The organism is Ruegeria alba, assembly GCF_022321465.1.
Lineage (GTDB): Bacteria > Pseudomonadota > Alphaproteobacteria > Rhodobacterales > Rhodobacteraceae > Ruegeria_B > Ruegeria_B alba.
Map to the genome: position 1 here is coordinate 334,986 of NZ_JAKOEM010000002.1, position 44,246 is coordinate 379,231.

A 44,246-nucleotide genomic window follows, 5' to 3' on the forward strand; every position below is an offset into this window, starting at 1 on the left:
ACAGCGCCACCAGTTGCGGGATCCAGGGCCGCATTACCGCCGCCAGCCCGGGCAGGGCCAGGCCAGCGGCCAACCCCACCATCAGGCCCAGCCTGCCATGCCGGGCAACAAAGGCCAGCGCCTGTTGCATTATCCCTGCTCCCTTGCCGGCCGGGCGCTACTGCCCCGGACCCGCTCTCAGATTGTCCGGCAACCAGGTGGCCAGATCGGGGAACAGGATCAGTACGAACACCATCAGCACCATGATCAGGAACATCGGAATGGCGGCGCGGGCGATGTAACTCATCTCGTGATTGGTCATCCCCTGCAAAACGAAGAGGTTGAAGCCGATCGGCGGCGTGATCTGCGCCATCTCGACCACCACCACGATGAAGATGCCGAACCAGATCAGGTCGATGCCCGCATCGCGGATCATCGGCTCGACCACCGCCATGGTCAGCACCACGGAGGAGATGCCGTCTAGGAAACAGCCAAGGATGACGTAAAAGACCAGAAGCACCATCAGCAACTCGAACCGCGACAGGTCCCAGGCGGCGATCAGGTTGGCCAGCCCGCGCGGCAGGCCGGTAAAACCCATCGACAGCGACAGAAAGGCCGCGCCGGCAAGGATCAGCGCAATCATCGCGCTGGTGCGGGTGGCGCCCATCAGGCTTTCTGCAAAGGTCTTCCAGCTCAGCGATCCCTGTCCCAGCGCCAGGAGCAGCGAGCCGATGACACCAAATGCGGCGGCCTCGGTCGCGGTGGCATAGCCCAGATACATCGACCCGATCACCACCACGATCAGCGTGATCACCGGCGCCAGGAATCGCGAATTGCGGATTTTCTCGGCAAAGCTCAGCTTGGGTTCGGGATTGGGGCTCCAATCCTTGCCAATGCGGGAATAGATCGCGACATAGCCCATGAACATCGCCGCCAGCACCAGCCCCGGCAGGATACCGGCAAAGAACAGCTTGGTAATCGACTCGTTGATGGTGACGCCATAGACGATCAGCGTCAGCGAGGGCGGGATCATCAGGCCCAGCGTCGCCGCCCCGGCCAGCGTGCCGATGATCATCCGCTCGGGGTATTTGCGCTTGCGCAATTCGGGGATCGACATCTTGCCCACTGTGGTCAGCGTGGCCGCGGACGAGCCCGACACGGCGGCAAAGACGGTACAGCCGACGATATTGGTATGCACCAGCCCACCGGGCAGCGGCGCCATCCAGGGCGATAGCCCCTTGAACATGTCCTCGGACAAGCGCGTTCGATACAGGATCTCTCCCATCCAGATGAACATCGGCAGCGCCGTCAGGGTCCAGCTGGAAGAGGCCGACCAGATCGTGGTGAGCATGACATCGCCCACGGGGCGGGTGGTGAACAGCTCCATCCCCACCCAGGCCACGCCCATCAGCGCCAGCCCGACCCAGACGCCGGTGCCCAGAAGGGTGAAGAGGACGAAGAGAAACAGAATGATGACCGATAGGTTTTCCATCGCCGTCTACTCCCCGTGGCTCTGGTCGGCGAGATCCCGCGTGATACGGTGATCGCCCTTGAAGATGACGTGGATCAGGTGATCGGTCAGTGCGATGGCCAGGATCACGGCGCCCAAGAGCATCGCCGATTGCGGGATCCATAGCGGGGTACGGTCCTGTCCCTGGCTGATGTCGTTGAACTTCCAGCTCCAATAGACAAAGCGATAGGCGTACCAGACGAAATACCACATCACCGCCGTGCCGATGCCGAAGCACCAGACCTCGATCCAGCGGCGCAGCCCGTCGGGCACCGCGTTGAGCAGGATCGAAACGCGGATATGACTGCCCCGGTTCAGCGCGTTTGCAAAGGCCAGAAACGAGGCCGCTGCCATGGCGTAACCCGCATAGTCGGGCGCACCCGGAAACACTTCGCCGGTCCAGCGGGCCAGCATCTGCACCACGATCAGCCCCAATATGCCGACCAGGCACATCGCGGCCAGAACGCCTGCGATGAGATAGAGCAAATCCAGTCCGCTGCGCAAACCTCTCAGTAGCGCCATGACACATCCTCCGTTTCGGAAAAATCAGCCGGATCGAGGCGGGCGGCGGACAACCCGCCGCCCGCGCCGCATCCCGTCGCTCAGTCGGCCTTGAAGGCGTCGACGATGGCCTGGCCCTGATCACCGGCAGCTTCGAGCCACTCGCTGGTCATGGTCACACCGATCTCTTTCAGCTCGGCCACCAGCTGATCCGAAGCCGGACCGACGGTCATGCCGCCATCTCGCAGACCCTGAAGGGTAAAGCCCGTGTATTCCTTGGACCGCCAATTGCCCGCATACTCGGCCAGCCCGGCACAGGCCTGGATCACGTTCTTGTTCTGATCGCTCACGCCCGACCAGACATCCGAGTTCACGAACACGTAGTTGCGCGGCAGCCAGGCATCGACCTCGTAGAAATAGTTCAGCGATTCCCAGACCTTGCGGTCATAGCCGGTGGAACCGGACGAAATCATCGAATCCGCCACACCGGTGGCAAAGGCCTGGCTGATTTCGGCCGCCTCGATGGTCACCGGCAGCATGCCGGTCAGTTCCGCCAGCCGCGAGGTGGCGTTGTTGTACGAGCGGAACTTGATGCCTTTCATATCGGCGACCGAATTCACCTCGTTCTTGAAATACAGGCCCTGCGGCGGCCACGGCACCGAATAGAGCAGGGTCAGGTTCTGCTCGGCCAGAAGCGCGGACAGCGGTTCCTTGGCGGCCTTCCAAAGCTTGTCGGCATCGTCAAACGAGGTGGCGAGGAAAGGTACCGAGTCAAAACCGAACAGCGCGTTCTCGTTCTGGTGGCCCGACAACAGGCGCTCGCCGATCGGCGCCTGACCGGTCTGCACGGCGCGCTTGATATCGGCGCCCTTGAACAGCGAGCCCGACGGATGGGTGACGATCTCGATCTCGCCGCCGGTGCCGGTGGTGACGCAATTGCCGAACTCTGCCGCGGTCACCGAATGGAAGTTCGAGCCGGAATAGGCCAGCGGCATGTCCCACGTTTCAGCAGTGGCGGACAGGGCGCCGACCGAGGTCAGCGCTGTAGCGGCCAGAAGAGTTGTCAGTTTTTTCATCGTAGTCTCCCTAGTTGGTTGGTTCGTTTTCAGGTTCTCAGTTTTGCCCGGCCTTCGTGTAGCGTGCCGGTGAATAGACGCTCAGGTCAATGTTGGGCTGCCGCCCCGAGATGAGCTGCGCCAGGATGCGACCGGTTTTCGGGCCGCCGGTCAGGCCGACATGGTGATGACCAAAGCCGGTAAAGGCGCCCTTGAGATGCGGCAGTTCGCCGATCACCGGGATCGAATCCGCAGGCGCCGGACGGTGGCCCAGCCATTCGGTCACCTCGTCGGCCTTGAGTCCGGGAAACACCGCCGCCGCGCTGCGCTTGAGCAACTCGATCGGGGCACGGGACGGCCCCGCCTCGAGCCCGCCGAACTCGACCACCCCGGCCAGGCGCAAGCGGCCCTCCATCGGGGTGGCGACGAACTTGCGCGCGGCCACCATGACCGGTGATTTCGGCATGAAATTCGGGTTCCAGAACTCGATATGATAGCCGCGCTCGGCCTCGAGCGGCACGTCGAGGCCCAGTTTCTTGGCCAGTGGTCCGGACCAGACCCCGGTGGCGACAACGGCAGCATCGCAGGGGATGGTCTGGCCACCGGCGCGCACCCCGGTGACACGGCCGTTTTCCCGCGCGATATCCTCGACATCGGCCTTGATCAGCTTCCCGCCCGAGGCGACCACATGCGCGGCCAGATCCTTGACGTACTGGCCCGGATCGGTGATGCGCCCGTGATCCTTGAGGCGGATGGCAAACCGCAGATCGGTGGAGAAAGCCGGATCATAGGCGCGGAATTCATCGGCCTCCATCTCATCCCAGGCAAAGCCGTTCTGCCGCCGCAGGTCCCAGGTGAACGCGTCCCCCTGATAGTGGGCACGGTCGTTGTAGAGGAACAGATAGTCCGAGGGCACGACCCATTTCTCGGCGCCGGTTCCCTGCGCCAGCGCCAGATGGTCGGCCTGGCTGTCGCCGATGATAGGCGCCATCGCCGCTGCGGTCTGCGCCGCGTCGCTTGCATTGGCCCGACGAAGGAACCGCACCAGCCAAGGTGTCAGCTTGGGCAGATATCCCCACCGCAGAAACAAGGGTTCATTCGGGTTGAACAGCATCTTGGGTGCCTTGCCGATCAGGCCCGGCGTGCTCACCGGTACGATCGCGCAAGAGGCCAGCACGCCACCATTACCGTATGACGTGCCTTCGGCGGGTCCGGCGCGGTCGATCAGCACCACCTTGTGCCCGTCGCGCTGCAACCAGATCGCGGTGGACACCCCGACGATGCCAGCGCCGATGATCGCAATGGTCTTTGCGGTATCCGTCATGTTTTTCCCCAACCGGCAAGAGCACGGGCCATATCCGATTCCCTAAGCGTCAGCATGCCACACATTTCCAAAACGTCAACAAAATGTCGATAAGTTGCCATTGAGTGGGTCACCCCGATTTTCTGACGGCATAGTGGTCAAGCTTGCCGGGATCGGCCCGCGCGCCCAGCCCCGGCCCGTCAGGCACGATGACCTGGCCCGCCTCGACCCGGAACGGCGTTTCCAGAATATCCTCCTTGAGGAAATAGCTGGCCTGATAGAATTCGCATCCCAACGTGATTTCGGGAGTGGCGGCGATCATGTGCGTGCCGGCAAGATGCGCCAGCCCGGCCTCGAACATGTCGCCGCCATAGGCCATAAGCCCATGGGCTGCGGCGATCCGGGCCACTGTCTGGGCCCGCGTCAGCCCACCGGATTTCATGATCTTGATCGAGACGCCGTCGCAGATGCCTTCGCGTGCGGCCCGCACCATGTCCTCGGGGCCATAGACGCTCTCATCCGCCAACAGGGGCACATCGCTCATCCCACGCAGCCGGGCCATCAGCTCGAAATGATGCGCCCGCACCGGCTGTTCGATGAAATCGGGCTGGAACCGCGCCACATCCAGCACGCGCGGCACCGCCTCTTCGATCGCAAGCCCCTGATTGTAATCGACGCGCACCCGGAACTCGGGGAAATCGCGCGCGATCCGTTCCAGCCGCATGATGTCAAAGGCATGGTCTCGAAAACCGGTCTTTAGCTTGATCAACCCCACGCCATCTGCCCGCAACCGCTCCATCAGCGCGATATCGGCGTCGAAATCCGGGTTGGCGATGGAACAGCTGAGCGGGATCGTGTCGCGGCATTTGCCACCAAGCAGCGCCCAGACCGGCAGGTTTGAAATGCGGCCCGTCAGATCCAGCAACGCGCTGTCCAGCGCCGCCTTCGCCTCGGTGCAATGGGCGACGGCACGGGCAGCCTCTTCCATGATCGCGACCCTGTCACTGACCCGCCGCCCGATCACCAGTGGACGCAAGTAGCGATCAAGCGCCGCATAGCTCGCCTCGGGCGTGCCGGTAAAGACCGACCAGGGCGAGGCCTCGCCAAACCCCTCGGCGCCACCTTCGGCGACAAGGCGCAGCAGGACGATCTCGCAGCTTCCCTCGACCCGTCCGATCCCGTGGTCGCGCGCGGACACGACTGGCAAGGCCAGGTGCCACAGATCGAATCCCATGATCTTTTGCTCAAGATCGCCCATCTTCAATCCCCGTTGACCCAAGGAGAGTGTGCGGAAGCTTTTGCATCATTTCCAATACTAAGATTTGCACAAGGCATCATTTCTGATGATATTCTAAGTGATATGAGCCGTTTCTTTCGCCACTATCAGGCGTTTCACGCCATTATCGAGACTGGCACCGTGACAGGTGCCGCCGAACGGTTGGGCGTGTCACAGCCCGCCATTTCCAACCTTCTGGCGCAGTTGGAGCGGCAAACCCGTCTCAAACTCTTCGAACGCAATCGTGGTCGCCTGTTGCCTACGCCCGAGGCAATGGTTCTGTTCGACGAGGTCGACACGGTGATGCGCGGGCTGGGCCAGGTCAATCAGGCGGTGGTCGACCTGCAGAACCAGAAGGCCGGGCAATTGCAGGTGGCCACCAACCACGCCATGGCCTTTGGCTTTCTGCCTGAACAGATCGCGCGGTTTGCTGCCGACAAACCTAACCTGACCGTCGCCTTTCAGTCGCAATACTCGGCCAAGATTCAGGACTGGGTGATCGCCGGCCTGTTCGAGATCGGCATCTGCGAACAGCCCGTGCGAACCGACGGGCTGGACTGGATCCCGTTCTTCTTTGAAATCCAATGCGCGGTGCCGGCCGACAGCCCGCTGGCCCGGCACGATGAACTGACGCCCACGCTGCTGGACGATGTGCCCTTTATCGTCATGGGCGCCGACCATATGGTGACCCGCCGCGCCCGTGAGGCGTTTCATCGCGAAGGTGCCAACCTGAGAATTCGTTGCCAGACAGACCTGTTCCGCAACGCGCTCAACCTGGTGAAACAGGGGCTTGGGGTTACGCTGGTCGACCCGTTCACCTTGTCCAGCGACGATCGCAACGGCTATGTCCTGCGCCGGTTTTCACCCCGTATCCTGTTGGATGTCATCGTCGTCACAGCGCACGGTCGTCCGATTTCGGCCATCGGCGCTCAGTTTCTCGAGCAGGTTTCGGCCAGCATGACCGCACTAGCGGTGGCGGCGCCTGACTCCGCCGAGACATGAACAAATCGCCAGAGCGTACAAAAAAACCGCAATTTCGCCTTGTCCTTGGGTGATGAAATCCATAAACGGGTCAGCGGAGCTGTGGCCGAGTGGTCGAAGGCGCTCCCCTGCTAAGGGAGTAGGCCCGGAAGGGTCTCGTGGGTTCGAATCCCATCGGCTCCGCCACTTGCCCTCGCGAAAGCGTTCTCCCGATCCGGCCGCGGCCGGATTTTTCCGTTATATTCAAGGGTTATACGGGCGGGGCTGAGCACTGGCAGTGGCACTGGGTGGCCCGGAAGCGGTCTCTCAGGGCCGATATTCTCCGGACCTCATGACTGCGCCATTTTGGTGAATTTCTCATAAGCCCATGTAGATATTGACGAAATTCAAGCCGTTGAAATTTCTTGGATTGGAGTCGCGTTTGCGTCTGCCGCGACCGGGTTCGGAAGCTCTCAGGCTGTGGCTGGGTGATTGTAGGACGACGCATCCAGCGCGGGGGGGGGGGCGATTTCACGGCAATTCTTGTCCGGGCTTGGCCACGCCGCTTCTTCTGCTAGGATCCACACAGGGGTTCCGTCGAAGCGCCGATAGTCCGGGCTTGGCCACGCCGCTTCTTCTGCTAGGATCGGCGCAGACCAGCGGTTGCAGTCCTCGCCAGTCCGGGCTTGGCCACGCCGCTTCTTCTGCTAGGATGGAAGGCATCGCGATAGGTGATTTCCTCACGTCCGGGCTTGGCCACGCCGCTTCTTCTGCTAGGATGTTCTGCCACGCGCGCCTTGACCCCGGCCCGGTCCGGGCTTGGCCACGCCGCTTCTTCTGCTAGGATGCTGTCGTGTCGCTCATTTGCTCACTCCGTGTCCGGGCTTGGCCACGCCGCTTCTTCTGCTAGGATAGCGGGCCGATTGATCCGACCATATCAGCTGTCCGGGCTTGGCCACGCCGCTTCTTCTGCTAGGATGCCCGCGAATAGAAACCCTCGGGGCGGTCCGTCCGGGCTTGGCCACGCCGCTTCTTCTGCTAGGATCGCCTGCTGCCATTCGTACTTGGCGGAGGTGTCCGGGCTTGGCCACGCCGCTTCTTCTGCTAGGATGATTATCGCGAGGGACCGGCAACGCGCTGGGTCCGGGCTTGGCCACGCCGCTTCTTCTGCTAGGATTCCTGGCACCAAGGCCAACACCGGGCGGCTGTCCGGGCTTGGCCACGCCGCTTCTTCTGCTAGGATAAGAAGGTTGAAGAACAATGAAACCCGATCTGTCCGGGCTTGGCCACGCCGCTTCTTCTGCTAGGATGTGGCGTATCTCGACCGGCGCGCCATGCCAGTCCGGGCTTGGCCACGCCGCTTCTTCTGCTAGGATAGGCACTGGAAAACATTCCGGGCAGCGTTGGTCCGGGCTTGGCCACGCCGCTTCTTCTGCTAGGATGACGCAATCCTGCGGATCGAAACCGCAGCAGTCCGGGCTTGGCCACGCCGCTTCTTCTGCTAGGATCGCATGGCCGAAATCCACCACGAGGAAGTTGTCCGGGCTTGGCCACGCCGCTTCTTCTGCTAGGATCCGGTAGTTCTTCAACCCCTCGACGCCCTCGTCCGGGCTTGGCCACGCCGCTTCTTCTGCTAGGATTCACCCCGCGCAACCTCTTGTTGTGCGGGGTATTTTATTGAGTTGCGCCGCAGAAAAACTCCCTCGGCAAGCCTAGAACAGCACGAGTTGAGCCGGTTTTTCCGCAGGCGCTTTCGATCTTCGCTTGCCGTGGAAGACCTGACTGAGCGCATATTGCTTGTCGGTGAAGAAGAGAACCTGCACATGGCCGGCGTCGGGGACGAGGTCGCCAACCTGTCGGGCATAACTTTCGGCCTTCTCCTTGCTCCAAGCATGACGGAGATAGACCGAAAACTGAACCATTTCAAATCCAAGGTCCAATAGATCGTTGCGGAACCGCGTGGCCCGCTTGCGTTCGGCGCTGGTCAGCACCGGCAGATCGAAAAGCACCCATACCCACATGATCCTGTATCCTGAAAGTTGTTTGAAGCCGTTTTCAGTCATCGTCTTGCTCCTCGGCGGCTATGGGGATTGGCCGGTCCGGAAAGACGAGGCGCAGTTTGCCCGACTCGCAGGACTGGGCGAGGCTTTGCGCCAGGCGCACCAAGACCTGTGATAGCGGGCTTGCGCCCTGTGGCGTCGGGAAGTCGGCGGCAAGGCTGGCCACGAGCGCGCCGCGTGCCTCGGCGACTTCGGTGATTCCCTCGGCGCACAGGTCGCGGACGATCAGATCGACGGTGGGCCGGAACGGTTCCATCAGGTCGTCGGCAAGCGCCAGTGCATCGCCGCCCGAGCGGTGATGGACGGACAGCGACGGATGCAGCCCTGCGGACACGATCGCGCGCGCCGTTGCAGCCCGCAGAACGGCATAGCCGTAGTTCAGCAGGGCATTGGCCCCCAAGGCCTCGCGGTCACGCCGGAACGCCTTGTCCATCATCAAGGGCCAGTAAGCCTGCGCGGCCTGCGCCTCGCGGTTGTCAGGGTCGCCGGAGCGCACGGCTGTTGCCAGTCGTCGCAGGCGCTCGGACGGTTCGTTCACACGCTCGAGAGCTTCCGCCTGTGCCGTGATCTTATGGCGGACCAATGTAGCCCAGGCCTGTTTGCGAAACGGCAAGGACGCATCGGCCTGCGCTCTGATGCGATGCGCCTGCTGGAAGTGCCCGTTCAGTGGCAGGACCACCGCCACCGGATTGAAGTCATGCCCCAACACCATGACCGGCACCTGGCGGGCTGCGAGTTCGACCAGCGCACTGTTCGACCAGACCATCCCGGGGCTGGCGACCAGCACCGCCTCGAGGTCATCGAAGGCGATGCGCCCAGCCTCGCCTCCGTCCGTATCAACCGCCAGGAATCCGCGGCGCTTGTGCACCGAAAGCCCGGGTGCCGTCAGTTCCAGTATTCGTCCAACCATTAGAGCCTCCTTGATGGAATGCGCCCGAAGGGTTGGCCTGCCTGTCAGATCGTCCCATGCGGGATCGTGTGCACCCGCCCCAGTTCGTCGACCCGCACGCGCCGGGCGCGGCGGAGTTTCAGTTTGCTGACCGTTGCAAGATCCCAGCGGAAGGGATCATCGGCGTCGTTGTGGCGCTCATCGAACTTACCGGCGTCGGCTATTCCGACGAGCCGCATTCGATTGGCGCTGGGTTCGAGTCGAATGATCCGTTTGATCCTGTTGCTTCCCTCCACCACGCAGTTGTTCTTGTTGTCCCAATCGAACAGCTGAATCGTGTCGTTCTTGTGGACGCGCATGATGAAACGCGCGTCGGGATGGGCGACGTTCCACGGCTCGGCCCCGCCCGAATTGGCCGCCCAGATGTCGGTCGCGTGCTGGAACCAGGTGCCGTCGGGGCTTTCGAGGATGTCCATGTAGGCATTCTCGCCCGGAACCAGCCATTTGTAGGGCCGGCCCCCGCGATCATGAACCGGGCGCACGGCGGCCTCTGGCTTCAGAATGCGCAGTTTGCGGTGTCCGGTTTCGTTGCTCCAAGCCGCAAGCGCCTCGGGCAGTCGCTTCTTGCGTTCGGCCTCCGGCAGCGACCTGTCGCGCGCGGATCTTGTGGCTTCCTCAAGGCTCAGGCGCAGCTTCACGTCGCGCACTTGGCCGATTTCCTTTTCCGTCAGGCCATGGACATGCTTGCGCACCACGACATTTCCGATGGTCCGGTCGGCCTGATTTTCGGGCACGTCACGCACAAGGCCGAAGACCGTGTCCTCATGCAACCTGCCGCTGGTTTGCGAGGGGTCGGAGGGGTCGGCGCTGCCGTGCTGCGCGCGATGGCTGACGTTGACCTTCTCGACCGCGCGCAGGACGGCATCGCGGAAGACCTCGAAAGGTTCCGGCGGGGCGGGCAACACGCGGTCCAGTCGTTCCACCCCCATTCTCCGGGCGTGGGTCTGCAAGACCTGAATCATCCGCCGGTCGATCACGCCCACAACGGCGGCGTCGATCGCGTGGTGGCGGTGATCGTCGCGCGACTTGCGGTTGTGATCGCCGAGGTTCAGGCCCCAGCGGTGCCGCAGCATCGCGGTCATGCGCCCCGGCAGAACCCAGACATGGTTGCGCCGCTTCCCTTCGTCATCGGTCTTCGGAAACAGCGCCTCAGCATAGGCGCGCACAACCCTGGCGAGATAGCCGGTGGCATTCAGCTGGCGGTCCTCGAAGCCGCGCGTCTCTTTCCATTTCTGCATCGCGCCGGGCAGGAATCGCCAGGCCTTGTTGGCGGGCAGGTGTTTCGTCCGGGCGACAATGGCGGCAAGATCCTCGCCGGACCAGGCATCGCCGGGCGCGCGCTTGCCCTTGATACGGTTGGCCGCGCGAAAGCACAGTGTCTTGTTTGCGGGGCTGTCGTCGAAGGTCTCATCGAACGGCAGAATGTGGTCGATCTCGATCTCGTCGGAATGCATCTGGTGCAGCGCGATGGGCTGGCCTGTGTAGGGACAGAGCCGATCCGCCGGGCCCTTGCCCATCTCCTCCCACAGACGCATGCGCAGGAACCGGTCGCCCACACGCGCGCCTTCGGCCAGCAGACCCTCCGCCTGCAATTCGGCCCGCCAGCGATCGTTGCGTGCGGTGTACTTGCGGATGTCGCTCTCGATCTTGTTCAGTTCCTCGGCCGACTTCGCCATGTCACGCGCAGCCTCGATCACCACCTGCGCAGGCTTGCCGTATTCGGCGATCAGAGCGTTCATCACGCGCCGGAACTGCCCTAGGGCGATATGCACCGTCGGGTTGGTGATCCGGCCATAGCGCACAAGGTCGGGGTCGTTCGGATCGCCGGTACCATTGCCGATCATGCGTTGCAGGACGGAAAGCCGGTTGTAGGGTGGCAGGGTGTCCACGCCCTCCACTGCTTGGAAATCGGAATGGTCTAGCCCCGCGCCGCCCAGCGCGGGTGCACGCCGAACAGATTCGTCATAGGTGATAACGTCTTTGCGCATCTCTTCCACGATGGCCTGCGTAGCCTCCAGGCAGAACCGCAGGTGACCGTCTGGCAGCGGGATCTTCTCGACCTTTTCCGCCGCGTCGCGGGAAAGGTTGTGCCGATCCATCAGCCAACCGATCAACTCTTCCGGGTCAGCCGTATCCGCGATCCGGCCAAGCATCTCCACCTGCATGGCACTGTCGAGGGTTGGCCAGAGGCTTGCCAAGGGGCCTGGCTTCTTCGCGTCGCCCAGCAATCGTGCGGCCACGTCGTTGCGCGCAAGCTCCTTCAGGCCGCCCTTTTCCAGATTGAACTCAGCCTGCGTCGGCAATTTCAGGGTCTTTCGCAACGCCGCCCAGGACAGCTTGGTCCCGCTCATCAGGGTCCGCGCGACAAGATCACGGGCGGTGATGTCCAGCGGCTGTTCACCATGGTCATCGACGATGCGTAAATGGTTGAGTTGAGACAAGATCAGGAATTCCTGAGCGGCCGGATGCCAGCGCTGCAGGCGGTCCTGATCCGGGAAGAAGGTGCATTTCCCCGGCCGGACGGGCCGCAGCGGGCGCTGAAAGAAGATCGTATCGCGCAGCCGTTCCCGCTTGCCATCCGTCAGCGACGGATGAAAGGCAGCCTGCGTGGCCCAGATGTGATCGAACTCCGCTTCCAGTAGGGCACGGGTCGGATAGAACGCGTAGGACAGTTTCGCGCCTTCGCCCGTCGGCCGGATTCGAGTCCCTTCGCCACGCGCGAGACGGGCGTGGAGGAAGGCGCCGTAGGTTGAGTGCCCCTCGGACTTGAGCCGCTCCATGAGCGCATTCGATGCCGTTGCGATCTTGCCCTTTTCATCTGCATCCTTGTCGGCACGACGATTGCTTTTGAAGCCTCGGTGTTTGGACATATGCCAGAGCGCCCGGCCGAATTGTTCCAGAGCCACCTGCTCGCGTGCGGCCTTCGCTCGTGCTTCGATGGGGTTTGCAGCAAAGACTGCGCTGCGCGCATCTGCATCTGATGGCAGCAGGCCGAACTCGATCAGGTCGTCGAGCAACCGTCTGCGTCGTCCGAGCGTTCTGTCCTGTCGTCGCCGCGAACCGCGCGGACCGCGTCGGCCCGCAGCATTGGATTCCTTCGACTGCGGATCCCGGCCGTTCGGGAATATCCGCACCCCGAGCTTTTCAAGCGAAGCGGGATGCGAGCGATCGTCGAGCCGGTAGACCGCCCAGCCGAGCGAATTTGTTCCAAGGTCAAAGGCGAAACGATACATGAGCCCTCCGAAGTGCTTGCCAAGCCAGCGTATTACGGGATAGCCTGATATTCCTAGTAGAAGAAGCGGCGTGGTCTTTCCCGCGATAAGGTGAAAGATCCATACCATTGGGGCAGGCTGCGGCCTGCCCCTATTCTTTCAGGAGGAAGATGGCGGCAGGCTGCTGCGCCCACTCTACCGGGAAAGACTCCAGCACCTGCGCGAGCGTAAACTCCGGCCCCTGCTTCCCGTCCAGGATCGCTTCGACGATATCGGGCGCGAGCAGCGTCAGCCGCAGGACGCGGGTCATGTAGGACGGTGCGATCCCCTCGCGCTCGGCCAGTTCGGCGATGGTTGCGAACTCACCCGACTCCAGCATCCGTTTCCAGCGGAACGCGCGGGCCAGCGCCTTGACCAGCGTGTTGTCCATCTTGCTCTGGCTGGATGCTCCGTCCGGCAACTGCATCTCCTTCCGCCCGCCGCGCTTCACGAGGCGGAACGGAACATGGATGGTAACGGTCTCCGGGACCGATGGCGTCCGGGTCATGCGGCTGTTCCTGCATCGGCGGTGATTTCGCGCGCCAGTGCCGCAAGTCCGTCCATGCGCAGGCGGACGTTGAGCCCATCCGGGCCGATGTCCACGCGCTCGACCAGTAACGCAACGATGCGCGTGTGCTCTGCCGGAAAGAGTTCGTCCCACAGCGGGTCGAGTTGCTGCAATGCCGCGCGGGCGTCGGCCTCGGCGATGTCGTCTGCGTGGGCGCGCGCCGCCCTCCTAGTCCCCGCAACAATCTCCGGCTGGCGAAACACGGCGCGCAGTTGGTCGATAACGGCGGCCTCGATTTCGCCCGCTGGCACCCGGCCGACCGGGCAGGATCCCGCGCCGTGCTTCAGCACCGTCTGGCTGACATAGTATCGGTACAGCCTGCCGCCCTTTCTCGTGTGCGTCGGCGAGAACGCTGCGCCGTCCGGTCCGAACAGCAATCCCTTCAGCAGCGCCGGCGTCTCGGCCCGGGTGCGCCCGGCGCGCTTCCGTGGGCTCTCCTGCAAAATTGCATGGACGCGGTCCCATGTCTCGCGGTCGATGATGGCGTCGTGCTCGCCGGGATAGCTGTCGCCCTTGTGCACCGCCTCGCCGATGTACGCGCGGTTGTTCAGCATCCGATAGAGGTATTTCTTGTCGATCCGGTTGCCACGCGGTGTCCGAAGTCCCCGCGTGCTGACCTCCCGCGCCAGCTCCGTCCCCGAGCCGATCTCGAGGAAGCGGGCGAAGATCCAGCGAACATGCGCCGCGTGCTCGTCGTCGACCACCAGTTTCCGGTTCTCGACGCGGTAGCCGTAGGGCGGCACCCCGCCCATCCATATGCCCTTCTTGCGGCTGGCGGCGACCTTGTCACGGATGCGCTCGGCCGTGACCTCGCGCTCGAACTGGGCGAAGGAGAGCAGGATGTTCAGCGTCAACCGTCCCATGGACGTGGTGGTGTTGAACGACTGCGTAACGCTGACAAAGGTCACGCCGTTGCGGTCGAACACTTCGACCAGCTTGGCGAAGTCGGCCAGCGAGCGGCTGAGGCGGTCGATCTTGTAGACCGCCACAACATCCACCAGCCCGTCCTCGATGTCTGCCATCAGCGTCTGAAGGCCGGGCCGGTCCAGTGTGCCGCCCGAGATTCCGCCGTCGTCATACTGATCGCGGACCAGCACCCAGCCTTCGGAGCGCTGGCTGGCGATGTACGCCTCGCAGGCCTCACGCTGGGCGTGCAGCGAATTGAACTCCTGCTCCAGCCCTTCCTCGGACGATTTGCGCGTATAGATCGCGCAGCGCAGCTTGCGGACCACCTTCGCTTTCTCGGGCGGTTTCGTCATGCCCGCCCCCTATGGTTCTTGAGGCCGAAGAACACCCAGCCGTTCCAACGTGTGCCGGTGATGGCGCGCGCGATGGCGGACAGCGACTTGTAGGGTCGACCCTGCCACTCGAAGCCATCGGCGGTGACGGTGACGACCTGTTCGACGCCCTGCCATTCGCGCAGGAGGCGCGTGCCAGTGATGGGGCGGTCGCGGTCGAAACGCATTCCGCGCTTCTTCCTGTCGCCTCCGTCCAGTTCCTCGCCCAGCCGTTCCAGACGCCGTATCGTCTCGGACTTCAGCCCGCCATAGGCCAGTTCCTGGATGCGATAGGCCAGGCGGGACTCGAGGTAGCGCCGGTTGAACGGTGGCGGTTCGCTGTCGAACAACTCGCGCCATTGCGCCTTCAACTCGGATGTCTTTCCCGTTTTCAGCGCGGTTAGGCGCGCGGGGATGGGATCGTGATTGGTCATGCGGTTCTCCGTTTCGAGGTGGTTGCATGACCGCTCTGGTCGGCTGAGTTGTGTAGCGAAATGTCTCCGATACCTGCAGATAGTCCGCTTGACTGCCGGACGTGCTGCCGGATCAGCCCAAGGGCAAGGATGCGGCACAGCTCGGCGCGGCGTTCGGTCGGCGTCATCCGGTCGGGGTGAAGCGGGTTGGGTCCGGTTGCCCTGCGAAGCGGGGCAGTTTCCATGTGATGTCTCCTCGGGTTTGATCCCAAGAAGTCGCTTCGACGCCTCTTGAACAAGCAAAAACAATGCCTTGTCAGCTCATGTCGGTTTGCGGCGCCTCATGTCGGTAGGCCGGTTTAGACACGGCGGCCATACCAGCGAATCCGGCCAACAATATTGACCTCATCGAGAAGGCATTCATAGGGCGCGTAGTTGGGGTTGTCTGAGGTGACATGAATGCGCGGTGGGTCGCTGGACGGAATATGCTCAATTCGCTTGGCCATCAGCCCCATGCCGTCGTGCAATACGAAAAGCCCTGGAGGATAGGGCGACTTGCGACCCATATCGACCAGGATCGTATCGCCATCATTCAGTGTGGGCACCATACTGTCCCCAGTGACGCGCAGGATCCTGAGATTTTTAGGGTTGGCCTCCAACTCTTCTTCAATCCAAGACAGCCGAAAATGATAGAGCTTGCTGGCCTGCTCATCCTCGGCATGCACGATTGTGCCGCCACCTGCAGATGCCTTCGCCTTGACGCCGGAAATACCAACAAAGGTCGTGTCTGGAGAATAGATCTTGGGGGCTTCGCCCTCTATCGTTCCATCACCGTCGACAAGCCAGTCAACATCGACCTTCAAGACGTCTGCAACCTTCTGCAGCTTGGCACGGCTCGGCCGCACAGACTTGCCGCGGATGATGTCGTAGATGAAGGAACGGTTGAGGCCCGAGGCCTCGGCCACCGCCGCAGGCGTCATGTCGAGCTGGAACGCGCGAGCCTTCAAGCGCTGTGCGATGTTGGTGATGATCATGCTTATCCCCAGCTGAGTTGTGGACTAAGTTGGATATCTATTCTGTTGAAAGTGGACAGTCAAACAGATAGGAACAATGAGTGAACAAAGGGGGCTGCCGCCAGTGTTGATTCCACGCGAATATTTTACCCTACAGGAAGTTCTGGCGGATTGGGGGATCTCCGAGTCGGAGCTGGGATACGTCGTTGAGATGGGCCAGCTGACCTTGTCGGTTCGCGTCTATGGCTCCTTCGTAGTTGCTGATCGGAAAGATCGACCTGGTCGGTGCAACCCGGACTTCGAAGGTGTGGTCGATCTGGGGCGGCGTGACGCCATGCGCGTGCTGCGCAAACACGCCTGTCCTGTTCCGTCCTTTGCTCAAAACGGTGGTGTCGTGGCAACGTCGGAGGGCGGTACAGATTGGGTTGTCTATCGAGAAGCGCTTCTTGTCCGCGCCGCTGAGCGCGCGCATTTTGAGGCGACAATTATGGCCGCTGGTGCTCCCCATGCCAATGATTATGATCGATTTTTGTCCTTTGATCTGAATGGTCAGCACTATCTCTTTACGGACATGCAGGCACGAGCTTTGAACTATTTGTTCATTTGCGCCATCACCGGTGACCCAGAGCAGCGTGGCGCTCAGATCCTGGCGGCGGCAGGTTCGGCCTCCTTGAAGCTCAGCTACCTGTTCTCCAGCCGGAGAGGGTGGCGCGACATCGTGCACCCCGTCTCGAAGCGCCGAGGATATTACATGCTCGAACCCGCCTTGGTCGTGACGATGCGCGTCGGCGCCTGATACCGAACCTTCATCCTGAACAGGCCCGCTTCACGCGGGCTTTTTTGTATCCGGCGGTCGCTATGGTTCGGTTTTGGTGCGAACCGATTAGCCCCCTCGGTCGGTGTTCGGTCGGTGCTTGGTTGGAGCTCCGACCGAAAATTCACCGGCTGCTGATTTTCCAACAAAAATTAATTTCTGTCACCGACCATTCGTGCCACGACCTCCAACCCAAGGGTTTGGCAAGTTGCCCTCATCAACTCGATGAGGACCGCCATGGAACAAGATGACACCCTATTGAGCACGAAGCTCTTGTCCCGGCGCTGGAATATTGCGCCGCGTACCCTGGAACGTTGGCGCGCCGAAGGTCGTGGGCCGCAGTTCGTCCGGATTGGCCGGCACGTGCGCTATCGCCAAACTGATATTCAGGCCTTTGAGGCCAAGCATATAAAGACCGCCGGTCCGGTGCCGACCCTGGCTGTTGTCGAGTGCGCCGCATGATCGCGCGTATCTCAACCAGTGCGCCTGCTGTTTCGGACATCACGCTGATGGCGTGGGTTGATGTCGCAGAGCCCGGCGCACGCCTCGTCTATCACCGTGGCTTTCTGGTGATCGACACGACCCCCAATGTTTCCACGCTCGGACAGCCTGCGCTTGAAGATCTGCGCGCCACGGCAAACGCAGCGTATCGGCTCTCTGAACTCGGTCGAATCCACCTTGTCCAGGAACGCCTTGGCCCGGACCGGTTTGCCTATCTCGCCATCGCCCGCCCGCACAAGGGCGCCGTTCCTTCCGCAGCTGTGAAGCAACTGGCGGCAGCTGCCTGATCCAACCCCCGAAAAGGAGCCCCTATGCCTTATCCCGAAAACACCCCGAGTGTGGACGACATGCTCAATATGCCCACCGGCGACTTGGCGCAGATGCCTGTGGAGCTACTGGCCGGCCTTCAAGGCGAGCTGGATCACGCCAGCAAACTACTGAAGGCGGCGACCGCCCGGTTCAGCGCTGCCCTCGAGGTCCGCTACGCCACCCGTGCGGCTGATGCCCGTCGCGCCTGCGGCAAGGACACCGGCACGGTCCGCCTCGCTGATGGTGATTTCACTGTTGTCGCCGATCTTCCCAAACGCGTCGACTGGGACCAGGAGAAGCTGGCGCAGATTGCCCGGAACATCGCCGACAGCGGCGAGGACCCTGCAGAGTTCATCGACACAAAGTTGACCGTTTCGGAGCGCAAGTACGGGGTGCTGCCTGAGGCCTGGCGCAAGGGGTTCGATCCCGCACGTACGGTCGGGTCTGGCAAGGCCAGCTTCAAGCTCGAACCGGCCAAAGCACCCTGAATACGGCAGCGGGGACGCCCTGACCGCAAGGCTGGGCAGGCTCCCCTTCGGCGCCCGGTCACACCCCGCTGCCGTTGACTTTTCACCCAATCCAAGGAGCGCGCCATGGCTTTGCGCATCATTACCGCCGACGAACGATTGTCGGCATCTGAAAACAAAACATCGCTGGCGGTTTTTGGCCCGCCGGGCGTGGGGAAAACCACGCTGATCAAGACGTTGCCCGCGGATAAGGCGGTGTGCTTTGATCTCGAGGCTGGCATGAAATCTGTGCAGGACTGGCGAGGACCCAGCGTTCCGATCCGCAGCTTTCCTGATTTTAGGGACCTTGTGATCCTGATCGGCGGCCCGGACCCTGCACAACACCCGGGTAGCTATTACGGGGCTGACTACCATGCCCATGTGCAACGGGAATATGCCGAAAGCGGTTTGGAAGCCTTTCTGAAGGACCGCTCGATCATTTTCGTCGACAGCATCACCGATCTGACACGGCAGGCGATGGCCTATGCCAAACAGCAGCCGGAGGCGTTTTCAGACCGCACCGGCAAGCCGGATGTGCGCGGCGCTTACGGGCTTTTGGGGCGCGAGGTCATTCAGGCGCTCAAGCACCTGCAACATGCGCGTGGTAAGACCGTCATCTTCGTTGGCGTCCTGGAAAAGGTCACCGATGAGTACGGGGCGTCGTCCTGGGTGCCGCAAATGGAAGGCACCAAAGCGGGTCGTGAATTGCCCGGAATCGTCGATCAGGTCATCTCCATGCAGCTTTTTGGCAAGGATGTGGAAGGCGCCTGGACGCTAGACGAGACATCCGCCGACCGCCGCCTCGTGTGCAAGTCCGGCAATCCCTGGGGCCTCCCCGCGAAGGATCGCTCGGGCCGCCTCGACATGACCGAGCCGCCGGACCTAGGAGCGTTGCTGGCCAAGATTGACGGCCGCTCGGCACTGACCCCTCCCACCTCATCCTCCGTCTGAACAGAAAAGGACATATCCCATGAGTTTCGATTTGAACGACGCTGGCCCGCAAATGGCCCCGATGGGCGAGCTGATCCCCGATGGCACTTTTGCCAAGGTGATGATGAAACTGCGCCCCGGCGGTGCAAATGGCGCCAGCGAAATGGATGCGGGGCTTCTGAAAGCCTCGCCGCACAGCGATGCGAAGATGCTCGACTGTGAATTCACGGTGACCGAGGGGCCCTATGCCCGGCGCAAGTTCTGGCAGAACTTCACCGTGGCAGGCGGCAAGCTTGACGAGAAGGGCCAATCGAAAGGCTGGAACATCTCGAAGAGCACGTTCCGAGCCATGATCGACAGTGCCCTCGGTCTCAAGCCCGATGATTTGAGCGAGGCAGCCCGTTCCAAGCGTGTGATCGCTGGGCTCAAGCAGCTTGATGGCATCACATTCGCCGCACGGATCATGGTCGATATCTCGGACAACCAAAATTACCGCGACAGCAATAAAATCGCGAATGTGGTGCTGCCCAATGAGCCGGCCCACGCCGCGATCATGCGTGGGGAAAACGTCTCGCCCGAGCCGGTCAATGCGCCGCCGCGCAAATCACCGGCGGCGGTGCCTGCAGCCTGGAACGCGCAAGCCCCTGCCCAGACGGGCTGGTCCAACGCGCCACAGCAGGCCCCGGCCGCGCAAGCTCAACCTGGCACGTCCACATCGGCAGCAACGCCCGGCGGCGCTCCGGCCTGGTTGAACAGCTGAATCCATGGCCCCGGATGAATGGCAGGCGCATGTCACGCGCGAAGCGGCAAAGGATATTGGCAAATGGCTAGAGGCCCGCGGAAAACTGGATCGGCCCATCGCAAGCCTGCGGCTCACGGATCTCGACGCCATGGCCTCGGTGGCCATCAGCCGCTTCGTCGTTCTGGCATCCCGCAAGGTGAGGGAGGCCCCGAGGGCATATCCGGAGCTCGAAAACCTGCTGATGGGGTGAGCCGTGTCTGCGCGGTTTGCGGCCGAGAAGCTCGGGGCTTCGGCTTCTGCCTGCGCCTCCAGTGGTTGCAGTTCCCGTTTCACAAATTCTGTTCGCGCCGGTGTCAGGACATCGGCGCGGACCTCGCAAAGAGGAGACACGGAATGATTGATAAGACAGCACGCGAGGCCCAGGCCATCCGCGACGCCCGCAAGGATTTTGCGGAAGCATTGACGGCGCTCGACCTGATGACCCCGTTTTTTGACCGCACCGCGGCCGAGATCGATCAGCTGATCGAGGCGGCGGTCACCGGCTACATCGACAGCATGCAGACCCAAGGCGCGCAGCCGGAACGCGACGGCCGCCTGCCTGACGACCCCATTCCATTTTGAGGTACTCCCCATGATTGATCTGAACCACGGGTCTGGCGCGCAATACGCGACCTCGCGTCCCACGCCCGACATCACCACGGCTCTCAGCGATGTGATCGACATCGGCCTTGGCGTCCGACAGCGCAGGGAGCGTCCGCGTCGCTATGTCAGCTCTTCTGGTCTTGGTCGCACCTGCTTGCGTCAGATTCAGTACGATTATCTGGCCGTGCCCAAAGACGAAGGTCAGGAGTTCGCGCCCAAAACCCTCCGCATTTTTGAGGCGGGCCATCGCGGCGAGGATATGGTTGCCAGTTGGATGCGCCTTGCGGGGTTTGACCTGCGCACTGAGCGCGACGACGGGCGCCAGTTCGGCTTCACTGCCTTGGGCGGACGGTTCAAGGGTCATATTGATGGCTGCATCGTCAGCGGCCCGGTCGAGATGTCCTATCCCGCACTTTGGGAAACCAAGGCGCTCGGGGCCTCGAGTTGGAAGGACACGGTCAAGCGCGGGGTCACAGTTTCAAAGCCTGTCTACGCGGCGCAGATCGTACTCTACCAGGCCTATCTGGAACTGCCCAACCCGGCGCTCTTCACCGCGCTCAATCGCGACACGATGGAAATCTACGCCGAACTGTTGCCGTTCGATGCAGCACTTGCCCAGCAGATGAGCGATCGCGCTGTCGCTGTAGTACAGGCGTCGGACGCACAGGAAATGCTGCCGCGTGAGGCGGCTGAGCCGACCTCGGTGGTCTGCAAAGGCGGTATGGCCGCGGGCCATTGGCATCCAGCCTGTGCATGGGCGCAGCGTTGCTGGGGGGCCAAGCAATGATCCCTCAGGCTTACGAATTTAAGCGCATCGCATCCCGGTTTCGGCAGGTATCGACCTTCGGTTTTCTCTTTGAAGGCATCGAGACCGCGCCGGTCTATTATTTCGATGATCAGGAAAGCTTCGACAGCGACGCAGTAGGTGCGCTGCGCGCGCAAATGATTGCTGGACCGCCCCGGCTGCCGCACCCTTGCGTCGTCTTCGAGGTCAAGGACCGGGCTCCGCAACGCGCCTCACTGTTGGTCTACGCACGTCAGTTTGATGATCGCGTCGAAGCAGCCTTCCTCTTTAAGGACCAGCGCAAGCGACAATGGACGGATTGCCTGATCCACGCCGTATTCTCCGAACCCGGGTTGGCCGAAGGATATCCGAACCCAAAGCTGGGCGAGGATGAGATCAGCATTTACGGCGAAGTTGCGACTGGCATCGTCTGGCGGGCCCTGAGCATCCTGTCTCAGGTGGCAGAGGTGAAGCCACGAACCATCATGCCAGCTTTGCGCAGCAAATATTCGAAGGCGGGCGTGCGCGGCTGGACCTGGCATCAAATCACGATCGATCCGGAACGGCTGCGTGCGAAAAGCGCGCCGCAGGGCGGCACCCATGCCGGCCCGCGATGGCATATCCGACGTGGCCACTGGCGTCGGCTCGCAGACGGCCGTCGTGTCTTTGTGCGCCAATGTCAGGTCGGCGATCCCATGCAGGGAGGCGTGGTCAAGGATTACATCGTAAAGGGATCAGCCGCATGACCAGTTTCACGCCTTCCAGCGGTCAGGCGGCCGCCATCCGCGCGATCAAGACCTGGTTTGAAACCCGAACCCACGAGCAGCAGGTGTTCCGGTTGTTCGGGTATGCGGGAAGCGGGAAATCGACGGTGCTGAAATTCGCACTCGATGAACTGGGCCTTTCGCCACACCGGAGCGCCCGCGACGGCACCTGCGTGCCGGGCGTCGTCACCGCCACATTCACCGGCAAGGCGGCGCTGGTCTTGACCCGAAAGGGCACGCCTGCGCGCACCATCCACAGCCTGATCTATTCGGTATCGGAGGCAACCGAAGAGGAAATCGCAGCGGCAGCGAAGAAAGTGCTCGAAGCAGAAATCAGCGTCAAATCCTTAACCGGGTTTGACCGCACTGCGGCGGAAGCCGGGATTGAGGCGATGCGCCAGGCGCTATCCGCGATGAAAAAACCGCGTTTTGCGTTGAACGCGCAAAGTGATGCCGCTGACGCCAGACTGATCGTACTCGACGAGGTGTCCATGGTGGGCGAGGAGATGGCGCGCGATCTGATGAGCTTCAAAAAGCCCATCCTTGTGCTGGGTGATCCGGGTCAGCTTCCACCCATCAAGGGCGACGGGGCATTCACCAATGTCGCCCCGGATGTCATGTTGACCGAGATCCACCGACAGGCATCCGAGAGCGCCATCATCCGGCTGGCCACCATGGCGCGCGAGGGTCAGCCGATCGGCTTCGGCAGCTATGACGACCATGTCGCCAAGATGCACAAGGCTGATATCACGCCGGATCAGGCGCTGCGGGGCGGGCAGCTGATTTGCGGAATGAACGCGACGCGGCTGCAGCTGAACAATGCCATGCGTGGGGCGGCTGGCCTGCCCGGTGGCGTCCTACCCTCAGGTGCCGCCGAGAAAATCATCTGCCTGAAGAACCAGAACGACCTCGGGTTGATCAATGGTATGTTCCTGACGCTCGAACACATCGTGGACGAGGGCAGTCTCTTCTTCTCGGCCGAGGTGACCGGCGAGGATGGTCGGCGCGTTGGTGCGCCGGGCAGCAATGGAAAACCGGGGCGTTTGCGCATCTACAAGGGGCATTTCGAGGATCACTTCGCGTTCGATCGCACTCGCCATGACCGCGATTGGAAGGAGAAAAAGCATCTGACCGAGGCAACGTTTGGTTGGGCGATTACTGCTCACAAAGCGCAAGGCTCTCAATGGGAGAACGTGATCGTCTGGGATGATGGGCTTGGCCGCAGCGAGATCGACCGCCGCCGATGGCTCTACACTGCGATCACCCGCGCTGAGCGCGGCCTTGTACTCCTTGCATGAGGTATGGCCCATGATCGACCTCAACGATGTCTTCGTCCCGGCTGCCCGCCATGATTTGAACGCCATCAAAGCGCGGCTGACTGCGACGGCCCGCGATTGGTTGCCTCCCCTGTTTCCGGAGGCACAGCTGACCCATGACAAACGAGCGATGCGTTGCGCCGACCTTTCCGGGCGCCGTTCTCGTGGTGAGGGCTCGTGTGTCATCCATCTCGATGGGCCTTATGCAGGCTGGGGCTTCGACTTTGCGACGGGCGAACGCGCGGGGCCTATCGACATGATCTATCACGCCACAGGCATGAGCGAAGGGCGCCTGTTTGATGAGGCAGCCCGTCTGGCCCGTCTGAAATGTGACCTGCCAGCACGACCCGCTGCGCCAGTACGCCCCGATCACAGCCTGGAAATCCGCCGCATACTGGACGAATGCGAGCCCTTGGCAGGAAGCCTTGCCGACACGTACCTGCAATCGCGTGGGCTGAGCGATCCGGGCTCACCGGATCTCCTCTCGCATCCTGACCTCACGGATTACGACAGTCGCCGTGGTTGGCCGGGCATGCTCGCGATCCCGCGCCTGGCCAATGGCGATCCGGTCGGCGGGATCCATCGCACCTTCCTGTTGGATGACGGCAGCGGCAAGGCACCGGCGGGCAAGAAGATGCTGGGCACGATCACGGAGGCGGCGGTCCGGCTTTTTCCTTTGGCCAAAGATGGTCATCTGGGCGTGGCGGAAGGGATCGAGACGGCGCTCGCGGCCAATGTGATCTTCGGAACGCCAGTCTGGGCGGCCTTGTCGGCCGATGGCATGGCACGGTTCAAATGGCCCGAAGGCACGCGCCGCATTACCATCTTTGCCGATGCGGGCCATACCGGCCGTCAGGCGGCCGCCACATTGTCAGACCGGTTGAACATGGCAGACATCCCAAACGAGGTGATTGCCCCGCTCCATGGTGATGATTTCAACGACGATCTGCTGCGAGGGGCCGTGAAAACGGATTACGGCAGTCCGGAAATCATCCCCGAAGGCGCGCTTGTTGCCGACGATGCCCCGGCGAGCACGCTTTCCGGAGGGCTGGAACGTGCCGTCGAAGCGCTGGCCGCCGCAACCGAGGCGCTCACCAATCCACCCGATCTCACCGAGCTGGGCACCCTCATGGGGCGCATCGTTAAAGAGCGACTTGAGCCCATGGAGGAACGCCATGTGCTGTCGTTGATCAAGGCGCGTACTGGGATCGCGATGTCGATCCTCGACAAACAGCTTGGCGTCTTGCGCCGCCGTTTGAACAGCACCGGCGATCTTGTCAAGCCTGTTACACGCCCAGCTTGGGCGAACCGGCTGCGCCTCGATCTTTCCGGGACGCCCGAGCGCAACGAGGCCAATGTCATCATTGCTCTGAGTTCCGATCCGGCCTTTGCCGGCACTATCGCCTTCGATGAATTCCGCCAGGAAGTGGTCGTGTTGCACCCAGTGCCTTGGGATGCGCAGGATATGGACTATCCGCGGCCGTGGGAGGACAGCGACGACATCCGGCTGGCTGAATGGCTGCAGCACCGGGAAGTGAATGTCGCACCTCTGGTTGTCGGGCGCTCAGTTGGGGCCTTTGCCCGCGAACTCCGCATTCACCCAGTGCGTCGCTATCTAGACCAGCTGCAATGGGACGGTACGCCCCGGATCGAGACCTGGGCCAGTCGCTACCTGGGCGCTGAGCCCACGGATTTGACCCACGCCATGGGCAGCCTGTGGCTGATATCAGCCATTGCGCGCATCTATCGCCCCGGTGTGAAGGCCGATCACATGTTGATTCTCGAAGGTGAACAGGGCGCGCGCAAATCCACTGCCCTGAAAATCCTTGCGGGCGCGGACTGGTTCACCGACGAGTTGCCCGATCTCGGATCCAAGGATGCGGCCATCCATATGCAAGGTGTCTGGATCGTGGAAATCGCCGAACTCGATGCCATTGGCCGAGCAGAGGTCTCGCGCATCAAGGCGTTTCTCACCCGCACCACTGACCGGTTCCGACCACCCTATGGCCGCCACACGGTCGAGATCAAACGCCAATGTGTCTTTGCCGGCACGGTGAACCCAGACACCTATCTGCGCGATGAGACCGGCAACCGCCGCTTCTGGCCGATCCGCTGCGGCGAGATCGACATCGAGGCGCTCCGCCGGGATCGCGATCAGCTCTGGGCTGAGGCTGTGGCTCGGTTCAGGGCCGGGGCTATCTGGTGGCTGGAAGACAGGGGTCTGCTCGAAGCTGCGCGCGATGAGCAGGACAAACGGTACCAGTCCGATGCTTGGGATGGCTTGATCGATCGTTGGCTGACGCATGAAAAGCGCGTTGTAAATCGCGGATATGCCGGTGGTGCTGACTGGCAGGATGAAGAGGTTGAGCGACTGCAGCCACTACGAGACGTATCTGTTGGCGAGATTCTCGCGGAAGCAATCGGAATCGAACCGGCGCGGTGGACGAAACCGGATCAAATGCGCGTTGGTTCCTGGCTGACGTCCCGAAATTGGGAGCGGTATCAACGCCGGACAGGCGAGGCACGGGAATGGCGATATCGCAAACGTCCAACTTGATGGCTTCGCGCCACAGCATCGAGGACGCATAGCGAACAGGTGGGGCATCCGATAGGGTGCCCCTTGGCTTTTGTGGTGTCACTACCACGCATTTGTCACCATCTCGCCGAGAAGATGGTGACAGAAATAATCCTGTGAAAACAATGCTGTCACCATTGTCACCACTGGAACGCCCAACTTCCTTCCTTATACATATACATGTGTATTCCGGAGTAACCTTATGCCTTCTCATACATACAAAGCCATTTAGTGGAGACAGGTGGTGACAGTGATGACAGCGTTGTTTTTATTGACATAATTTTGTCACCAGTCATGGGGGCTGGTGGTGACAGGCGGTGACAAGGATCTGACCGCGGGACGTAATGAAATTTTCTTGCTCGGCCGAGTCCGGGCCAGTATTTTGGTCAAGACCAAAGCCGAAGGCCCACTTGAATTCGTGAGCCTTCACCATGAACACACAAGAACTGATCCCGACAGAGACGCTGCCTGAGACCTTTGGCGGCGAGAAAACCATCATAGCCCTCGACCTCGGCACCACTACCGGCTGGGCCGTCCGTGGCTATGATGGTCTGATCACCAGCGGCACCGTCAGCTTCAAACCCGGTCGCTACGATGGCGGTGGCATGCGCTACCTGCGGTTCACCAACTGGCTGACTGAGATCGACCGTCTGTCTGGCCCGATCGCAGCGATCTGGTTCGAGGAGGTCCGCCGACATCTCGGCACGGATGCAGCGCATGTCCACGGTGGCCTTCTGGCAGTTCTGACAAGTTGGGGCGAATTGCGTGGCGTGCCTTACCAGGGCGTGCCTGTGGGTACCATCAAGCGCCACGCGACCGGCAAGGGCAACGCACCCAAACAGGCCATGATCGATGCAGCGCGCAAGCGTGGTTTCAGCCCCACAGACGACAACGAGGCGGATGCCATCGCCATCCTGCACTGGGCAATGGAAACGCAGGGAGGGTTGGCCTGATGGGCATGCGCTTCACTCCCAAGGGTTACGGCGGCCAACGCCGTGACCCCGAACAGGTCAAGCGCGACGGATGGCAGGAACAGGGCGTTCTCGCGGTCTCGGCGGATGACGACCGTCTCACCTGGCCCGAACGCGAACTCGTCCGCCAACTGGGCGAGAAACTATACGGCCAGCGGCAGAAGGAGGTTCAAGGTGACTGACTGGACAACCGCGATGGCGCAGGACCGTCTTGAACTCGCCGCCGATGTCTTCGCACAGCTGCCAGCGGTGAAACCGCAGGGCTACTTCAACGCCTGGCCCGAGTATTTCCACAGTTTCGCCGATCAGGTCGGCCAGGAGCCGCAGATGCGCCGGCCTCGCCCGAGCCCGCGCCAGATCACGGAGGCCGAGGAGGCGATGCTCTGGCTTCGGTGGGTCGACAAGGATATCGGCCAGATCCTTTGGGCGCGGGCCAACCGAAAGCAGTGGAAGCACATCACCTGGGAACACGGCATCAGCCGGGCCACAGCGCACCGACGCCACGAATATGGTCTGGCGGTGATCGCCTTGCGGCTGAACGGCAAGCGCGTGCCGACGAAGCGATCGATGGAGTTCGTGATCGGGCGCGCGAGGTGAGACCGGAGTTTCATTGGGCCGCAGCCGAATGGAGCGGTCGCGGAGAGCGGGGGCTTTAATGGACTTTAGGCTATGCGTTTTTCTGGCGGCGGAAGTCTGGTAAGCCTGAGTTGATCATTACAGGCGAAGAATTGGTGGCAGGCCATGCAGGAAAGCACAGATCGGGATAATCTGTTGGTCGAACTGCGTCATGGACTTCGGCGTGAAGAGGCTATTCGGAGCATTCTCGAGGTCATTCAAAAGTCACGCGAGGACGAAGGGCCCGTTTTCGAAGCCATTCTTACTCAAGCAGCGGAACTGTGCGCAGCAAGCCAAGCGTCTTTGCAACTTGCAAATGCAGAGAGGACGCAATTCAAAATTGCCTATTACTGGGGATTTGAGGAAACGGCCTTCAGCGTGGGAGGTTCTGCGCCCTTGAACAGCGGGCGACCGATTCCTGAGGTTATTCGAACCGGCAACACGATTAATATTGCCGATCTGATCGACACCGATCTGTATCGTGAAAAAGATCCCGTTATCAAGCATGTGGTGGAAATCGAGGGTGTGCGTTCTTGGCTGATAGTGCCTCTGATGAACGGACCGCTGGCGATTGGTGCGATAGCTCTAAGCCGCAAGGAGGTCAGACCTTTTGTCAAAACCGAAATTCAACTGCTCGAGAGCTTCGCCGCACAAGCCGTCATCGCCATCGAGAACGTGCGCCAGTTTCGCGAGGTGCAGGAGAGGCTGGAGCGCGAAAGAGCAAACGGCGAGATACTTAGCGTCATCTCCTGGAGCCGCGATGACGAAAAGCCGGTCTTCGACGTTATCCTCAGCAACGCCAGCCAGCTCTGCAACGCCTCCGTCGCTGCGCTTGTGCTGCTCGACGGGGCACGAACCGAACTGACCATTGCAGCTTTGCAGGGAAGTTTCAGGAATTTCGCTGTAGGGACATCTCGCTTCCCGCTCGACGGTGATTTCGGCGCCTGCGCTGCCGTCCGCGAAACCCGCATTGTTCATCGCCGTTCGACAAGAGATATCCAGAATGTCGAAGCGCGTCGGAACCTTGAGGATGATGGCGTCCGCACCGTCCTGTGGGTTCCCCTTATGAAAGCAGCCGAAGCCATTGGAGTTTTAGGCCTTTTCCGGTCTTTTGAAAGTCCGTTCTCTGACAGCGAAATTGCCCTTGTGGAAACTTTCGCCGCCCAGGCCGTGATAGCGATCGAGAACGTACGACAGTTCCGGGCGCTTGCCGACCGCACCGCCGAAGTCGAAGCGCTCAACGCCTCGCTCGAAACCCGTGTGAGCGAACAGGTCGACGAGATAGAGCGGATGGGCCGGCTGAAACGGTTCCTGCCTGCCGCCGTGGCAGATACGGTGATCTCGTCCGGCTCGGACAAGATGCTGTCCAGCCACCGCGCGCTTCTGGGCGTGCTGTTCTGCGACATCCGCGGCTTCACGGCCTTCTGCGAGACCGCCGAACCGGAAGAGACCATCGAAGTCCTGCAGACTTACCACCAGGAGATGGGCAAGCTGATCAATGTCCATGGCGCGGGCGTCGATCACCGGATGGGCGACGGGATAATGGTGCTCTTCAACGATCCATTACCATGCGACGACCCAGCGGGAGATGCTGTCCGGTTGGCCATCGCAATGCGGACCCGGATGGCCGAGTTGTGCCGGAGTTGGAAGCGCATGGGCTATCGGCTGGGCTTCGGGGTTGGGGTGTCCCTCGGATACGCTACGGTCGGCATGGTCGGGTTCGAAGGCAGGTTCGACTATACAGCCTCGGGCACTGCTATCAATCTTGCCTCGCGCCTTTGCGATGAGGCCGTTGATGGTGAGATCCTTCTCAGCCCCAGAGCGGCAATCGCCGTCGAGGACGACTTTCAGGTCGAGTCTCGCGGTGAATTGAGCCTCAAAGGACTTCGGGAACCGATTGAGGTATTCCGATTGGCCAGCGGCTATTCGACGTGACCGTGGACATCAAAAGGTTTTCTAGAGATCCGCTGCGGGCTCTCTCGTGCTGTTCTCTGCGATCTTTTCCAACGACCGCTTCGGCCGCAAGACCCATCGGCTGCCAGTTGCGCCGGACGCTCGTGTCAACGAAATTCGAACCCGCGAGACAATTTCCGGTGAGACACCGGAAGCCGAGACCTCTCGCGAGAGATGGGCTAGAAACGGGTAAGATGGCACGAAGCGTGAGAAACGCGGAAGCGTGATCGAATGAGGGGTTCGAAGAAGGCGAACGGGGAGCAATTGACCACACAAACTGTTCTCCATCCGGATTCGCCAGACACCTAACCCATTGAAATTGAACGGTTCCTTTCCGGGCCGAAACGTATGCTGGGGGGCTTGGCGCGCAACTTCGTCAGCGACAGGCCCGTTTTTTTGGGAAGCCACCAGGAGCCGGTATCCACTTTCGATGCCCTGAAACCTTTTGAATTCAAACACATGACCGGCGGCGTGGGGTGGATACCCCGCGGATACCGGAGTCCAGCCTGGAAGCCGGTGGACTCCGGCGTACTGGAGTCCACTTCGGCGGATGCCGATCGATCACCGACAGGAACCTGCATGACCCTTGCCTTCGCCCCCGAGCGGATCGAGACCTGGCCGCTTGCGCGCCTGCAGCCCTACGCGAAGAACGCGAAGGTGCACGGGCCCGACCAGGTCGCGAAGATCGCCGCCAGCATGGCCGAGTTCGGCTGGACCGTGCCGTGCCTCGTCGGCGAGGACGGCGAGCTGATCGCGGGCCATGGCCGGGTGCTGGCCGCGACGCAGCTCGGACTAACCGAGGCGCCGGTGATCGTGCTCGGGCATCTGACCGAGGCGCAGCGGCGGGCCTACCGGATCGCGGACAACAAGCTGACCGAACTCGGCACCTGGGACGAGGCGCTGCTCTCGGCGGAACTGAACGACCTGCTGGCCGAGGATTTCGACCTGTCGCTGGTCGGCTTCTCCGATGGCGAGTTGGACAAGCTGCTGGCCTACGTCGCGGAAGACGACGGTGAAGAAGGTGGCGCCGGTGGCTCCGTGCCGCCGGTGACCATCCCCGAACCGCCGCGCAACCCGGCGTCGCGGACGGGCGATCTGTGGATCCTCGGCGATCACCGGCTGCTCTGCGGGGACTCGACTTCGCGCGACGATGTCCGTCGGCTGATGAACGGTGAGCGCGCGGCGCTGTTCGCAACCGACCCGCCGTATCTGGTGGACTACGATGGTTCGAACCACCCAACGCGCAACAAGGACTGGTCGCAATCCTATGGCGTGACCTGGGATGACAGCAGCCAGGGCGCCGAGCTCTATGACGGCTTTATCGCTGCCGCAGTCGCGGAGGCGATCACGGAAGATGCGGCGTGGTACTGCTGGCACGCCTCCCGCCGCCAGGCGATGCTCGAGGCCTGCTGGGAAAAGGCCGGCGCCTTCGTCCACCAGCAGATCATCTGGGTGAAGGACCGCGGGGTGCTGACCCGGTCCCACTATCTCTGGAAGCACGAGCCCTGTTTCATGGGCTGGCGCCGCCCGAACCGCCCGCCGAAGGTCGCCGAGCAGACGCTGCCCTCGACCTGGGAAATGCCCAGCTTCGCGAAGGACGAGCGCCCCGACCATCCGACGCCGAAGCCGCTCGATGCCTTCGGGATCCCGATGCGCCAGCACGTCGCCCGTGGTGGCCTCTGCTACGAGCCGTTCTCGGGCTCCGGCTCGCAGATCATGGCCGGTGAGGCCAACGGCCGCCGTGTGTTCGCGATGGAAATCAGCCCCGCCTATGTCGATGTTGCCGTCGAACGCTGGCAGGCCGGGACCGGCCGCGACGCTATCTTCGACGGTGACGGCCGGACCTTCGCCGAGGTGAAAGCGGGGCGGCTGGACCTGTCCGCGAACGACGAGGATGCGGCCGCGTGAAGCAGTCGCGCCTCATGTCGCTGGTCGAAGCCGTCGCCAACGTGGTGATCGGCTACGGCGTCGCGGTCGTCACGCAGATTCTGATCTTTCCGGTCTTCGGGCTGCATACGACGCTCGGGCAAAACCTCGCCATGGGCGGGATATTCACGGTTGTCAGCATCTCGAGATCCTTCGCGCTGCGCCGCCTGTTCGAGGCGATCAGGGTATGGACAACACGGTTCTAGCTGTGGTGAGCGAATTGACAGCTGCGCCCGGTGCTTCAGGCATTCCGCGATCCAGATTCGCTCAAGATGCCGACAGCGGCATCAGAGAGGAACATCGTCGTAAGAGCGCGAATAAGCGGATTTTGCACTACCCAGGGCTTGCGCCGTCGAATTGGACATCATTCCGGCGAAGCGGCCTGCCTCTGACAAGTACTGCTCAAAAGCATTCTGAAAATACTCGGATTGCAGCCGAATGAAATCTTCCGGTTTTTTGCAGGTAAGCAGAGCCTGCTGTGTCTCCAGTGCGTGCTGAAAGCGGGCCGTTGCAAACCGAATGCTTTCGGTCGTGATGTCATACCAAGTTGTCATGTCGAGTTTGTCTCCATTTCCATCGAACACGATCCAAGGGGCGGTGGTTGATGAGGTGACGGTGTCCAGTTTGCCGACCTCACGATCGGTTTCCTGCCACCTCTCTCACCGAACCTGCTTCGAGCAATCGCATTCCTCGCGGAATGCTCATGCAGCCTGGCCTGGACCAACATTCTATGCTGCTGGCGTTGATCAGACTTCTCCGGATTCGGCAAGTCGATAGACACGCCCGCGTCCCTGGACCTTCTCGGAGGTGACCTCGAGGCAGAGGCGCTTTTTGAGGGTGCCTGCGAACATGCCCCTCACGGTATGCGGTGCCCATTGCAGGGCCGCGGTGATCTCCTCGATGGTCGCGCCGTCCGGAGCGCGCAGCATGGCGATCAGGGTCGCCTGCTTGGTGCCCGTGCGCGGCGTGCGCGTCTTGGGCGCGGGTTCGGGGGCAGCGGAGGTGTCCGGTTCGATACCGACAGCAGCGAGGCCTGCCTCGGTGGCAACCAGCGTGACGCCGTGGCCGTCGCCGGTCTCGCGCCAGACGGGTTCGCCCTTTCGCATGTCCGCTTCGACCTCTTCGAGCAGGCCCTTCGCGAGCATCGCGCCGACCGCCTTTGCGGCGGCGCCCCCGCGCAGGCTGTCGGGCAGCGGAAGGGCGATGCGGTCGGCGCGCCGTGCAGCGGCGCCGAGGATGATGGCTTGGGTATCGGAAAGCTTGGTCATGGGGTCGTCTCCGTATTCGGGCCCGCGTCATGCGGCGCCTTCTACGACCCCGAACCGCGCCTTGGCGCGGCGGGAGCTCCGGCTGAACCGGAGATCACTCGGCATGTTCGCCCTCGCCGAAGGCGCTGTCGGTAATGCGCTTCAGGAGGCTGGCGTAATGGTCAAGGGTGCCGACATGGCCCCAGTTCACCTCATCGGGATGGACGTTGAAGTGGTCGTCGCTGAGCGCCTGCAAGCGGGCGAGCATCTCGTCGATCTCCGCCTTCTTTGCGATGAAAGCGTTCAAGGCCGCTTCCTTGTTCCGCCGGGCCTTCTCGGCGCGCAACACGTGGCGGGGCGTTGTTTGCGGGTTCAGGCGGGTCATCGGGGTGGCTCCTTGGGTCGAGTTGCATCGCTTCGCTGGAGACAGTTTCCCTCTGTCCGCGATGCTTATCAACTCTATAAGCACATGATCTTGAATGATAATCGGAGGCACCGATGCAGGGCATGAGCGAGCGCCAGTATGCCGCCCATGTCGGGCTGTCGCGCGGCGCGATCCAGAAGGCGAAGGCCGCCGGTCGGCTCGTCCTGCACGAGGATGACAGCATCGACGCAGCGGCTTCCGACCAGCGGCGGGCCGAGACAACGGACCCGTCGAAGACCCGCAAGCCTCCCGCACCGAAGCTGAAGCCCGTCCCCGAGGCGGCGGTCGCCGCCGTCGGCGACACGCTCCGCGAACAGGGGATGGCGGTCCCGGCCGTCGGGGGCGGCACGACCTTCCTTCAGGCCAAGACGGCAAACGAGGTTCTGAAGGCGCAGGAACGGCGCATCCGGCTCTCGAAGCTGAAGGGGGAACTGGTCGATCGCGCCCGGGCCGAGACGCTGATGTTCCGGCTCGCGCGCGACGAACGCGACGCCTGGGTGACATGGCCCGCGCGGGTCGCCGCGCTGATGGCCTCGGAGCTCACCGCGGCGCTCGGGGACGGATACGAGGTGGAGGCGGCACTGATGCAGAAGGTTCTGGAGACCCATGTCCGCGCCCAGCTCGACAGCCTTGCGGAGATCCGGCCCGGGCTTGCCTGACGATGTCCTCGGGTTCGACGGCGCCGCGGCTCTGATCCGCGCCTGGTCGCGGGGTCTGCGTCCTGATCCTGACCTCACCGTCTCGAGCTGGGCCGACCGCCACCGGAAACTCGCCTCTCGGGCCTCGGCCGAGCCAGGGCAGTACCGGACCGCGCGCACGCCCTACATGCGCGAGATCATGGACCGGCTCTCGCCCGGCGATGCGACCCAGCGGATCGTGTTCATGAAGGCCGCACAGGTCGGGGCCCCACTGGCACTCGATACGGCCATCCCCACGCCGTTCGGCTGGACGACGATGGGCGAGATCGCCGCGGGCGACCTGGTCTACGATGAGCGCGGTTGCATCGCGCGGGTCACCGGCCTTTCGCCGGTGTTCGAGGACCGGGCCTGCTTCGCGGTCGTATTTGACGACGGAGAGGAAATCGTCGCGGACGGCGATCATCGTTGGGCAGTCTGGGACTTCACGAACGACCGGCCGGTTGCTCGTACGCTGACCACCGCGGCGATGGCCAGTCGCGTGAGCATCGGCGCCAGGGGAACGCGACGGCGCTATGCCATCGACTGCTGCGATCCGATCGAGATGCCCGAGCAGGACCTGATCCTGCATCCCTATGTGCTGGGGCGATGGCTCGGCGATGGCTCGTCGATCATGAACCACATCTCGGTGCATGAGGAGGATGCCGAGGTTGTCGAGCACCTGCGGGCCTGCAGCGTCGAGGCCGAATTCCGGCTGCCGCACTGGCGCAAGGGCCGGATCGGCAATGTGGTGATCGATCCGACGTTCCGGATGCGGCGTGAGGATGGAGCGTCCCTGTCCGATTGCTTCCGATCGCGCTTCGTGACGCGCCTGCGGCAGCTGGACGTGCTCGACAACAAGCATGTCCCGCTCCCCTATCTGCGGGCGAGCCGGACACAACGGCTCGAACTGGTGCGCGGGCTCATGGACTCCGATGGCACCATCGGACCGGATGGCAAGCGATGCGAGTTCTCGAACGCGGATCGCCGGCTGATCGACGCGATGATCGAGCTGCTTCGAAGCCTCGGATACAAGCCGACCGTCTATCACGGCAAGGCGCGCCGGAAGGTTTTCGGGGCGGACGGCAGACCATCGGACTCGGCGGAATACTGGCGCATATCCTGGACCGCCTATGCCGAGGAGCCGATGTTCCGGCTGTCCCGCAAGCGGGCAAGGATGCGCTCGATCGAAAACGGCCGGCCATGGAAGAGCCGTCGCCGCCGGATCGCTGCAATCCGGCCAGTTCCGAGTGTGCCCGTGCGCTGCATCGAGGTCGATGCACCGAGCCACCTCTTTTTGTGCGGGAAGGGATGGATACCGACGCATAACACCGAGGCCGGCAATAACTGGATCGGCTTCGTGATCCACCAGGCGCCGGGGCCGATGCTGGCGGTCCAGCCGACGGTGGAACTGGCGAAACGCAACTCGCGCCAGCGGATCGATCCGCTGATCGACGAAAGCCCGGATCTTCGGGAGAGGGTCAAGCCCGCGCGCTCCCGCGATGCGGGCAACACGATGCTGTCCAAGGAGTTCGCAGGCGGCATCCTGATCATGACAGGCGCGAACTCGGCGGTCGGGCTGCGCTCGACGCCGGCGCGGTACATCTTCCTCGACGAGGTCGATGCCTATCCGGCCTCGGCCGACGAGGAAGGCGATCCGGTCACGCTGGCCGAGGCCCGCTCGCTGACGTTTGCCCATAGGCGCAAGGTGTTCCTGGTCTCGACGCCGACAATCCGGGGTCTGTCGCGCATCGAGCGGGAGTTCGAGGCGTCCGACCAGCGGCGGTACTTCGTGCCATGCCCGCATTGCGACGCGATGCAGTGGCTGAAGTTCGAACGGCTACGCTGGGAAAAAGGGCAACCGGAAACGGCGGAATATCACTGCGAAAGCTGCGAGACGCCCATTGCCGAGCACCACAAGACGGCCATGCTGGAAGCTGGCGAATGGCGCGCGACCGCCGCGGCCACCGATCCGGCGACGGTCGGCTACCACCTCTCGGCGCTCTATTCGCCAGTGGGCTGGCTCAGCTGGCAGCGGATCGCTCGGGCACATGAAGCGGCACGGGGCAGCGACGAGGCAATGCGGGCGTTCCGGAACACCATCCTCGGCGAGACGTGGATGGAGACCGGCGAGGCGCCCGACTGGCAGCGGCTGGCGGACCGGCGCGAGGCATGGGCCCCGGGCACGGTGCCGGAACGCGGTCTGTTCCTCACCGCGGGCGCCGACGTGCAGAAGGACCGGATCGAGGTCGATGTCTGGGCCTGGGGCAAGGGTTTGGAAAGCTGGCTCGTTGACCACCTCGTGCTCGAGGGTGGGCCCGGCGATCCGGCCTGCTGGCAGCAGCTGACCGACCTGCTGGCGCGGACGTGGACGCATGGCTCGGGCCAGACGATGACACTCGCCCGGCTCGCGATCGACACGGGCTACGAGACCAGCGCGGTCTATGGCTGGGCACGCCAGGTGGGCTTCGCGCAGGTGGCGCCGGTAAAGGGCGTCGAGGGGTTCACAAGGACGAGTCCGGTGACCGGGCCGACCTATGTCGACGCGACCGTCGTGGGCAAACGGCTTCGACGCGGGGCCCGGCTCTGGACGGTGGCGACCTCGACCTTCAAGGCCGAAACCTATCGCTTCCTGCGGCAGGACCGACCGACGAGAGAGGAACAGGCGGCGGGCGCGCTGTGCCCGCCCGGCACGATCCATCTGCCGGACTGGGCGGACGGCGAATGGCTGAAGCAGCTGACCGCCGAGCAGCTGGTAACGGTGCGCACGAAACGCGGCTTCGCGCGGCTCGAATGGCAGAAGCTGCGCGAGCGCAACGAGGCGCTGGACACCCGCGTCTATGCCCGCGCGGCCACGTGGATCCTCGGGGCGGATCGCTGGCCCGAAGCACGCTGGGCCGATCTGGAAGCGCAACTCGGGGTGGCGAAGTCGGACGGGCCCGAGGCGGGTGCGGCAACCGCGCCATCCGTCCAGACACGACCAATGCCGCGCCGACGCACGGTGCGCTCGAACTACATGAGGTGATCCATGGCTACGGCCGCTGAGCTCCGCGCTCGCCGTGACGCGCTGACGGCGCAGCGGTCCTCGGGCGTGGCCCGGGTCAGTTATGACGGCAAGACGGTGGACTATCGCAGCGTGGCTGAAATCGACCGGGCCATCGAGGCGCTAGATCGAGAGATCGCTGCAGTCGAAGGGCGGCGGATCGTGCGCCATGTCCGCGTGACGGCGACCAAGGGCCTCTGAGAACCATGGGCCTCTTCGATCGCTTTCGCCGTCGGGGCCCCGCCGGCCCCTCTGCCATGCACGCCCGTCTCGAAGGCGCCATGGCGAAACGCCGGCTGCGCGGCTGGAACCCGCCGCTGGAAAACATCAACGCGCTGGTCGCCTCGGGCGGTCCGCGGCTGCTGGCGCGGTCTCGCGAGTTGGTGGTGACCAACGGCTATGCGGCCAATGCCTGCGAGGCCTTTGCCGCGAACCTGGTGGGCGACGGGATCAAGCCCTCCTCGCTCATCGGGGAGGCCGACCTGCGCGACCGGGTGCAGCGGCTGTGGCTCGCCTGGACCGACGAGGCGGATGCGGACGGTCTGACCGACTTCTACGGCCTGCAGGCCATGGTGGCGCGCGAGATGTTCGTCGCCGGTGAATGCTTCGTCCGTTTGCGCCCGCGGCGGGCCGAGGACGGGCTGCTGGTGCCGCTGCAATTGCAACTTCTCCAATCCGAGATGCTGCCCTTCGAGAAGACGGAAACGGCGGCCAATAGCAACCGCATCCGCTGCGGGATCGAGTTCGATGCCATCGGCCGACGCGTGGCCTATCACTTCCGCCGCCGCCATCCGGGCGACAGCACCGATTTGGGCGCGGTGATCCCGGAGACGGTGCGCGTACCGGCCGCGGATGTGCTGCATATCTACCGGCCCATCGACGCGGGCCAGATCCGGGGCCTGCCGCATGTGGCCCCGGCCATGGTGCGGCTCTTTCTGCTCGATCAGTACGATGACGCCGAGCTCGACCGGAAGAAGACCGCGGCGATGTTCGCGGGCTTCATCACCAAGAGCGCGCCGGAAGATCCGATGATGGGCGAGAGCGCGGCAGATCTCGATGGCGCAGCCATTGCCAGCCTCGAGCCCGGCACGATGCAGGTGCTGCTGCCAGGCGAAGATGTGAAGTTCTCGTCTCCTGCCGATGTCGGCAGCAGCTACGAGGCCTTCCAGTATCGCACCTTGCTGGCAGTCTCGGCCTCGCTGGGTCTGCCCTATCACCTCGTCACCGGCGATGTCCGGCAGGCGAACTACTCCTCCTTGCGCGCCGAGCTCGTCGAGTTCCGCCGCCGCATCGGCCAGTTGCAGCACGGGGTCATGGCGCATCAGCTCTGCCGGCCGATCTGGCGGCGCTGGCTGGAAACGGCCGTGTTGTCCGGGGCGATCGATGTTGGCGACATGGCAACCGTCCGGCCAGTGCAATGGATCCCGCCGCGCTGGGACTGGGTCGATCCGCTGAAGGACATCCAGGCGCAGGTGCTGGCGATGGAGGCCGGGCTGACCTCGCGCCGCAAGGTGGTCGAGGCGACCGGATATGACATCGAAGAGGTCGATCGGGAGAACGCTTCGGATGCCGCGCGCACAGCCGGTCTTGGACTGCGCTACCGCGCCAGCCCCGGCGAGACGCAGGGCGCGCGGGCGACACCGGCGGCAGCACCCGACACAGACACACCCCCTGGGGACGGCAGCGGTTCGTCCACCACAGCTGAGCAGGAGTGATCCCATGAAATCCTGGTACACGATCCGCGCCCGGGCGTCCGGCGCGGAAGTGCTGATCTATGACGAGATCGGCGCCTATGGCGTCACGGCCAAGGGCTTCCTGGCCGAACTGGGGGCATTGCCCGAGGGCACGCCGGTCGATCTGCGCCTCAACAGTCCCGGTGGCTCGGTCTTCGACGCGGTCGCCATCTACAATGCGCTGAAACGCCATGCCGGTGACATCACCGTCTGGATCGACGGGATCGCCGCCTCGGCTGCCTCTTACATCGCCATGGCGGGCGATACGATCGTGATGCCGGAAAACGCCTTCCTGATGATCCACGATCCCTCGGGGCTGGTGATGGGCACGGCAGAAGATATGCGCGCCATGGCCGAGGCGCTCGACAAGGTGAAGGGCAGCCTCGTCTCGGGCTATGTGGCCAAGTCCGGCAGGCCCGAGGACGAGATTGCCCTGCTGATGGCGGCCGAAACCTGGCTCGATGCGCAGGAGGCACTGGACCTGGGCTTCATCGACCGCATCGCCGCCCCCGTGAAACTCGCCGCCGCCTTCGATGTGGCGCGCTTCCGCAATGCGCCGCCGGAAGTGCTCGAGGCCGCGGCGGAACCCGTCGAACCCACCATCGCCGCTGAAACTTCGCCCGAGGGTGTTCCGGACGGAAACACCCAGGCCGATGCCATGCTTCCGGCACCCGAGCCCGCAAGCTCCGTTGCGGACGACAACGCAGCGCCTGATGCCGCAATCGTCCGGGCGGAGGCCATCGCCCATGCCCGGGCCGTGATCGATCTCTGTCGGCTCGCGGGCCAGCTGCAGATGGCGGGGCACTTCCTCGAGGAGGATGCCGGACTCGATGCGGTGCGGGCGGCGTTGCTGGCCGCGAAGGCGCAGACCGACCCGGAGATCTTCCCCGCCCATGCCCAGCCCGGACCCGGGCCAACTGCAAGACCCTGGGGCGACGTGATCGCCCGCACCTTCCGCCAGAAAGGATAAACCCGAATGCCCATGCTCACCGAGACCACCCATCCCGGCGGCTTCCTCGTCTGGGAGGCCTTCCGCGACTACTCAAGGGAAACCATCACCGTCGCGGCAGGCACGCTCGACCCCGGTACCGTGCTGGGCAAGATCACCGCCTCGGGCAAATACGCCGCCCATGACCCGGCCGCCGTCGATGGCACCGAGACCGCCGTCGCCGTGCTCTGGGGCAAGGCGGATGCGAGCGGGGGTGATGTCCCGGCCGTGGCACTCGTGCGTGGCCCGGCCATCGTCAACCGTCACGACCTCGTCTTCGCGGGCACGCCGACGGATCCCGAGATCGCCGCCGCGCACACCGCGCTGCTGGCGGCCGGCATTCTCACCCGCTGACCTCACACCCATCCCCGAAAGGACCGTCTCATGGCCACCATGGACATCTTCGAGGCCGATGCCTTCTCGGTCATCGAGCTTACCCGCGCGCTGGAGAACATCCCGTTCAAGCCCGCACTGCTCTCGGGCTCCGGCCTGTTCTCACCCCGCGGCGTGCGCTCGCGCACCGTGGTGATCGAAAGCCGCGACGGCACGCTGTCGCTGATCCCGTTCTCCGAGCGCGGCTCGGCCCATGAGCAACAGGTGCCGGAACGGCGCAACATGCGGGCCTTTGTCTGCCGCCAGTTCAAGAAGCAGGACGTGCTCTGGGCCTCCGAGATCCAGTCCGTCCGCGACTTCGGCTCGGAGAGCGCCACCCAGCAGGTGCAGACCGAGGTGGCCCACCGGCTGCGCCGTCTGCGCCAGGATGCCGAGGCCACCTTCGAGTATCATTTCCTCAACGGCATCCAGGGGATCGTGAAGGACCCGAAGGATGGCGCGACCGTCATCGACTACGCCGCCGAGTTCGGGATCACGCCCGTGGCCGAGATCGACTTCGATCTCGACAACGCGAGCCCGGGATCCGGCGCGCTCAGGAAGCGCTGCCAGGCGCTGATCGAGAGCGTCGAGGAAAGCCTGGGCGGGCTTGCCGCGGGCGCGGTGCAAGTGCGCGCCGAATGTGGCTCGGGTTTCTTTGCCGATCTCGTGGCGCACAAGGAAGTGCGGGAGACCTATCTCAACACCGCCGCCGCGGCCGATCTGCGGGGCCGCGTCGCCGACGAGGTCAGCTTTGGCGGCATCACCTTCCGCCGCTACCGGGGCAGCTCCGCCTTTGGCGTGCCGACGGACAAGGCCTTCTTCTATCCGGAAGGTGTCGAGGGTCTCTTCGAGATCTACCACGCTCCGGCGGATACATTCGAGACGGTCAACACCCTCGGCCTGCCGCTTTATGCCCGCACCATCCCGGACCGGGACCGCGACGAGTGGGTGCGGCTTGAGATCGAGTCGAACCCGCTGCCGATCTGCACCCGGCCGCAGGTGCTGCGCTCAGCGCGGCGGACCTGATGAGCGCCTTTGCTGCCGCCCTCGATGCGCTCTTCTCGGATGCGCATCTCGCGCGGGACGTCGTCTATACCGCCGAGGGCGGCGCGCCCTCACTGGTCCGCGCCATCCTGCGGCGGCCGGACGACATCACCGCCTTCGGCGAGGCGCGTCTCTGGTCGGAAACCACCCGGCTCGACCTGCGTCTTGCCGAGGTGACAATCCCGCGTCCTGGCGACCGGATCGAGATCGACGGCGAGGCCTTCCTCGTCCAGGGCGAGCCCGTTCGGGACAGCGAGCGGCTGATCTGGACCGTCAACCTGCACCCGGCATGACCGCCATGAAGCTGAAGCTCGACGTCGATCCCGATATCGTTGCGATGATGGCGGCCGAGGTGAAGGCAGGAGAAAAGGCCGTGACCTCGGCCATGCGCGAGGCCGGCACCGGGCTGAAGACGGCGTGGCGGTTGCAGATCACCGGCGCCGGTCTTGGCCGGAGGCTGGCGAACTCGATCCGGAGCCAGACCTTCCCCAAGGCCGGCGAGAGCCTGAACGCCGCGGCACTGGTGTGGTCGAAGGCGCCGGTCATCGTCGGCGCTCACGACACCGGCCCGCTGATCCGCTCGAAGGACGGGTTTTGGTTGGTGATCCCGTTGCCCGCCGCGGGCAAGTCGCTGCGCGGTGGCAGGATCACGCCCGGCGAATGGGAGCGGCGGCGCGGGTTGCGGTTGCGGTTTGTCTATCGCCGCCGCGGGCCGAGCCTGCTGGTCGCCGAGGGGCGGCTGAACAGTCGCGGGCTGGGCGTGGCGTCACGGTCGAAGACCGGCCGTGGGCGCGCGACCGTGCCGATCTTTCTGCTGGTGCCTCAGGTCAGGCTTCCGAAGCGGCTGGATCTGGGGCGGGATGCCGAGCGGGCGCTCGACAGTGTGCCGGGGTTGATCGTGGCGAGGTGTGTGGAGGGTAAAGTACAGTGATGGTGCCTGTGCTGACGAAGTGGGCTTTCGCTGCGGCTGCGCCAATGACCGCTTCGCTCAAGGTGCATCGGTGACAAACTATGCACCTGTTGTTATGGTCTGAGGACAATTCAGGCGATTGGTCCACGGCGATGTCAATTTATCGAGACTGTTTTCCTCCCGGCAATGCCGACCTGTTCTTGGCCTACACTGGGATGGAAACCGACTTGATATTCAATCACGGCGTAGATTTGCCGGGCTTTGCCTCATACCCGCTTATGAAAACCGCAGAGGGCCGAGAGCTTCTCAAAGGGTATCTGAAGGACCTGATCGCTCTAGGCAAAGAAACGGGTGTCGGTGTCATTCTAGAAAGCCCGACATGGGTTGCAAACCGAGACCGCGGGGCTGCGCTTGGGTACGCTTCCAGCGAACTCAAAACGCTTAATCAAGATGCTATCGCCATGATGGCGACTGTGCGGTCAGAAAGCGACCATGCTCCGACGGTCATCAGTGCAAATATTGGACCGCGCGAAGACGCTTACGCCCCGGAAGCGCAAATGCACTCGGATGAGGCAGAACGCTATCACTCGGAGCAAATTTCGGCATTGGCAGAAACAGATGTGGATGTGATCAGCGGATACACTTTGGCGTATCCATCCGAAGCGATTGGCATGGTCAGGGCGGCCCGCCGGTTTGGGCTTCCGGTGGTCATCTCTTTCACGGTGGAAACCGACGGGCGGTTGCCAACCGGAGAATCACTGGAGGAAGCGATATCGGAGGTCGATGCTGCGACTGACAGCTATGCAGCCTACTTCATGATCAACTGCGCGCATCCTGAGCATTTCTCTGGAGTCCTCGAAGACGCACCCTGGATGCAGCGCGTAAGAGGTATCATTGCCAATGCCTCACGCTGTAGCCATGCTGAACTTGACGAAGCCGAAGAATTGGACGACGGCAATCCAACCGAGTTGGGTGTGCAGTTGTCAGAGATCAGACGAAGGTTCCCTCATATTCAGGTTTTGGGGGGATGTTGTGGCACCGACATGCGCCACATGAAGCAGATCGTGGCTGCTTCCCGCACGCCTTAAGCCGACATTAGCCGCGCTGTAGAAGAATAGAGGTTTGGGCTCCGACCCGTCCTTGGCCGCCACCGCAAGTCAGCGAAAACGAATGCCCACCCCACGCAAAACCATCCTCGCCGCTCTGCGCGCTCGGCTTTCGGCACTGCCCGCCACGGCCCTACGCGGCGGCGAGCCCAAGACTTTCGGTCACAATTTCCGCAAGTATGCCCAGTTTACATACCCCTTGAGCCGACGTGCCTGCTCCAGGGATACGCTGCACCAGCGCGTTCCGCCGGTCTGCTCGCAAGTGTAGACGCGCAGCACGGTGCCGTTCGGCAGGCCAAGGATCACGCGGTACCCGGTTCCCGGGCCTGCGCGCATCTTGAGCATGTCATCCTCTTCGACGCCGGAAATCTCGAAACGCCCGAGCGGCTCGGCAGATGCAAGGTTGGGACTCAGGAAAGCTCCCAAGGAAACCACCGCAACTGCGACGAAAATGGCTTTGCGCATCGTCTTCTCCTGTAATCTGCCTCGACGGGGAGCGTAGTTTGTCGGCCCGCTGAAAGAAACAGCGACACGATTGCAGGGTTCGACTTTCACGACCGATCCGGTTCTCCAAGTGGCTTTGCCGCATGCCGAGCGGGCGCTCGATTGCGTACCGGGGTTGATTGTGGTGAACTGGGCGGAGGGCAAAATCCGGTGACGTCGGCTTTGCGGGACACGTCAGCCACCGCAGACAGATCACATTCGATACCAGTTTTCGACCGCTCGGGCGGCGGCTTCGGAGTCCATGACAGCTTCGATCGCTGCTATCGCGTCCTCTACTTCTCCGGGTGTCGCGAAGATTTCCGAAACACCACCCTGAATATCGTGGGGTGATCCGCTGCTTGTATAGAACATGTCCACATCCAGAGCCCGCGCGTTCCGGTGCTGCAGCAGATGGTCGAAGAACCGGCGATACACTGCCGCGTCATATGCGGGCGTGCTTTCGGCGTCCACCGCTTGGACCAGCCCAAGTTCGATGGACTTCGTGCAGGTCAGCTTCCAGGCCAGGTCCATGGTGGCGGGAGGAGCATCCCTGGCCTCATCCGGGTGCCTTGGATTCGCGAAGGTCTCTCTTCGAAGGGCTTCCAGCTTTCCTCGCATCTCCCTGGTCGGCACTGGATAAACAAAAGCCGTCTCCTGCGATGCCAAGGTGGCCTCAACCTCGTCGGGAAGCACTTTCACCAACTCGGAAAACCTGTTCCCGACGATGGGGACCTCTCCGACGAGAAGGTCCGCGTGATC

General features: G+C 62.9%; 47 protein-coding genes, 1 tRNA gene and 1 CRISPR repeat array (1 of these 49 only partly in view). Of the genes, 30 read left to right on the forward strand and 18 right to left on the reverse strand.

What is annotated here, in order from left to right; all coding sequences use genetic code 11:
- The 6 genes from MB818_RS05390 to MB818_RS05415 form a co-directional block, all read right to left on the reverse strand.
- A protein-coding gene (locus tag MB818_RS05390) for a hypothetical protein (protein WP_238904248.1) crosses the window boundary here: on the reverse strand, positions 1-130 show its 5' end (the start). The gene continues 791 nt to the left of window position 1, outside the view; the window shows 130 of its 921 coding nt (coding positions 1-130); its start codon is at positions 128-130; the stop codon falls past the left edge of the window.
- Positions 131-157: 27 nt separating this feature from the next.
- On the reverse strand, positions 158-1,471 hold the full coding sequence (locus tag MB818_RS05395; protein ID WP_234137141.1) for a TRAP transporter large permease: 1,314 nt from the start codon (positions 1,469-1,471) through the stop codon (positions 158-160).
- 6 nt (positions 1,472-1,477) lie between these two features.
- On the reverse strand, positions 1,478-2,011 hold the full coding sequence (locus MB818_RS05400) for a TRAP transporter small permease (RefSeq protein WP_234137140.1): 534 nt from the start codon (positions 2,009-2,011) through the stop codon (positions 1,478-1,480).
- Between the two features lie 80 nt (positions 2,012-2,091).
- Entirely contained in the window at positions 2,092-3,066 is a 975-nt protein-coding gene (locus MB818_RS05405; RefSeq protein WP_234137139.1) for a TRAP transporter substrate-binding protein, read from the reverse strand.
- Positions 3,067-3,103: 37 nt separating this feature from the next.
- Positions 3,104-4,369, reverse strand: coding sequence for an NAD(P)/FAD-dependent oxidoreductase (locus MB818_RS05410; protein WP_234137138.1), 1,266 nt, complete (start codon positions 4,367-4,369; stop codon positions 3,104-3,106).
- Between the two features lie 109 nt (positions 4,370-4,478).
- Positions 4,479-5,606, reverse strand: coding sequence for a muconate cycloisomerase family protein (locus MB818_RS05415; protein ID WP_238904250.1), 1,128 nt, complete (start codon positions 5,604-5,606; stop codon positions 4,479-4,481).
- A 102-nt stretch (positions 5,607-5,708) separates the two neighbouring features.
- Between MB818_RS05415 and MB818_RS05420 the strand changes: the two genes are divergently transcribed.
- Entirely contained in the window at positions 5,709-6,626 is a 918-nt protein-coding gene (locus MB818_RS05420; RefSeq protein ID WP_234165548.1) for a LysR family transcriptional regulator, read from the forward strand.
- Between the two features lie 75 nt (positions 6,627-6,701).
- A tRNA-Ser gene (locus MB818_RS05425) sits at positions 6,702-6,791 on the forward strand.
- A 338-nt stretch (positions 6,792-7,129) separates the two neighbouring features.
- Positions 7,130-8,224: a CRISPR direct-repeat array (repeat unit 36 nt; unit sequence GTCCGGGCTTGGCCACGCCGCTTCTTCTGCTAGGAT).
- A gap of 72 nt (positions 8,225-8,296) precedes the next feature.
- Here the strand turns inward: MB818_RS05425 and cas2 are convergent.
- The 7 genes from cas2 to MB818_RS05460 form a co-directional block, all read right to left on the reverse strand.
- On the reverse strand, positions 8,297-8,647 hold the full coding sequence (gene cas2, locus MB818_RS05430) for a CRISPR-associated endonuclease Cas2 (protein WP_238904252.1): 351 nt from the start codon (positions 8,645-8,647) through the stop codon (positions 8,297-8,299).
- Positions 8,640-9,554, reverse strand: coding sequence for a type II CRISPR-associated endonuclease Cas1 (gene cas1, locus MB818_RS05435; RefSeq protein ID WP_238904254.1), 915 nt, complete (start codon positions 9,552-9,554; stop codon positions 8,640-8,642). The genes cas2 and cas1 overlap by 8 nt, the downstream gene beginning before the upstream one ends.
- 44 nt (positions 9,555-9,598) lie before the next feature.
- Entirely contained in the window at positions 9,599-12,826 is a 3,228-nt protein-coding gene (gene cas9 / locus MB818_RS05440) for a type II CRISPR RNA-guided endonuclease Cas9 (RefSeq protein ID WP_238904256.1), read from the reverse strand.
- A 130-nt stretch (positions 12,827-12,956) separates the two neighbouring features.
- Complete coding sequence (locus tag MB818_RS05445; protein WP_238904258.1) at positions 12,957-13,352, reverse strand: hypothetical protein; 396 nt, start codon at positions 13,350-13,352, stop codon at positions 12,957-12,959.
- Positions 13,349-14,671, reverse strand: coding sequence for a recombinase family protein (locus MB818_RS05450; protein ID WP_238904260.1), 1,323 nt, complete (start codon positions 14,669-14,671; stop codon positions 13,349-13,351). Before MB818_RS05450 ends, MB818_RS05445 begins: the two co-directional genes overlap by 4 nt.
- Positions 14,668-15,123 (reverse strand): DUF2924 domain-containing protein, encoded by a 456-nt coding sequence (locus MB818_RS05455; protein WP_238904262.1) that lies wholly within the window; start codon positions 15,121-15,123, stop codon positions 14,668-14,670. The genes MB818_RS05450 and MB818_RS05455 overlap by 4 nt, the downstream gene beginning before the upstream one ends.
- Positions 15,124-15,461: 338 nt before the next feature.
- On the reverse strand, positions 15,462-16,136 hold the full coding sequence (locus MB818_RS05460; protein ID WP_238904264.1) for an XRE family transcriptional regulator: 675 nt from the start codon (positions 16,134-16,136) through the stop codon (positions 15,462-15,464).
- Positions 16,137-16,212: 76 nt separating this feature from the next.
- Between MB818_RS05460 and MB818_RS05465 the strand changes: the two genes are divergently transcribed.
- The 18 genes from MB818_RS05465 to MB818_RS05550 all read left to right on the forward strand — a co-directional run bounded on the left by MB818_RS05465 (position 16,213) and on the right by MB818_RS05550 (position 31,669).
- Positions 16,213-16,911, forward strand: coding sequence for a hypothetical protein (locus tag MB818_RS05465; protein WP_238904266.1), 699 nt, complete (start codon positions 16,213-16,215; stop codon positions 16,909-16,911).
- Between the two features lie 255 nt (positions 16,912-17,166).
- A complete protein-coding gene (locus tag MB818_RS05470; RefSeq protein ID WP_238904268.1) occupies positions 17,167-17,391 on the forward strand; it encodes a helix-turn-helix transcriptional regulator in 225 nt (74 codons plus the stop codon).
- A complete protein-coding gene (locus MB818_RS05475) occupies positions 17,388-17,717 on the forward strand; it encodes a hypothetical protein (protein WP_238904270.1) in 330 nt (109 codons plus the stop codon). Before MB818_RS05470 ends, MB818_RS05475 begins: the two co-directional genes overlap by 4 nt.
- Positions 17,718-17,741: 24 nt before the next feature.
- On the forward strand, positions 17,742-18,227 hold the full coding sequence (locus MB818_RS05480; protein WP_238904271.1) for a hypothetical protein: 486 nt from the start codon (positions 17,742-17,744) through the stop codon (positions 18,225-18,227).
- Between the two features lie 105 nt (positions 18,228-18,332).
- Positions 18,333-19,196 carry an ATP-binding protein gene (locus MB818_RS05485; protein ID WP_238904273.1) on the forward strand — a complete coding sequence of 288 codons (864 nt, stop codon included), beginning with the start codon at positions 18,333-18,335 and terminating at the stop codon, positions 19,194-19,196.
- A gap of 61 nt (positions 19,197-19,257) precedes the next feature.
- Complete coding sequence (locus tag MB818_RS05490; RefSeq protein WP_238904275.1) at positions 19,258-19,935, forward strand: hypothetical protein; 678 nt, start codon at positions 19,258-19,260, stop codon at positions 19,933-19,935.
- Positions 19,936-19,939: 4 nt separating this feature from the next.
- A complete protein-coding gene (locus tag MB818_RS05495; RefSeq protein ID WP_238904277.1) occupies positions 19,940-20,167 on the forward strand; it encodes a hypothetical protein in 228 nt (75 codons plus the stop codon).
- A gap of 143 nt (positions 20,168-20,310) precedes the next feature.
- Complete coding sequence (locus tag MB818_RS05500; RefSeq protein ID WP_238904279.1) at positions 20,311-20,538, forward strand: DUF6511 domain-containing protein; 228 nt, start codon at positions 20,311-20,313, stop codon at positions 20,536-20,538.
- Positions 20,539-20,548: 10 nt separating this feature from the next.
- Entirely contained in the window at positions 20,549-21,346 is a 798-nt protein-coding gene (locus MB818_RS05505) for a hypothetical protein (RefSeq protein WP_238904281.1), read from the forward strand.
- Complete coding sequence (locus MB818_RS05510; protein ID WP_238904282.1) at positions 21,343-22,089, forward strand: hypothetical protein; 747 nt, start codon at positions 21,343-21,345, stop codon at positions 22,087-22,089. The genes MB818_RS05505 and MB818_RS05510 overlap by 4 nt, the downstream gene beginning before the upstream one ends.
- On the forward strand, positions 22,020-23,405 hold the full coding sequence (locus tag MB818_RS05515; RefSeq protein ID WP_234219773.1) for an ATP-dependent DNA helicase: 1,386 nt from the start codon (positions 22,020-22,022) through the stop codon (positions 23,403-23,405). The genes MB818_RS05510 and MB818_RS05515 overlap by 70 nt, the downstream gene beginning before the upstream one ends.
- Before the next feature lie 10 nt (positions 23,406-23,415).
- Complete coding sequence (locus MB818_RS05520) at positions 23,416-25,980, forward strand: VapE domain-containing protein (protein ID WP_234219772.1); 2,565 nt, start codon at positions 23,416-23,418, stop codon at positions 25,978-25,980.
- A gap of 449 nt (positions 25,981-26,429) precedes the next feature.
- The gene (locus MB818_RS05525) at positions 26,430-26,951 is read left to right on the forward strand and encodes a crossover junction endodeoxyribonuclease RuvC (protein WP_234219771.1); all 522 of its coding nucleotides are present in this window, start codon (positions 26,430-26,432) and stop codon (positions 26,949-26,951) included.
- A 5-nt stretch (positions 26,952-26,956) separates the two neighbouring features.
- Positions 26,957-27,151 (forward strand): hypothetical protein, encoded by a 195-nt coding sequence (locus MB818_RS05530; RefSeq protein WP_234219770.1) that lies wholly within the window; start codon positions 26,957-26,959, stop codon positions 27,149-27,151.
- Complete coding sequence (locus MB818_RS05535; RefSeq protein ID WP_234219769.1) at positions 27,144-27,566, forward strand: DUF6362 family protein; 423 nt, start codon at positions 27,144-27,146, stop codon at positions 27,564-27,566. The genes MB818_RS05530 and MB818_RS05535 overlap by 8 nt, the downstream gene beginning before the upstream one ends.
- A 144-nt stretch (positions 27,567-27,710) precedes the next feature.
- On the forward strand, positions 27,711-29,519 hold the full coding sequence (locus MB818_RS05540) for a GAF domain-containing protein (RefSeq protein WP_238904284.1): 1,809 nt from the start codon (positions 27,711-27,713) through the stop codon (positions 29,517-29,519).
- Between the two features lie 597 nt (positions 29,520-30,116).
- Entirely contained in the window at positions 30,117-31,445 is a 1,329-nt protein-coding gene (locus MB818_RS05545) for a site-specific DNA-methyltransferase (protein WP_238904286.1), read from the forward strand.
- On the forward strand, positions 31,442-31,669 hold the full coding sequence (locus MB818_RS05550; RefSeq protein ID WP_238904288.1) for a DUF7220 family protein: 228 nt from the start codon (positions 31,442-31,444) through the stop codon (positions 31,667-31,669). The genes MB818_RS05545 and MB818_RS05550 overlap by 4 nt, the downstream gene beginning before the upstream one ends.
- 81 nt (positions 31,670-31,750) lie before the next feature.
- Here the strand turns inward: MB818_RS05550 and MB818_RS05555 are convergent, their stop codons facing one another.
- The 3 genes from MB818_RS05555 to MB818_RS05565 form a co-directional block, all read right to left on the reverse strand.
- Entirely contained in the window at positions 31,751-32,017 is a 267-nt protein-coding gene (locus MB818_RS05555) for a phasin family protein (protein WP_234237368.1), read from the reverse strand.
- 192 nt (positions 32,018-32,209) lie between these two features.
- Positions 32,210-32,731, reverse strand: a complete 522-nt coding sequence (locus MB818_RS05560; protein ID WP_238904290.1) for a DUF3489 domain-containing protein — start codon at positions 32,729-32,731, stop codon at positions 32,210-32,212.
- A gap of 94 nt (positions 32,732-32,825) precedes the next feature.
- A complete protein-coding gene (locus MB818_RS05565) occupies positions 32,826-33,095 on the reverse strand; it encodes a hypothetical protein (protein ID WP_238904291.1) in 270 nt (89 codons plus the stop codon).
- A gap of 113 nt (positions 33,096-33,208) precedes the next feature.
- Here MB818_RS05565 and MB818_RS05570 point away from each other — a divergent pair, with 113 nt between their 5' ends.
- The 10 genes from MB818_RS05570 to MB818_RS05615 all read left to right on the forward strand — a co-directional run bounded on the left by MB818_RS05570 (position 33,209) and on the right by MB818_RS05615 (position 42,986).
- Positions 33,209-33,793: a hypothetical protein gene (locus tag MB818_RS05570; RefSeq protein ID WP_238904293.1), complete on the forward strand. Its 585-nt coding sequence runs from the start codon at positions 33,209-33,211 to the stop codon at positions 33,791-33,793.
- On the forward strand, positions 33,741-36,833 hold the full coding sequence (locus MB818_RS05575) for a terminase gpA endonuclease subunit (protein WP_238904295.1): 3,093 nt from the start codon (positions 33,741-33,743) through the stop codon (positions 36,831-36,833). Before MB818_RS05570 ends, MB818_RS05575 begins: the two co-directional genes overlap by 53 nt.
- A gap of 3 nt (positions 36,834-36,836) precedes the next feature.
- Entirely contained in the window at positions 36,837-37,052 is a 216-nt protein-coding gene (locus tag MB818_RS05580; protein WP_238904297.1) for a phage head-tail joining protein, read from the forward strand.
- A gap of 56 nt (positions 37,053-37,108) precedes the next feature.
- A complete protein-coding gene (locus MB818_RS05585) occupies positions 37,109-38,566 on the forward strand; it encodes a phage portal protein (RefSeq protein WP_238904298.1) in 1,458 nt (485 codons plus the stop codon).
- 4 nt (positions 38,567-38,570) lie between these two features.
- Positions 38,571-39,554, forward strand: a complete 984-nt coding sequence (locus MB818_RS05590; RefSeq protein WP_238904300.1) for a head maturation protease, ClpP-related — start codon at positions 38,571-38,573, stop codon at positions 39,552-39,554.
- Between the two features lie 6 nt (positions 39,555-39,560).
- Positions 39,561-39,926: a head decoration protein gene (locus MB818_RS05595; protein ID WP_238904302.1), complete on the forward strand. Its 366-nt coding sequence runs from the start codon at positions 39,561-39,563 to the stop codon at positions 39,924-39,926.
- Between the two features lie 30 nt (positions 39,927-39,956).
- Positions 39,957-40,970, forward strand: a complete 1,014-nt coding sequence (locus MB818_RS05600) for a major capsid protein (protein WP_238904304.1) — start codon at positions 39,957-39,959, stop codon at positions 40,968-40,970.
- Positions 40,970-41,281 (forward strand): head-tail joining protein, encoded by a 312-nt coding sequence (locus MB818_RS05605; protein WP_238904306.1) that lies wholly within the window; start codon positions 40,970-40,972, stop codon positions 41,279-41,281. Before MB818_RS05600 ends, MB818_RS05605 begins: the two co-directional genes overlap by 1 nt.
- 5 nt (positions 41,282-41,286) lie before the next feature.
- The gene (locus tag MB818_RS05610; protein ID WP_238904323.1) at positions 41,287-41,919 is read left to right on the forward strand and encodes a DUF6441 family protein; all 633 of its coding nucleotides are present in this window, start codon (positions 41,287-41,289) and stop codon (positions 41,917-41,919) included.
- A gap of 194 nt (positions 41,920-42,113) precedes the next feature.
- On the forward strand, positions 42,114-42,986 hold the full coding sequence (locus MB818_RS05615) for a homocysteine S-methyltransferase family protein (RefSeq protein WP_238904308.1): 873 nt from the start codon (positions 42,114-42,116) through the stop codon (positions 42,984-42,986).
- Positions 42,987-43,166: 180 nt separating this feature from the next.
- On the opposite strand, the gene MB818_RS05620 is transcribed toward MB818_RS05615, so the two are convergent.
- Entirely contained in the window at positions 43,167-43,469 is a 303-nt protein-coding gene (locus MB818_RS05620; RefSeq protein WP_238904309.1) for an SH3 domain-containing protein, read from the reverse strand.
- Positions 43,470-43,700: 231 nt separating this feature from the next.
- Positions 43,701-44,246 (reverse strand): hypothetical protein (locus tag MB818_RS05625; RefSeq protein ID WP_238904311.1); only part of this gene is annotated, 546 nt, incomplete at its 5' end.

Coding starts and splice junctions, on each gene's coding strand:
- MB818_RS05395 (WP_234137141.1), bottom strand. CDS start 1,471: ATGGAAAACCTATCGGTCATCATTCTGTTTCTCTTCGTCCTCTTCACC.
- MB818_RS05400 (WP_234137140.1), bottom strand. CDS start 2,011: ATGGCGCTACTGAGAGGTTTGCGCAGCGGACTGGATTTGCTCTATCTC.
- MB818_RS05405 (WP_234137139.1), bottom strand. CDS start 3,066: ATGAAAAAACTGACAACTCTTCTGGCCGCTACAGCGCTGACCTCGGTC.
- MB818_RS05410 (WP_234137138.1), bottom strand. CDS start 4,369: ATGACGGATACCGCAAAGACCATTGCGATCATCGGCGCTGGCATCGTC.
- MB818_RS05415 (WP_238904250.1), bottom strand. CDS start 5,606: ATGGGCGATCTTGAGCAAAAGATCATGGGATTCGATCTGTGGCACCTG.
- MB818_RS05420 (WP_234165548.1), top strand. CDS start 5,709: ATGAGCCGTTTCTTTCGCCACTATCAGGCGTTTCACGCCATTATCGAG.
- cas2 (WP_238904252.1), bottom strand. CDS start 8,647: ATGACTGAAAACGGCTTCAAACAACTTTCAGGATACAGGATCATGTGG.
- cas1 (WP_238904254.1), bottom strand. CDS start 9,554: ATGGTTGGACGAATACTGGAACTGACGGCACCCGGGCTTTCGGTGCAC.
- cas9 (WP_238904256.1), bottom strand. CDS start 12,826: ATGTATCGTTTCGCCTTTGACCTTGGAACAAATTCGCTCGGCTGGGCG.
- MB818_RS05445 (WP_238904258.1), bottom strand. CDS start 13,352: ATGACCCGGACGCCATCGGTCCCGGAGACCGTTACCATCCATGTTCCG.
- MB818_RS05450 (WP_238904260.1), bottom strand. CDS start 14,671: ATGACGAAACCGCCCGAGAAAGCGAAGGTGGTCCGCAAGCTGCGCTGC.
- MB818_RS05455 (WP_238904262.1), bottom strand. CDS start 15,123: ATGACCAATCACGATCCCATCCCCGCGCGCCTAACCGCGCTGAAAACG.
- MB818_RS05460 (WP_238904264.1), bottom strand. CDS start 16,136: ATGATCATCACCAACATCGCACAGCGCTTGAAGGCTCGCGCGTTCCAG.
- MB818_RS05465 (WP_238904266.1), top strand. CDS start 16,213: ATGAGTGAACAAAGGGGGCTGCCGCCAGTGTTGATTCCACGCGAATAT.
- MB818_RS05470 (WP_238904268.1), top strand. CDS start 17,167: ATGGAACAAGATGACACCCTATTGAGCACGAAGCTCTTGTCCCGGCGC.
- MB818_RS05475 (WP_238904270.1), top strand. CDS start 17,388: ATGATCGCGCGTATCTCAACCAGTGCGCCTGCTGTTTCGGACATCACG.
- MB818_RS05480 (WP_238904271.1), top strand. CDS start 17,742: ATGCCTTATCCCGAAAACACCCCGAGTGTGGACGACATGCTCAATATG.
- MB818_RS05485 (WP_238904273.1), top strand. CDS start 18,333: ATGGCTTTGCGCATCATTACCGCCGACGAACGATTGTCGGCATCTGAA.
- MB818_RS05490 (WP_238904275.1), top strand. CDS start 19,258: ATGGGCGAGCTGATCCCCGATGGCACTTTTGCCAAGGTGATGATGAAA.
- MB818_RS05495 (WP_238904277.1), top strand. CDS start 19,940: ATGGCCCCGGATGAATGGCAGGCGCATGTCACGCGCGAAGCGGCAAAG.
- MB818_RS05500 (WP_238904279.1), top strand. CDS start 20,311: ATGATTGATAAGACAGCACGCGAGGCCCAGGCCATCCGCGACGCCCGC.
- MB818_RS05505 (WP_238904281.1), top strand. CDS start 20,549: ATGATTGATCTGAACCACGGGTCTGGCGCGCAATACGCGACCTCGCGT.
- MB818_RS05510 (WP_238904282.1), top strand. CDS start 21,343: ATGATCCCTCAGGCTTACGAATTTAAGCGCATCGCATCCCGGTTTCGG.
- MB818_RS05515 (WP_234219773.1), top strand. CDS start 22,020: ATGTCAGGTCGGCGATCCCATGCAGGGAGGCGTGGTCAAGGATTACAT.
- MB818_RS05520 (WP_234219772.1), top strand. CDS start 23,416: ATGATCGACCTCAACGATGTCTTCGTCCCGGCTGCCCGCCATGATTTG.
- MB818_RS05525 (WP_234219771.1), top strand. CDS start 26,430: ATGAACACACAAGAACTGATCCCGACAGAGACGCTGCCTGAGACCTTT.
- MB818_RS05530 (WP_234219770.1), top strand. CDS start 26,957: ATGCGCTTCACTCCCAAGGGTTACGGCGGCCAACGCCGTGACCCCGAA.
- MB818_RS05540 (WP_238904284.1), top strand. CDS start 27,711: ATGCAGGAAAGCACAGATCGGGATAATCTGTTGGTCGAACTGCGTCAT.
- MB818_RS05545 (WP_238904286.1), top strand. CDS start 30,117: ATGACCCTTGCCTTCGCCCCCGAGCGGATCGAGACCTGGCCGCTTGCG.
- MB818_RS05555 (WP_234237368.1), bottom strand. CDS start 32,017: ATGACAACTTGGTATGACATCACGACCGAAAGCATTCGGTTTGCAACG.
- MB818_RS05560 (WP_238904290.1), bottom strand. CDS start 32,731: ATGACCAAGCTTTCCGATACCCAAGCCATCATCCTCGGCGCCGCTGCA.
- MB818_RS05565 (WP_238904291.1), bottom strand. CDS start 33,095: ATGACCCGCCTGAACCCGCAAACAACGCCCCGCCACGTGTTGCGCGCC.
- MB818_RS05570 (WP_238904293.1), top strand. CDS start 33,209: ATGCAGGGCATGAGCGAGCGCCAGTATGCCGCCCATGTCGGGCTGTCG.
- MB818_RS05575 (WP_238904295.1), top strand. CDS start 33,741: ATGTCCGCGCCCAGCTCGACAGCCTTGCGGAGATCCGGCCCGGGCTTG.
- MB818_RS05580 (WP_238904297.1), top strand. CDS start 36,837: ATGGCTACGGCCGCTGAGCTCCGCGCTCGCCGTGACGCGCTGACGGCG.
- MB818_RS05585 (WP_238904298.1), top strand. CDS start 37,109: ATGCACGCCCGTCTCGAAGGCGCCATGGCGAAACGCCGGCTGCGCGGC.
- MB818_RS05590 (WP_238904300.1), top strand. CDS start 38,571: ATGAAATCCTGGTACACGATCCGCGCCCGGGCGTCCGGCGCGGAAGTG.
- MB818_RS05595 (WP_238904302.1), top strand. CDS start 39,561: ATGCCCATGCTCACCGAGACCACCCATCCCGGCGGCTTCCTCGTCTGG.
- MB818_RS05600 (WP_238904304.1), top strand. CDS start 39,957: ATGGCCACCATGGACATCTTCGAGGCCGATGCCTTCTCGGTCATCGAG.
- MB818_RS05605 (WP_238904306.1), top strand. CDS start 40,970: ATGAGCGCCTTTGCTGCCGCCCTCGATGCGCTCTTCTCGGATGCGCAT.
- MB818_RS05610 (WP_238904323.1), top strand. CDS start 41,287: ATGAAGCTGAAGCTCGACGTCGATCCCGATATCGTTGCGATGATGGCG.
- MB818_RS05615 (WP_238904308.1), top strand. CDS start 42,114: ATGGAAACCGACTTGATATTCAATCACGGCGTAGATTTGCCGGGCTTT.
- MB818_RS05620 (WP_238904309.1), bottom strand. CDS start 43,469: ATGCGCAAAGCCATTTTCGTCGCAGTTGCGGTGGTTTCCTTGGGAGCT.